This window comes from Actinomadura sp. 9N215 (genome assembly GCF_044326345.1).
Lineage (GTDB): Bacteria > Actinomycetota > Actinomycetes > Streptosporangiales > Streptosporangiaceae > Spirillospora.
This window is the reverse complement of record NZ_JBIRBA010000003.1, coordinates 115,344-171,458: the sequence shown is the minus strand read 5'-3', so window position 1 is coordinate 171,458 and position 56,115 is coordinate 115,344. Positions and strand designations below refer to the sequence as shown.

Annotated in this window: 54 protein-coding genes (2 of these 54 running past the window's edge); 37 read left to right on the top strand and 17 right to left on the bottom strand. The window is 72.1% G+C overall.

Annotation, left to right across the window (positions count from 1 at the left end; genetic code table 11):
• The 4 genes from ACH34T_RS06235 to ACH34T_RS06220 all read right to left on the bottom strand — a co-directional run.
• Positions 1-1,310 carry the 5' portion of an MMPL family transporter gene (locus ACH34T_RS06235; protein ID WP_395991001.1) on the bottom strand. It extends 850 nt beyond the left edge of the window, so the window shows 1,310 of its 2,160 coding nt (coding positions 1-1,310); the start codon lies at positions 1,308-1,310; its stop codon lies beyond the left edge, outside the window.
• A 196-nt stretch (positions 1,311-1,506) separates the two neighbouring features.
• Complete coding sequence (locus tag ACH34T_RS06230; protein WP_395991000.1) at positions 1,507-1,773, bottom strand: hypothetical protein; 267 nt, start codon at positions 1,771-1,773, stop codon at positions 1,507-1,509.
• Positions 1,773-2,141, bottom strand: a complete 369-nt coding sequence (locus ACH34T_RS06225) for an ArsR/SmtB family transcription factor (protein WP_395990999.1) — start codon at positions 2,139-2,141, stop codon at positions 1,773-1,775. Before ACH34T_RS06225 ends, ACH34T_RS06230 begins: the two co-directional genes overlap by 1 nt.
• A gap of 177 nt (positions 2,142-2,318) precedes the next feature.
• Positions 2,319-3,713 carry a carbohydrate-binding protein gene (locus ACH34T_RS06220; RefSeq protein ID WP_395990998.1) on the bottom strand — a complete coding sequence of 465 codons (1,395 nt, stop codon included), beginning with the start codon at positions 3,711-3,713 and terminating at the stop codon, positions 2,319-2,321.
• Positions 3,714-4,055: 342 nt separating this feature from the next.
• On the opposite strand from ACH34T_RS06220, the gene ACH34T_RS06215 reads away from it, so the two are divergent.
• Entirely contained in the window at positions 4,056-5,051 is a 996-nt protein-coding gene (locus ACH34T_RS06215) for a helix-turn-helix domain-containing protein (protein ID WP_395990997.1), read from the top strand.
• 9 nt (positions 5,052-5,060) lie between these two features.
• Here the strand turns inward: ACH34T_RS06215 and ACH34T_RS06210 are convergent, their stop codons facing one another.
• Entirely contained in the window at positions 5,061-6,494 is a 1,434-nt protein-coding gene (locus ACH34T_RS06210) for a B12-binding domain-containing radical SAM protein (RefSeq protein ID WP_395990996.1), read from the bottom strand.
• Between the two features lie 194 nt (positions 6,495-6,688).
• A complete protein-coding gene (locus ACH34T_RS06205; protein ID WP_395990995.1) occupies positions 6,689-7,600 on the bottom strand; it encodes a TauD/TfdA dioxygenase family protein in 912 nt (303 codons plus the stop codon).
• Between the two features lie 174 nt (positions 7,601-7,774).
• Here ACH34T_RS06205 and ACH34T_RS06200 point away from each other — a divergent pair, with 174 nt between their 5' ends.
• The 17 genes from ACH34T_RS06200 to ACH34T_RS06120 all read left to right on the top strand — a co-directional run bounded on the left by ACH34T_RS06200 (position 7,775) and on the right by ACH34T_RS06120 (position 19,570).
• Positions 7,775-7,858 (top strand): putative leader peptide, encoded by an 84-nt coding sequence (locus ACH34T_RS06200; protein WP_395991383.1) that lies wholly within the window; start codon positions 7,775-7,777, stop codon positions 7,856-7,858.
• Between the two features lie 37 nt (positions 7,859-7,895).
• The gene (locus ACH34T_RS06195) at positions 7,896-8,942 is read left to right on the top strand and encodes an ABC transporter substrate-binding protein (protein WP_395990994.1); all 1,047 of its coding nucleotides are present in this window, start codon (positions 7,896-7,898) and stop codon (positions 8,940-8,942) included.
• Entirely contained in the window at positions 8,939-9,820 is an 882-nt protein-coding gene (locus ACH34T_RS06190; protein ID WP_395990993.1) for an ABC transporter ATP-binding protein, read from the top strand. Before ACH34T_RS06195 ends, ACH34T_RS06190 begins: the two co-directional genes overlap by 4 nt.
• Positions 9,813-10,688, top strand: a complete 876-nt coding sequence (locus ACH34T_RS06185) for an ABC transporter permease (protein WP_395990992.1) — start codon at positions 9,813-9,815, stop codon at positions 10,686-10,688. Before ACH34T_RS06190 ends, ACH34T_RS06185 begins: the two co-directional genes overlap by 8 nt.
• 169 nt (positions 10,689-10,857) lie before the next feature.
• Positions 10,858-11,865, top strand: coding sequence for a sulfate ABC transporter substrate-binding protein (locus ACH34T_RS06180; RefSeq protein WP_395990991.1), 1,008 nt, complete (start codon positions 10,858-10,860; stop codon positions 11,863-11,865).
• A 10-nt stretch (positions 11,866-11,875) separates the two neighbouring features.
• Positions 11,876-12,802 (top strand): sulfate ABC transporter permease subunit CysT, encoded by a 927-nt coding sequence (gene cysT, locus ACH34T_RS06175; protein WP_395990990.1) that lies wholly within the window; start codon positions 11,876-11,878, stop codon positions 12,800-12,802.
• Entirely contained in the window at positions 12,795-13,583 is a 789-nt protein-coding gene (locus ACH34T_RS06170; RefSeq protein ID WP_395990989.1) for a sulfate ABC transporter permease subunit, read from the top strand. The genes cysT and ACH34T_RS06170 overlap by 8 nt, the downstream gene beginning before the upstream one ends.
• Positions 13,583-14,554, top strand: a complete 972-nt coding sequence (locus ACH34T_RS06165; protein ID WP_395990988.1) for a sulfate/molybdate ABC transporter ATP-binding protein — start codon at positions 13,583-13,585, stop codon at positions 14,552-14,554. Before ACH34T_RS06170 ends, ACH34T_RS06165 begins: the two co-directional genes overlap by 1 nt.
• A gap of 27 nt (positions 14,555-14,581) precedes the next feature.
• Positions 14,582-15,028 carry an RrF2 family transcriptional regulator gene (locus tag ACH34T_RS06160; protein WP_395990987.1) on the top strand — a complete coding sequence of 149 codons (447 nt, stop codon included), beginning with the start codon at positions 14,582-14,584 and terminating at the stop codon, positions 15,026-15,028.
• A gap of 156 nt (positions 15,029-15,184) precedes the next feature.
• On the top strand, positions 15,185-15,637 hold the full coding sequence (locus ACH34T_RS06155; RefSeq protein ID WP_395990986.1) for a cysteine dioxygenase: 453 nt from the start codon (positions 15,185-15,187) through the stop codon (positions 15,635-15,637).
• Between the two features lie 52 nt (positions 15,638-15,689).
• A complete protein-coding gene (locus ACH34T_RS06150) occupies positions 15,690-16,103 on the top strand; it encodes a rhodanese-like domain-containing protein (protein ID WP_395990985.1) in 414 nt (137 codons plus the stop codon).
• 39 nt (positions 16,104-16,142) lie between these two features.
• Positions 16,143-16,241, top strand: a complete 99-nt coding sequence (locus ACH34T_RS06145; RefSeq protein WP_395990984.1) for a putative leader peptide — start codon at positions 16,143-16,145, stop codon at positions 16,239-16,241.
• A gap of 52 nt (positions 16,242-16,293) precedes the next feature.
• Entirely contained in the window at positions 16,294-17,226 is a 933-nt protein-coding gene (locus ACH34T_RS06140; RefSeq protein ID WP_395990983.1) for a HEAT repeat domain-containing protein, read from the top strand.
• A gap of 79 nt (positions 17,227-17,305) precedes the next feature.
• Positions 17,306-18,727, top strand: a complete 1,422-nt coding sequence (locus tag ACH34T_RS06135; RefSeq protein ID WP_395990982.1) for a sulfatase-like hydrolase/transferase — start codon at positions 17,306-17,308, stop codon at positions 18,725-18,727.
• Positions 18,728-18,734: 7 nt separating this feature from the next.
• The gene (locus ACH34T_RS06130; RefSeq protein WP_395990981.1) at positions 18,735-19,079 is read left to right on the top strand and encodes a cupin domain-containing protein; all 345 of its coding nucleotides are present in this window, start codon (positions 18,735-18,737) and stop codon (positions 19,077-19,079) included.
• Positions 19,037-19,246, top strand: coding sequence for a response regulator transcription factor (locus tag ACH34T_RS06125; protein ID WP_395991382.1), 210 nt, complete (start codon positions 19,037-19,039; stop codon positions 19,244-19,246). Before ACH34T_RS06130 ends, ACH34T_RS06125 begins: the two co-directional genes overlap by 43 nt.
• Positions 19,247-19,258: 12 nt before the next feature.
• Positions 19,259-19,570 carry a hypothetical protein gene (locus ACH34T_RS06120; protein ID WP_395990980.1) on the top strand — a complete coding sequence of 104 codons (312 nt, stop codon included), beginning with the start codon at positions 19,259-19,261 and terminating at the stop codon, positions 19,568-19,570.
• Positions 19,571-19,692: 122 nt separating this feature from the next.
• Here ACH34T_RS06120 and ACH34T_RS06115 read toward each other — a convergent pair whose 3' ends face one another.
• Complete coding sequence (locus tag ACH34T_RS06115) at positions 19,693-20,178, bottom strand: hypothetical protein (protein ID WP_395990979.1); 486 nt, start codon at positions 20,176-20,178, stop codon at positions 19,693-19,695.
• Between the two features lie 591 nt (positions 20,179-20,769).
• Between ACH34T_RS06115 and ACH34T_RS06110 the strand changes: the two genes are divergently transcribed.
• The 3 genes from ACH34T_RS06110 (at position 20,770) to ACH34T_RS06100 (ending at position 24,036) form a co-directional block, all read left to right on the top strand.
• Positions 20,770-21,444: a three-helix bundle dimerization domain-containing protein gene (locus ACH34T_RS06110; protein WP_395990978.1), complete on the top strand. Its 675-nt coding sequence runs from the start codon at positions 20,770-20,772 to the stop codon at positions 21,442-21,444.
• A 155-nt stretch (positions 21,445-21,599) separates the two neighbouring features.
• Positions 21,600-21,998: a hypothetical protein gene (locus ACH34T_RS06105; RefSeq protein ID WP_395990977.1), complete on the top strand. Its 399-nt coding sequence runs from the start codon at positions 21,600-21,602 to the stop codon at positions 21,996-21,998.
• Positions 21,985-24,036, top strand: a complete 2,052-nt coding sequence (locus ACH34T_RS06100) for a CHAT domain-containing protein (protein WP_395990976.1) — start codon at positions 21,985-21,987, stop codon at positions 24,034-24,036. Before ACH34T_RS06105 ends, ACH34T_RS06100 begins: the two co-directional genes overlap by 14 nt.
• A 42-nt stretch (positions 24,037-24,078) precedes the next feature.
• Here the strand turns inward: ACH34T_RS06100 and ACH34T_RS06095 are convergent, their stop codons facing one another.
• The 7 genes from ACH34T_RS06095 to ACH34T_RS06065 are packed head-to-tail and all read right to left on the bottom strand — an operon-like array spanning position 24,079 to position 37,121.
• A complete protein-coding gene (locus ACH34T_RS06095) occupies positions 24,079-24,576 on the bottom strand; it encodes a hypothetical protein (protein ID WP_395990975.1) in 498 nt (165 codons plus the stop codon).
• Positions 24,573-27,179, bottom strand: coding sequence for an Hsp70 family protein (locus ACH34T_RS06090; protein WP_395990974.1), 2,607 nt, complete (start codon positions 27,177-27,179; stop codon positions 24,573-24,575). Before ACH34T_RS06090 ends, ACH34T_RS06095 begins: the two co-directional genes overlap by 4 nt.
• Positions 27,176-27,814, bottom strand: a complete 639-nt coding sequence (locus tag ACH34T_RS06085) for a hypothetical protein (protein WP_395990973.1) — start codon at positions 27,812-27,814, stop codon at positions 27,176-27,178. The genes ACH34T_RS06090 and ACH34T_RS06085 overlap by 4 nt, the downstream gene beginning before the upstream one ends.
• Complete coding sequence (locus tag ACH34T_RS06080) at positions 27,798-28,253, bottom strand: hypothetical protein (protein ID WP_395990972.1); 456 nt, start codon at positions 28,251-28,253, stop codon at positions 27,798-27,800. The genes ACH34T_RS06085 and ACH34T_RS06080 overlap by 17 nt, the downstream gene beginning before the upstream one ends.
• Positions 28,250-33,046 (bottom strand): hypothetical protein, encoded by a 4,797-nt coding sequence (locus tag ACH34T_RS06075; protein ID WP_395990971.1) that lies wholly within the window; start codon positions 33,044-33,046, stop codon positions 28,250-28,252. Before ACH34T_RS06075 ends, ACH34T_RS06080 begins: the two co-directional genes overlap by 4 nt.
• On the bottom strand, positions 33,043-34,248 hold the full coding sequence (locus ACH34T_RS06070) for a serine/threonine-protein kinase (protein WP_395990970.1): 1,206 nt from the start codon (positions 34,246-34,248) through the stop codon (positions 33,043-33,045). The genes ACH34T_RS06075 and ACH34T_RS06070 overlap by 4 nt, the downstream gene beginning before the upstream one ends.
• Complete coding sequence (locus tag ACH34T_RS06065) at positions 34,245-37,121, bottom strand: AAA family ATPase (RefSeq protein WP_395990969.1); 2,877 nt, start codon at positions 37,119-37,121, stop codon at positions 34,245-34,247. The genes ACH34T_RS06070 and ACH34T_RS06065 overlap by 4 nt, the downstream gene beginning before the upstream one ends.
• A gap of 204 nt (positions 37,122-37,325) precedes the next feature.
• Here ACH34T_RS06065 and ACH34T_RS06060 point away from each other — a divergent pair, with 204 nt between their 5' ends.
• From ACH34T_RS06060 to ACH34T_RS06000, 13 genes are all read left to right on the top strand, one after another.
• Entirely contained in the window at positions 37,326-37,850 is a 525-nt protein-coding gene (locus ACH34T_RS06060; RefSeq protein ID WP_395990968.1) for a hypothetical protein, read from the top strand.
• A 96-nt stretch (positions 37,851-37,946) separates the two neighbouring features.
• Positions 37,947-38,648 carry an SDR family oxidoreductase gene (locus tag ACH34T_RS06055; protein WP_395990967.1) on the top strand — a complete coding sequence of 234 codons (702 nt, stop codon included), beginning with the start codon at positions 37,947-37,949 and terminating at the stop codon, positions 38,646-38,648.
• Between the two features lie 104 nt (positions 38,649-38,752).
• Complete coding sequence (locus tag ACH34T_RS06050) at positions 38,753-39,418, top strand: GntR family transcriptional regulator (protein WP_395990966.1); 666 nt, start codon at positions 38,753-38,755, stop codon at positions 39,416-39,418.
• The gene (locus ACH34T_RS06045) at positions 39,415-40,236 is read left to right on the top strand and encodes a carbon-nitrogen family hydrolase (protein WP_395990965.1); all 822 of its coding nucleotides are present in this window, start codon (positions 39,415-39,417) and stop codon (positions 40,234-40,236) included. Before ACH34T_RS06050 ends, ACH34T_RS06045 begins: the two co-directional genes overlap by 4 nt.
• A complete protein-coding gene (locus ACH34T_RS06040) occupies positions 40,233-40,886 on the top strand; it encodes a DUF2848 family protein (RefSeq protein ID WP_395990964.1) in 654 nt (217 codons plus the stop codon). Before ACH34T_RS06045 ends, ACH34T_RS06040 begins: the two co-directional genes overlap by 4 nt.
• Positions 40,886-42,334, top strand: a complete 1,449-nt coding sequence (locus tag ACH34T_RS06035) for a 4-hydroxyphenylacetate 3-hydroxylase family protein (RefSeq protein WP_395991381.1) — start codon at positions 40,886-40,888, stop codon at positions 42,332-42,334. The genes ACH34T_RS06040 and ACH34T_RS06035 overlap by 1 nt, the downstream gene beginning before the upstream one ends.
• 14 nt (positions 42,335-42,348) lie before the next feature.
• Complete coding sequence (locus tag ACH34T_RS06030) at positions 42,349-42,693, top strand: cupin domain-containing protein (RefSeq protein WP_395990963.1); 345 nt, start codon at positions 42,349-42,351, stop codon at positions 42,691-42,693.
• Between the two features lie 10 nt (positions 42,694-42,703).
• Entirely contained in the window at positions 42,704-43,237 is a 534-nt protein-coding gene (locus tag ACH34T_RS06025) for a flavin reductase family protein (protein WP_395990962.1), read from the top strand.
• A gap of 150 nt (positions 43,238-43,387) precedes the next feature.
• Complete coding sequence (locus tag ACH34T_RS06020; protein ID WP_395990961.1) at positions 43,388-44,917, top strand: CocE/NonD family hydrolase; 1,530 nt, start codon at positions 43,388-43,390, stop codon at positions 44,915-44,917.
• A complete protein-coding gene (locus ACH34T_RS06015; RefSeq protein ID WP_395990960.1) occupies positions 44,914-45,864 on the top strand; it encodes an ABC transporter permease in 951 nt (316 codons plus the stop codon). Before ACH34T_RS06020 ends, ACH34T_RS06015 begins: the two co-directional genes overlap by 4 nt.
• Positions 45,834-47,777: a dipeptide/oligopeptide/nickel ABC transporter permease/ATP-binding protein gene (locus ACH34T_RS06010; RefSeq protein WP_395990959.1), complete on the top strand. Its 1,944-nt coding sequence runs from the start codon at positions 45,834-45,836 to the stop codon at positions 47,775-47,777. Before ACH34T_RS06015 ends, ACH34T_RS06010 begins: the two co-directional genes overlap by 31 nt.
• Before the next feature lie 3 nt (positions 47,778-47,780).
• Entirely contained in the window at positions 47,781-48,596 is an 816-nt protein-coding gene (locus tag ACH34T_RS06005; protein ID WP_395990958.1) for an ABC transporter ATP-binding protein, read from the top strand.
• Complete coding sequence (locus tag ACH34T_RS06000) at positions 48,593-50,125, top strand: ABC transporter substrate-binding protein (RefSeq protein WP_395990957.1); 1,533 nt, start codon at positions 48,593-48,595, stop codon at positions 50,123-50,125. The genes ACH34T_RS06005 and ACH34T_RS06000 overlap by 4 nt, the downstream gene beginning before the upstream one ends.
• A gap of 23 nt (positions 50,126-50,148) precedes the next feature.
• On the opposite strand, the gene ACH34T_RS05995 is transcribed toward ACH34T_RS06000, so the two are convergent.
• Together ACH34T_RS05995 and ACH34T_RS05990 are read right to left on the bottom strand one after the other, a co-directional pair.
• Positions 50,149-51,621, bottom strand: a complete 1,473-nt coding sequence (locus ACH34T_RS05995) for a DEAD/DEAH box helicase (protein WP_395990956.1) — start codon at positions 51,619-51,621, stop codon at positions 50,149-50,151.
• Between the two features lie 186 nt (positions 51,622-51,807).
• The gene (locus tag ACH34T_RS05990) at positions 51,808-52,011 is read right to left on the bottom strand and encodes a cold-shock protein (RefSeq protein ID WP_395990955.1); all 204 of its coding nucleotides are present in this window, start codon (positions 52,009-52,011) and stop codon (positions 51,808-51,810) included.
• Positions 52,012-52,284: 273 nt separating this feature from the next.
• Between ACH34T_RS05990 and ACH34T_RS05985 the strand changes: the two genes are divergently transcribed.
• The 3 genes from ACH34T_RS05985 to ACH34T_RS05975 all read left to right on the top strand — a co-directional run bounded on the left by ACH34T_RS05985 (position 52,285) and on the right by ACH34T_RS05975 (position 55,269).
• Positions 52,285-52,512: a hypothetical protein gene (locus ACH34T_RS05985; RefSeq protein WP_395990954.1), complete on the top strand. Its 228-nt coding sequence runs from the start codon at positions 52,285-52,287 to the stop codon at positions 52,510-52,512.
• A 340-nt stretch (positions 52,513-52,852) separates the two neighbouring features.
• Positions 52,853-53,344, top strand: a complete 492-nt coding sequence (locus ACH34T_RS05980; RefSeq protein WP_395990953.1) for a DUF5994 family protein — start codon at positions 52,853-52,855, stop codon at positions 53,342-53,344.
• Between the two features lie 215 nt (positions 53,345-53,559).
• Positions 53,560-55,269 carry a SpoIIE family protein phosphatase gene (locus tag ACH34T_RS05975; RefSeq protein WP_395990952.1) on the top strand — a complete coding sequence of 570 codons (1,710 nt, stop codon included), beginning with the start codon at positions 53,560-53,562 and terminating at the stop codon, positions 55,267-55,269.
• 39 nt (positions 55,270-55,308) lie between these two features.
• On the opposite strand, the gene ACH34T_RS05970 is transcribed toward ACH34T_RS05975, so the two are convergent.
• Positions 55,309-56,115 carry the 3' portion of a LysR family transcriptional regulator gene (locus ACH34T_RS05970; protein WP_395990951.1) on the bottom strand. It continues 123 nt past the right edge of the window, so only the last 807 of its 930 coding nucleotides appear in the window; its start codon lies off the right edge, out of view — the gene reads right to left on this strand; it ends in the stop codon at positions 55,309-55,311.

The window sequence follows — 56,115 nt, the reverse complement described above, 5'->3', positions numbered from 1 at the left end:
GCCGGAGCGGACGCCCCCGCCGGGTAGTGCGCGGCCACCAGCCGCTGCCCGACGACCGACTCGGGCTCCGTGCGGAACATCTCCGCCTGGGACGGGCCGATCCGCATCGTCCCGGCGATCAGGCCGAGGCCCACGAGGAGTGCGGCGGTCGCGATCCAGTAGGTGCGCGGACGCGCGGAGATCGACGCCGCCACGCCCGCCCAGACGCGTCCCGGCCGGGCCTGCCCGTCCGGGCGGGGGACGAACGGCCAGAAGATCCACCGTCCGAAGATCACCAGCAGCGCGGGCAGCAGCGTGATCATGGCGGCGAGGCCGCAGAGCACGCCGACGGCGCCGACGCCGCCGAGCCCGCGGCTGGAGTTGATGTCGGCGGCGAGCAGGCAGAGCATCCCGGCGACGACGGTCGACGCCGACGCCAGGATCGCGCCCCGGGACCGGCGCAGCGCCGCCGCCATCGCCGCGTGCCGGTCGGTGTGGACGTGCAGCTCCTCCCGGTAACGGGCGATGAGTAGCAGCGCGTAGTCGGTGCCGACGCCGAACACCAGCACGGTCAGGATTCCGGCGCCCATGCCGTCCACGGGCATGTCCGCGTGCTTGCCGAGCAGGTAGATGAACGCGTTCGCGACCTGGCTCGCCAGCGCGACGCTGAGCAGCGGCAGGATCCAGATGATCGGGCTGCGGTAGGTGAGCAGCAGCAGGACGGTGACGACCGCGACGGTGGCGATCATCAGCTTGGCGTCCAGGTCGCTGAAGACCTCGACCTCGTCGGCGGTCTGCCCGGCCGGTCCGGTCACCTTCACCTGGAGCCCGGCGGGCGCGTCGGCGTGCGCCCTGTCCCGGATCTCCTTGACCTTGTCGGTGAAGCCGTCCTCGGTCAGCGGCATGGCCACCGTGGTCAGCAGCGCCCGCCCGTCGGACGACGGCCGCACGCCGGGCGCCTGCCGGTCGGCGGTGTAGGCCGCCAGCGCGCGGCGGTCGCCTTCGGCCTTGGCCCGGTCGGCCTGGGTGACGCCGCCGTCGCGGGCGTAGACGACCACGGCCGGAACCGGCTTCTCGGAGCTGAACCGCTTCCGCAGCTCGTGGTGCTCGGACGTCTCCGCGCCGCGCGCGAAGTTGAACGTCTCGTTGTCCTCGACGTCGCCGACCTTCCCCGCGAGCGGGGCGGCGGCGAAGATGACGCCGATCCAGGCCAGCACGACCAGCCATTTGGCGCGGCGTCCGGCGGGCAGGGCGGCGATGCGGCCGAGGAGGCCGCCGGGATCGCCGCCGGTATCGCGGCGCAGGGCGCCTCGCCTTGCGTCGGGAAGCATGAAATGCTGTCCTTCCTGGGAGTACGTACCGTGACGCACGCGGCGCGCACGGCCCGTCCGGGGCCCGGCGGCGTGGATGTGCCGTCCAACGCCGGGTCGCGAAAAGGCCGGATGCCGCGTGCGGGAGTGCTTCCGGATCGGGCCGTCGGGTGGCCGCCCGACGGCCCGCCCTCTCAAGGGGCGGCTACGGGGCCGCTCAGTCGATCTCCCGCATCACCCTCTCGATGGACGTCATCCGCTTCTGCAGGTCGGCGAGGTTCTCGCTGATCCGCAGCAGGTCCTCACGGGTCTCCATCTCGGTGGTGATCGACCGCTCCGCCAGCTTGCGGTACGCGTCCTCGCGGGCGAGCTGGACCTTGGCGCGCCAGGTCGCGAACACCTGCCAGATCAGGACGATCGCGACCGCGCCGACCACGATGAACAGCACGCCGCCGATGATGATGCCCCAGGCGTCGTCCTCCATCAGCCGTTCCCCTTGCCGTCGTCGTCGCCGCCCACGCTCTTGACGGTGAGCGTCCGCACCGCGTCGCCGATCCGTTCCAGATCCAGGCGCAGCACGAACGGCACCACCTCGAAATACCGCATCGCCTTTCCGTCCTCCGAGACCTCCAGCGAGCTGCGCACGAGCCCGGCGGCCTCCAGCCGGCTCAGATGCACCCGCAGCAGCGGCCGGCTGATCCCGACCAGGCGGGCCAGCTCGCTCACGTACCTGCGGCCGTCGCCGAGCGCGGCCAGGACCCGCAGCCGGTGCGGGCTGGCCAGCGCGGACAGCGCCAGCAGCAGCTCGTCTCCCGTGCCGCTCGCCAGATCAGTGATAACGACTTCATCCATGTGTAAAGAAAAACTATCACGTGTAACACACTGCTGCCCATCCACGCCGGGGAGGGGCCGGAAAACGAAAAGCGGGCCTTCCCCCAGTGGAGGTGCTGGGGGAAGGCCCGAGGGAGTCAGTGCGCCCGGAAGCCGGTTTCCGGGACGCTGATCACCGGCGCCGGACGGCGCCGATCATCAAACCTGCTCCCACAGTGCCGGCACATCGGCGGGGTTCCAGCCAGGCTGCGCCTGGTGGCCCTGGATGCACCGGTAGTTCTGACCGTTGTAGGTAACGGTGTCACCGATCTTGTAGACGATGCCCGCGGCCCAGGTGCCCGTGGGCGGGTCCGGCGGGTCCGGCGGGTCGGGGTTGCTGCCGCCGGTGTGGAGCGTCAGGCCGTACACCTGGAGGATCTCGTTGATCGGCTGGTAGAACGTCGTCCCGCCGCTGCTGCAGTTGCCCGAGCCGCCGGACGTCACGCCCTGCGCCTGGGACCCGGAGATGTACGAGCCGCCGGAGTCACCCGGTTCGGCGCACACGGTCGTCCTGGTCACCCCGGTGATGGTGCCCTCGGGGTAGGTGACGCTGGTGTTGTGCTGCGAGATCGTCCCGCAGTGCCAGCCGGTCGTGGAGCCGGAGCGGCACACGGGCTGGCCGACCTGGGTGACCGTCGAGCCGCCGACGGTCGGGTCGGCGACCTTGCCGTAGCCGTTCACCTTGTTGGTCGAGGTCCACTGGCTGTTGGCCGCCACCCAGGCGTAGTCGTTGCCCGGGAAGCTGGAGCCCTGGAAGCTGCCCAGCGCGACACGGTTGTGCCCCTGGACGGCCGTGCCCGCCCGGCCGCAGTGCCCGGCGGTGGCGAAGCCGTGCGTCCCGCTACGCGTGATCGGGAAGCCGACCGAGCAGCGTCCGCCCATGTAGTAGGCGTCGCCGCCGCGGATGTCGTAGTACGTGCGCGGCTTGACGTTCGAGCGCTGGATGGCGACCTTGTCGAGGCTGACCCCGACCGCCTTGACGAGAGCGCGTGCCTTGGCGGGAGAGGAGCTCTGCAGGACGACCTTGTTGCTGCGGACGTCGACGTACCAGACCGGGGTGTGGGCCGGTCCGTTGTGCTGCATGGCACGATCCAGCTGGGCCTTCGCGGCGTCGAGCTCGGCGAGGCTGTGCTCGACGACCTCGGCGCGGGCGCCGTGCGCCGCGATCAGGGCCGCCTTGGCGGGGTTGGTGGTGGCCACGTGGAGCGTGCCGCCGGTCTTGCCGGTGACGTAGCTGCCGGAGTAGCTGCCGGCCAGGCGGATCTGCAGCTTGCCGGCCTTGGCGCCGGTGTCGACCTGGTTGGCCAGCGCCTGCTTCGCCTGCGCCTGGGTGAGGCCGAGGTCGCGCTGCATCGCCTTCAGCAGGTCGGCGGAGGCGCTCGCGGCGTTCGCCGCGGCCAGCGGCTTGGTGTAGGAGCCGGGGGGCAGCTGGTAGGAGCCGGGAGGCTTGGTGTAGGAGCCGGGAGGCTGGGCCGTCGCGGTGCCTTGAATGCCGGCGAGGCCCAGCGCGCCGACGGCGATCACGGCGACCCGAAGGCCGCGTCTGTGAGACATCGTCTCTCCTTGTGTGGGGGTGCGGCAAAGGTAGATTGACTTTGCGCAGGTGAGAAAGCCTCTCCCCGGCCGAGTTCTGGCGAGTTATCGCCGGTGTCGATCTTCGCCATCGCGCATACTTGCCGGGTTCGCCATATCAGGCGGAAAATCAAAGAACTCCATTTGAGTGCGCGAAGATCACGCGCGGACGTGGAAGATGTGCGGTCGCCGCAGCCGCCACGGCAAGAATTTGCGGGTTTCGGACGCGAGTTGGGCCCCGGTCAGCCGGGTCGGATAGCGCGTCCGGAGTCGGATAGTGCGTAGAGGCTTGGCTGCCCCACGCCCTTGCTTCATAATCCGTGCATGTCTCCCGCGCCCGCCACAACCGACGAGAATCCATTCGCGGCTCTCGGTATCACCACTCTGCAGCAGACCCTTTACAGTACGTTGCTGCACCACCCCGGCTGCACAATGAGCGAGCTGGCGGAGTTGTCGGACGAACCCCGGCCGCGGCTGGCGGGGCTCCTTAAGGAACTCGAAGCGCTCGGCATGGTCGGCGTCGACGCGTCCACCGACCCGAAGTACTTTCCCTACCCGCCGGACGCCGTCGTCGAGACGCTGATCCGGCAGCGGGAGACGGAGTTCATCCGCGCGCGCATCGAGGCCAAGCGCCTCAGCGGCGACCTGCTGGCCGCCGAGCAGCGCACCAACCCGCAGAAACTCGTCGAGATCATCGACGGTATGGACGCCGTCGTACAGCGCTACGAGCAGGTCCAGCGCAGCGCGGTCAAAAATGTCAAGGCAATTGACAAGCCGCCCTATGCCGTCGACCCGACGAGCCCGAACGAGGTCGAGCGCGAGCAGATCGGACACGGGGTCGAATACCGCGTCATCTTCACGCCCGACGCGCTCGCCATCCCGGAGAAACTGGAATTGGCGCGGCAGGACGCCGTCATCGGGGAACGCGCCCGCGTGCTGGAGAGCGCGCCGACGAAACTCATCATCGTGGACGACGAAATGGCGTTGATGCCGCTGCGGGGCGACGATCCCGGCATCAGCGCGGTGATCCGCCCGTCGACCCTCCTCGACATTCTCATCAACGTGTTCAACACCTGCTGGGAACAGGCCACCCCGCTGCACGGCGACAACGAGACGGGAGACGTCTGGCCGCGGCTGTCCGAGGCCGACCGGCACCTGCTCACGCTGCTCGCCGCCGGGCTCAAGGACGAGGCGGTCGCCCGCCACACCGGAATGGGCGCGCGTACGGTGAGCCGGCACGTCGCCCGCCTGCTGCGCACCCTCAACGCCCGCACGAGATTCCAGGCGGGCGTCCACGCCGCGCGACGCGACCTGGTCTGAGGCCGCACCTCAATTTGGCTTCACCGGAACCGGCTTTTCAGCCTCTCGAACGATCGGCGCAGGCGCGGCGGAATTCGCGGGACGGCTGCCGAAGCCGGACAGGATCGTTTCCAGCAGCGGCAGCGCGTGCCCTGCCCTTTTCGCGCGGATGACCAGGTCCCACGCGGGCTCGAATTTCTTCCAGCCACCGGCATAGGCGGCGTGCCTGGCCTTGCCGCGCAGCGTCGGCTTGGTCGCGGCGCCGCGCAGGATCGAGCCCCGGCGGTAGAAGTCCCGGTAGGCCCGCCAGTAGCCGTCCTCCAATTGCCGGGCGGTCATCTTCGCGGGCTTGAAGACGACCGTCCGGGTGTCGTAGCGGTCCCAGTCGGAGTGCAGCAGCCGGCCGGCCTTCGCCATGCGGTCGTAGAGGCGCGTCCCCGGATAGGGCGTCAGGATGTGGAAGGTCGCGGTCTCGATCCCCTGGCCGACCGCCCATTCGACGGTGCGGGCGAAGACGCCGGGATCGTCCTCGTCCATTCCGAACACGAAACTGCCGTTGACCATCACGCCGTTGTCGTGCAGCCGCCGCACCACCGCGCCGTAGTCGCGGTCGATGTTCTGCCATTTGCGCTGCTCGGTGAGGTTTCCCGCGTTGACCGTCTCGAACCCGACGAACAGGCTGCGCAGCCCGGACTCGACGGCCTTCTCCAGCAGCCCGGGACGGAGCACCGCCTGCACCGTCCCGGCCGCCTGCCAGAGCCGTCCCATGCCGCGCATTCCGTCGAACAGCGCGGAGGCGAACCGCGCGTTGCCGAACAGGTGGTCGTCCAGGAAATACAGATGCCGCCCCGGCAGCCGCTCGATCTCTTCGAGCGCGGCGTCGACGGTCTGGGTGTAGAAGGATTTCCCGCCCTCGAAGAACGCCTCCTTGTAACAGAAGTCGCACACGTGCGGGCAGCCGCGCGACACCACGATCGAGTTCGGCACCAGGTACCGCTCGCGGGCGATCAGGTCGCGGCGGATCGGCGGCAGCCCGGCGAGCGTCCGCTCGGACGACTCGTACCTGGCCGCCGGGCGCCCGAGCCGGAAGTCGACGAGGAAGCGGGGCCAGGTGTCCTCGCCGGGCCCGCAGAAGATCGTGTCGGCGTGCCGCGCGGCCTCGTCCGGCAGCGAGGTGACGTGCAGCCCGCCCAGGCAGACGTGCGCGCCCCGGGCGCGGTAGAGGTCGGCCAGCTCGTAGGCGCGCCGCGCCGAGGTGATGTAGACCTGGATGACCACGAGGTCGGGCTCGTCGGACGTGTCGACCTTCTGGACGTGCTCGTCGGTGATCGTCACTTCGTCGTCCGGGCCGAGGTACCCGGCGAGCGTCGCGAGGCCCAGCGGCGGGAACAGCGAGTACTTGATCGGCCGGAAGAACGGCGACGTCGCCTCGGTCAGGGCGGGCAGGATCATCTTCACGCGCATGCCCCATTGGACGCCGCCCGCCCCGCTCAAGTGGTGCCCGCCCTGTGCGGATCGTGTGAAGATGTCGTGCCCGCGCCGACGGCCCGCGCGGCCCGCGCGGCCCGCGCCGGCGGGCGGCCCGGGAATCCGCCCGCCGGCGCTGGTGTGCCGCCGGGCCCGGCGCCAGCCCCGCCGGACCCGGCCGTCCATCCCCGTCAGGCCGCCGACGACACGACCGGGGTGTAGTGGGACGCGTCGTCGCCCTCGACGAGGTAGCTGCGCTGGCCGTCGACGCCGACCGGGACGTCTCCGGCGACGGTGACGCGGTGCAGCAGGCGCGGCAGGTCGCCGTAGTCGTCCGGGGCGTAGTGCTGGGTGATGCGGTTGTCGAACACGACCAGGTCGCCCGGCGCCCACACCCACCGCAGGATGTTCTCGGGACGGGTGACGTAGCTCTGGAAGATGTCGAGGATGGCGCGTCCCTCCCGCTGGGACGACAGCCCGACGACGCTCTGCGCGAACCCGCCGATGAACAGGTTCCGCTCGCCCGACTCGGGGTGGACGCGCACGACCGGATGGGCCGTCTTCCACTTGCGGGACAGGAACGCCCTGCGGTGCTCGGCCGCCTTGGCGGGGTCGGCGCCGCCGGCGCCCGGCTTGACGTAGTCGTAGTCGTTGGTGTGGACGGCCCACAGCCGTTCGGCGAGCTCGCACAGCTCGTCGGGCAGGTCGCGGTAGGCGGCGGCGGTGTTGGCGATCAGGGTGTTGCCGCCGTAGGGCGGGATGACCAGGCCGCGCAGCGTGCTGATCTTCGGTGGGGTGCGGACGAAGGTGACGTCGGTGTGCCAGTGGTTGGCCCGTCCGGACTCGCTGTCGACGGGCAGGATCTCGGGCCGCCCGTCGACGGCGGGGACCGTCGGGTGGGCGCCGGTGAGCGCGCCGAACCGGGAGGCGAAGGCGATCTGGTCGTCGTCGGTGAGGTCCTGGCCGCGGAAGCCGAGGACCTTGTGCTCCAGCAGCGCGGCGTGGATCTCGCCGAAGAGCGTGTCGGACAGGTCGCGCACGTCGACGCCGGTGATCTCCGCGCCGATGCGGCCGCCGATCCGGCGGATGTCGAAGTCGGACATGCAGCTACCTCTTCTCGCAGGGGACGCGTAAGGGGAAGGAGCAAGGAGGAAACCCAACGTCCTCAGAGCGAAGCACGGCTCAGGCATGTAGTCAACTATTCCTATCGATTGAGTCGGAAATATTTCCTACTAAAGCTGTTGACTAAGTAGGAAATACCGGGGCATAGTCGCCGTGTGCCCACCCTCCGCTCGCTCGTCGCGCGCCTGCACGTCGACCTCCGGCGCCAGGCCAGCGCCCTCTGTCGCCCCGGGACCTGACGACACGTCCAGTCCGCACCATCCAGGGAGAGGGCCCTTGACCACGACGACGGCAGGCACGGGAACGACACGACGACGACTCATCTCCACGCTCGCGGTGGCGGCCGCCGCCGTCCCGCTCACCGCCGCCTGCGGGGGCGCGGCGGGGAGCGCCCGCCGCACGAGCACCCTCCGCTACCAGGGCTGGACGGGCCAGGTCACGCTGCCGGAACTCGCGGCCGACCTCGGCCACCTGGGCGACGTGCGGCTGAAGTGGATCGGCAACACGATCAGCGGGCCGCAGGACGTCCAGTCCGCGGCGACGGGCCAGGTCGACTTCGGCGGCGCGTTCAACGGCGCGGTCGTCAAGCTGCAGGAGGCCGGGGCGCCGATCACGTCCGTCATCGGCTACTACGGCTCCGACGCGGGGTCCTACACCGGCTTCTTCGTGCTGGACGACAGCCCGATCAGGTCGCCCCGCGACCTGGTCGGCAAGAAGGTCGGGATGAACACGCTCGGCGGCCACTCGCAGGCCGTGCAGGACCTCTACCTGCGCCGCAACGGGCTGTCCAGTGCCGACATCGGCAAGGTCGAGTCGCTGGCGGTGCCGCCGGTCACCATGGAGCAGTCGCTGCGGCAGGGACGGCTCGACGTCGCCGCGCTCAGCGGGATCTTCCGCGACAAGGCGATCGAGGCCGGCGGCGTGCGCACGCTGTTCAAGGACCTCGACTTCCTCGGCGAGTTCACCGCCGGCTCCTACGTCTTCCGCGACGACTTCGTCGAACGCAACCCCGGCACCGTCCGCGCCTTCACCGCCGGCATCGCCAGGACCATCGAATGGTCGCGGACACGGCCGCGCGCCGAGGTCGTCGACCGCATGACGAAGATCCTGCGGTCGCGGGGACGCAACGAGAACGATGCCGCGCTCCGGTACTGGAAGTCGTGGGGCGTGGCGGGCGCGGGCGGCGTGATGACCGACCGGGAGTTCGACACCTGGCGCGCCTGGCTGGAGGACGTCGGCCAGATCCCGAAGGGCCGGGTCAAGGCCGCAGACCTGTACACCAACGAGTTCAACCCGTACGCGGGCGGCGGGAGCGGGCGATGACGAAGACCGCGAACACTGCGAAGACCGGAGACATCGCCAAGACGGCGAAGATCAGCGTCTCCGGGGTCGGGAAGACGTTCGCCGTCCGGGGCGGCGGCGCGGTCACCGCGCTCCACGACGTCCGGCTGGACGTCGCGAGCGGCGAGTTCCTCGTCGTGGTCGGGCCGTCCGGGTGCGGCAAGTCCACCCTGCTCGACCTGATCGGCGGGCTGGCGGCGCCGTCGTCCGGGCGCGTCCTCATCGACGGGAAGGAGGTGACAGGACCCGCCCTCGACCGGGGCATCGTGTTCCAGCAGTACGCGCTGCTCCCGTGGCGGACGGCGCTGCGCAACGTCGAGTTCGGCCTGGAGGCGGCGTCCGCCCGCACCGGGCTCCGCCGCCGGGAACGGTCCCGGATCGCCCGCGAGCATCTGGACCTCGTCGGCCTGTCCGGGTTCGCGGACCGCTACCCGCACGAGCTGTCCGGCGGCATGAAGCAGCGGGTCGCGATCGCCCGCAGCCTCGCCTACGACCCGGACGTGCTGCTCATGGACGAGCCGTTCGCCGCCCTCGACGCGCAGACCCGCGAGTCGCTGCAGGACGAGCTGCTGCGCATCTGGGCGCGCACCGGCAAGACCGTCGTGTTCATCACCCACGGCATCGACGAGGCCGTCTACCTGGGCGGACGCGTCGCCGTGCTGACCGCGCGGCCCGGCACCGTGAAGGAGGTCGTGGACATCGACCTCGGCCCGCGCGACGCCGACGAGGACGTCCGCTCCAGCCCGGAGTTCGCGGCGCACCGGCACCGGGTCTGGTCGCTGCTGCGCGACGAGGTCCAGACGGCCCAGCGGCTGACCGCGCCGTCGACGCCGCGGAAGGAGGTGGTCCGCCATGGTTAGCACCGAGCAGGCGCCCGCGCTCGTCGAGCCCGCCGAGCCCGCCGCCGTACCGTCCAGGCCGGGGAGGCGCCGCCCGGACGCCCGGCGCGCTGTCGCGGCGACGGCCACCGTGCTGGGCTCCGCCTTCCGCCGGACGATCGCGCTCATCGCGTTCTTCGCCCTCTGGGAGCTGGCTCCGCGCGCCGGCCTGGTCGACCCGATCTTCCTGCCGCCGGTGTCGGAGGTCGTCCCGGCGCTGTGGGACCTGGCCGTAGGCGGCCAGCTGTGGCGCAACACCGAGACGAGCCTGGTCCGCTCGCTGTCCGGGTTCGGGCTGGCGATCGTCGTCGCGGTGCCGCTCGGCCTGCTGATCGGCTGGTACCGGCCGGTCGCCGAGCTGCTGAACCCGCTGCTCGAACTGTTCCGCAACACCGCCGCGATCGCGCTGCTGCCGGTGTTCATCCTGATCCTCGGCATCGGCGAGACGTCGAAGGTCGCCATCGTCCTGTACGCGTGCACCTGGCCGATCCTGCTGAACACGATCAGCGCCGTCCGGACCGTGGACCCGACGCTCGTGAAGTCCGCGCGGTCGCTGGGGCTGCCCGCGCCGCGCATCTTCCAGAAGGTCATCCTGCCCGCCGCCGTCCCGACGGTCTTCACCGGCATCCGGCTGGCCGGCGCCACCGCCGTGCTGGTGATGATCGTCGCCGAGATGGTGGGCGCGAAGGAGGGGCTCGGGTTCCTGATCAACTCGTCCCAGCAGAACTTCGCGATCAACGACATGTACGCCGGGATCATCGCGATCTCGGTGCTGGGGCTGCTGTTCAACCAGCTGCTCGTCCTGCTGGAGCGCCGCTTCACCCGCTGGCGCACCGACACCGGCCGCTAGCCCCCCGGGCCGCAGGGTTCAGCGGCCTCCGGTCCCGTCCGCCGATCCGCGGACGGGACCGTCCGCATGAACGAGGCGATTCTTACGTCAAAGCCATGTATCGGCGCCCCCAAATGTCTGTATCATTCTATCTCGATCAAACATGTAGACAATGTAGGGGAGGGGCGCGATGTCCGGACGCAAGGCGGGGTTGGCGCTGGGGCTGGCGGCAGTCGTCGTGGGGGCGGCGGCGGGCTGCGGCGGCTCGGCGGACGCCGGTGGCGGGAAGGTCCGGCTCTCGCTGGTGGCCTACTCAACGCCCCAGGCCGCGTACGAGGCGATCATCAAGGAGTACCAGAAGACGCCCGAAGGCAAGAAGGTCACGTTCACCAAGTCCTACGGCTCGTCGGGCGAGCAGAGCCGGGCGGTGGCGTCCGGGCTGAAGGCCGACGTCGTCGCGCTGTCCCTGGAGCCGGACATGACGCGGCTGGTCGACGGCGGCCACGTCGCCGGCGACTGGAACACCGGCCCCGACAAGGGGATGGTCACCGACTCGGTCGTCGTCCTGGCGACCCGCAAGGGCAACCCCAAGAACGTCAAGACCTGGGACGACCTGCTCAAGCCCGGCGTCGAGGTCATCACGCCCAACCCGTTCACGTCCGGCGGGGCGCGCTGGAACGTGCTCGCGGGCTACGGCGCCAAGGCGAACAAGGGCACCGACAAGGCGGCCGGCACCGCCTACCTGCACAGTCTCTTCAAGAACGTGCCCGTCCAGGACTCCAGCGCCCGCAAGTCGCTGCAGACGTTCGCGGGCGGCAAGGGCGACGTGCTGCTGGCGTACGAGAACGAGGCCATCTTCGCCAAGCAGAGCAACCAGCCGATCGACTACACGGTGCCCGACTCCACCATCCTGATCGAGAACCCGGTCGCGGTGACGAAGAAGAGCGCCCACCCCAAGGAGGCCCAGGCCTTCCTGAAGTTCCTGTACGGCAAGAAGGCGCAGGAGATCTTCGTCAAGAACGGCTACCGCCCGGCGGTGGACGGCGTCCCAGGCGCGGAGAAGTTCCCGCGTCCGGCCGGGCTGTTCACGATCAACGACCTGGGCGGATGGAAGACCGTGTCTGACGAGTTCTTCGACCCCAAGGGCAGCATCATGGCCGAGGTCGAGAAGAGCATCGGCGTCTCGGTGGAGGGTTAGGCCGCCTCGGATGAGCGAGACGACGAAGAACACGACGACGACCGAGACCGAGATGGTCCCGGTGGCCGGGACGGCCGGCCCGAACCTCCCGCCGGGGGGCAAGGGCCGGTCCGTCCGGACCGGGCGGGGCGGTGCCGGCCGGCCGGCGGGGCTGGGCGGGGCGGGCGGCACCGCGATCGGCCTGGGCACCGCGACGATCTTCCTGAGCGCGGTGGTGCTGATCCCGCTGGCCGCCGTGATCTGGAAGGGCGCCGAGCAGGGGCCCACCAGTTTCTGGGAGGCGATCACCACCCCGGACGCCTGGGCCGCGCTGAAGCTGACCATGATCGCGTCGTTGCTGGTGGCGCTGGTGAACCTGGTCATGGGGACGCTGATCGCGTGGGTCCTCGTCCGCGACTCCTTCCCCGGCAAGGGCCTGATCGACCTGCTGATCGACCTGCCGTTCGCGCTGCCCACGATCGTGGCGGGCCTGGTCCTGCTGACGTTGTACGGGACCGACAGCCCGCTGGGCGTCTCGCTGGCGTACACCCGGGCGGGCGTGGTGGTGGCGCTGCTGTTCGTGACGCTGCCGTTCGTGGTCCGCACCGTCCAGCCGGTCCTGCTGGAACTGGACAAGGACATGGAGCAGGCCGCGGCGTCGCTGGGCGCCGGCAACTGGACGATCTTCCGGCGGATCATCCTGCCGAACCTGGTGCCCGCGATGCTGGCGGGCACCGCCCTGGCCTTCACCCGGGCCGTCGCGGAGTTCGGCTCGACGGTGCTGATCTCCGGGAACGTCCCGTTCAAGACGCAGGTCGCGGCCGTGCACATCTTCGGGCAGATCGAGAGCGACAACACCGCCGCCGCGGCGGCGACGTCGACGGCGCTGCTCGTGCTGTCGCTGCTGGTCCTGCTGTCGATCGACCTGCTGCGCCGATGGGGGGCCCGCCGTGGCTAAGCACGGGATGCGCGTGATCGTCCTGGCCTACCTGCTGTTCCTGCTGATCCTGCCGGTCGGGCTGATCTTCTGGCGGACGTTCGAGAAGGGCCCTGGCCCGTTCATCGACGCGCTCACGACGCATTCGGCCCTGCACGCCTTCCAGGTGACGCTCGTCGTCGCGGGCTGGGCGGTCGTGCTGAACACGCTGTTCGGCGTGCTGACCGCGCTGCTGCTCGTCCGGCACACGTTCCCGGGGAAGCGCCTGCTCAACGCGCTGATCGACCTGCCGCTCGCGGTGTCCCCCGTCGTCGTCGGGCTGGCGCTGATCCTGGTGTACGGCGCGTTCAGCCCGGCGGGCGGCTGGCTGGAGGGCCGCGGCATCCAGATCATCTTCTCCACTCCGGGGATGGTGCTGGCGACCGTGTTCGTCTGCCTGCCGCTCGTCGTGCGGGCGATCGTCCCCGTCCTGGAGGAGATGGGCGACGAGCAGGAACAGGCCGCGCAGACCCTGGGCGCGGGCGGCTGGCAGACGTTCCGCCGCATCACCCTCCCCGGCATCCGGGCCGCGCTCGGCTACGGCATCGTCCTCTCCCTGGCCCGCGCGCTGGGGGAGTACGGCGCGGTGGCCGTCGTGTCCGGCCGGACCGTCGACCAGACCCAGACCCTGACGCTGTTCGTCGAGGAGCGCTTCGAGAACTTCGACGTGCAGGCGTCCTACGCCGCCGCGCTCGCGCTGGCGGTCATCGCGGTCGCCAGCCTGCTGGCGACCAAGCTCCTGCGACCGAAGGACGGCTCCTGATGGCGATCGAAGTCCGAGATGTGAACAAGTCGTTCGGCGAGGGGGCCGTCCTGAAGGACGTGTCCGTGGACGTGGCGTCCGGCTCGCTCACCGCGCTGCTCGGCCCGAGCGGCGGCGGCAAGTCCACCCTGCTGCGCGTGATCGCGGGCCTGGAACGGCCCGACTCGGGTCTGGTGCTGATCTCCGGCAAGGACGCGACCCGGCTGCCGCCGCAGCGGCGCGGCGTCGGGTTCGTGTTCCAGCACTACGCGGCGTTCAAGCACATGACGGTTTTCGAGAACGTGGCGTTCGGGTTGAAGATCCGAAAACGTCCGAAGCCGGAGATCAAGAAACGGGTCGAGGAGCTGCTGGAGCTCGTCCATCTCGACCAGTTCGCCGCCCGGTACCCGGCGCAGTTGTCGGGCGGGCAGCGGCAGCGGATGGCCCTCGCCAGGGCGCTCGCCGTCGACCCTGAGGTGCTGCTGCTGGACGAGCCGTTCGGCGCGCTGGACGCCCAGGTCCGCAAGGAGCTGCGGACGTGGCTGCGCCGCCTGCACGACGAGGTGCACGTCACGACCGTCTTCGTCACCCACGACCAGGAGGAGGCGATCGAGGTCGCCGACACGATCGTGGTGCTGGCGGACGGCGTCGTCCAGCAGGCCGGGGCACCGGGCGACATCTACGACAACCCGGCGAGCCCGTTCGTGATGCGGTTCCTCGGGCCGGTCACGGAGATCGGCGGGCGGCTGCTGCGGCCGCACGACGTCGAGCTGTCCGCCGAGCCCGGGCCCGGCACGACCCCCGCGGTGATCACGCGGGTGGTGCGGCTCGGGTTCGAGACGCGGGTGGAGTTCCAGGTGCGGGGGCCGGGGGCCGAGCACGAGGCGTGGGCGCAGATGACGAGGGAGTCGGCCAGGCGGCTGTCGGCGGAGGCGGGCGCCGAGGTCCATGTCCGGCCGTCCGCGCGGGCCGCGACCGTCCCGGCGAGCTGATGCGACCTGGGACCGGGGAGCAGCGCGTTGTACGTCACCGCCCGCACCGACTACGCGATGCGCGCCCTGCTGGCCATGGCGGCCGCGGGGCCGGAGCCGATCAGCACCCCCGCGCTCGCCGAGGCCGAGCAGATGCCGTTCACCTTCTTGCAGACCATTCTCGGGGAGCTGCGGCGGTCGCGGCTCGTGGTCAGCCAGCGGGGCCACGACGGCGGTTACCGGCTGGCGCGGCCCGCGTCGCAGATCACGGTCGGCGAGGTGTTGCGCGCCATGGACACCACCTTCGCCCCGTCGGACGGCGACCCCCGGCCGACCGACCGTCCTCCCGCGTCGCGTGCCGCGGAGAACCTTGAGCGGCTGTGGCGGGCGGCGGACGTCGCCCTGCGCCGCGTCCTGGACGAGACCACGCTGGACGATCTCGCCCGCGGCCGCTTGCCCGCCCACGTCCAGACCCTAGCGAACTATTCAGATTGATTAAGTAGGGAATTCCTGTCATGCTGGTCCCCATGAGTTCCCGGGCCCCGCTCTGGTCCCGGCGGCATGTCGATCTCGGACGCCTGGCCGCCGGGCTGTGTCGTCGTGCCCGCCTGACGACGGATGGACCGACGAGAGATCAGGGGAACGAATCGCATGACTGTCAGCATCACCGCACTGGGGGGTTCCGGCCTGGCCGCCACGGTTTCTGACCTGGCCGAACGGTGCGACGAATGGCTCCCGCGGGTCCGCCTGGACCCGCGGGGCCGCTGGTACGAGCGCCTGCACCGCGACGCCGGGCAGGAGATCTGGCTGATCAGCTGGCTGCCCGGCCAGACCACCGGCCTGCATGACCACGGGGGTTCGCGGGGCGCGTTCGCGGTCGCGCTCGGCAGCCTGGAGGAGCGGGACCTGAGCGGCGTGCGCGAGGTCGCGTCCGGCGGGACCCGCGCGTTCGGCGCCGAGTACATCCACGAGGTGCGCAACGTGTCGGCCGCGCCCGCGGTCAGCGTCCACGTCTACTCGCCGCCGCTGGCGACCATGAACCGCTACGACATCGTCGGCGACCGGCTGGTCCGGCTGGCTACGGAAGAAGCCACCCAATGGTGAGCGACGCGGCGGTGAGCGAGAGGGTGGGGCGCGCGGCGGCGGGGCGACGGCGGTGACGCGGCCCCGCACGATCGACGACGTCCTGGCCGACGCCCGCGCCCGCCTCCGGCGGCTGACCCCGGAGTCGGCGCACGCCCGGTGGCGGGAGGGCGCCCTGCTGGTCGACATCCGCCCGGCGGCCCAGCGCGCGGACGAGGGCGAGGTGCCGGGCGCGCTCGTGATCGAGCGCAACGTCCTGGAATGGCGCCTGGACCCCGCCTCCGACGCCCGCATCCCGGAGGCCACCGGGCACGACGTGCGCGTGATCGTCCTGTGTTCGGAGGGCTACACGTCCAGCCTGGCCGCAGCCGCGCTGCACGAGCTGGGCCTGGAGCACGCGACCGACGTGGCGGGCGGCTTCCGCGCCTGGCGCGCGGCGGGCCTCCCCACCACGGGCCTCCCCACCACCGGCGGCGGCCCGGCCTGAGGGCCTTTTCCTATTTAACCTATTGACTTAGTAGGAAATATGGATGACGATGGGCCCGTGAACCCGAGTGAGGCACTGGTCGCACGGCTGCACGTCGATCTCAGGCGGCAGGCCGGCGCGCTGTGTTCCCGTCGCTGATCCCGCGTGCCCAATCCGTACCGGATCCGACGGCTCACCCGGAGGTCTCATCATGCCGATCGCCGACAGCAACGCTTCGTCCGCCCGCCATCCCCGCGCACGCTCCTTCGAGCTGTACGGCCTCGAAGACCCCCGCCTCGACGACGTCGAGGTGTACCTGCGCGACCCGCAACCCGAGGTGCGCGACGCCGCCCTCGGGATCCTCATCAAGAGCGCGCGCGCCGGGCGCGCCCCCCACGGCACGGGCGACGCGCTGGCGTGGGCGCTGGCCGACGAGCACGAGCGCGTCCGCCGCGTCGCGGCCGGGGCCCTGCGCGACCTGCCCGAGATCTACCTCGCCGACGACGGCGTCAAGGCGCTGAGGCTGGCCGCCGCGCGCGGGCGCGAGCCGTTCGTCCGCGAGATCGCCGCCGAGCTCCTCGCCGGCCTGACCGAGGCGGCGGGCGACCTGTACGCCCACGGCCTGGACGGCGGCGAGGTCCACGTCCGGGTGCAGGCCGTGCTCGGCCTCGTCGCGCTGCACGCGGTCGAGCGGGTGGTCGAGGCCGCCGACGACCCGGCCCGCGAGGTCCGGGTGGTCGTGGCCCAGGGGCTGGCGCGCATCGCGCGGCCCGACGGGCTGCCCGCCCTGGCGCACCTGCTCGTCGACCACGACCCGGGCGTCCGCATGGCCGCGCTGGACGCCGCCGCCGCGCTCGGCGTGCCGGAGGACCTGGAGCTCCGCGTGGTGGCCGCCCTCTTCGACGACGCGAGCTGGCGGGTTCGCAAGACCGCCGCCGCCGCGCTGGCGCAGGCCGACCCGGACGGGGCCGTCCAGCCGCTGATCAGGGCACTGCGCGACCGGACCGTGGACGTCCGGCGGGCCGCCGTCCGGTCGCTGGAGCAGTGGGCGCCCGACCGTCCCGAGGTCCTCGCCGCCCTCACCGAGGCCCTGTCCGATCCGGACCCGGGCGTTCGCACGCAGATCCGCTGGGCGCTCGCCTGACACCGTCGACGGCCAAGGCACTCCCCGCTCACACCGTCTTCCATGGTATTCCAGTAGGTTTTATCAGAAAGGGTCAGGCATGAGTGAGACCGGCGACGGTGGGAGCGTGAGCAGGAGGGGCTTCGCCGCGGCGGGAGCCGTCGTGGCCGGGGTCGCGGCGGGCGCGGCGCTGCCGGGCGGCACCGCATCGGCGCGGACGGCCGAACGGGAGTTCCGCGCCGACCCCGACCGCGGTCACCGCCCGACCCGGCCCAACATCCTGGTCGTCATCGGCGACGACCTGGGCTGGGCCGACCTGAGCAGTTACGGCTCGCCCCACATCAGGACCCCCAACCTGGACCGCCTCGCCCGCGGCGGCGTGCGCTTCACCCAGGGCTACTCGGCCGCGGCCGTCTGCTCGCCCACCCGGTTCGCGCTCTACACCGGCCGCTATCCGGGACGGCTCCGCGGCGGGCTGGAAGAACCCATCGCCCGTCCTGACAAGCTCGTCGGCATCCCGCCCGCGCATCCCACCCTGGGGTCGCTGCTGAAGGGCGCCGGCTACTCCACCGCCATGTTCGGCAAGTGGCACTGCGGCTTCCTGCCCTGGTACAGCCCGGTCAAGTCCGGCTGGGACGTGTTCTTCGGCAACCTGTCGGGCGCCGTCGACTACTACTCCAAGGTCTCCGGCACGGGCGTGGACCTGTACGAGGGAGAGGTGCCTGCCGAGTCGCTCGACTACTACACCGACACCCTCGCCGACCGCGCCGCCGACTTCATCCGGCGCGACCACGACAAGCCGTGGCTGCTCAACCTCAACTTCACCGCCGCGCACTGGCCGTGGGAGGCGCCCGGCGACCGGGACGTGAGCGCGCACATCACCGCGCGCATCAAGGCGGGCGACTCGCGGGCGCTGTGGCACGACGACGGCGGCTCCCTGGACACCTACCGCAAGATGGTCGAGAGCCTGGACGCCGCCGTCGGACGCGTCCTGCGCGCCCTGCGCGCCACCCGCCAGGACAAGGACACCATCGTCCTGTTCAGCAGCGACAACGGCGGCGAGCGCTGGTCGTACCAGTGGCCGCTGTCCGGCGGGAAGGGCGAGCTGCGGGAGGGCGGCATCCGGGTCCCGAACATCCTGCGCTGGCCGGCGGCGATCCGGCCCGGCCAGGTCAGCCACGTGCCCGTCATCACCCACGACTGGACCGCCACGCTGCTGGACGCGGCCGGTGTGCGCCCCGGCGCCGCCCATCCGCTCGACGGGCACAGCCTCGTCCCGTACCTGCGGCAGGGGGCGCTGCCGCCGCGCCGCGACCTGTTCTGGCGGACGAGGGAGGAGCGGGCGCTGCGCCGCGGCGACTGGAAGTACCTGCGCACGGCCGCCGGCGAGACCCTCCACAACCTGTCCGCCGACCCCCGGGAACAGGCCGACCTCGCCCGCCGCCACCCGGCCCTGCTCACCGACCTGCGCGCCGCCTGGGAGAAGATCGACGGTGACCTGCTGCCCTATCCGGAGGCATGATGGCGGGGTGAACGTCGCAGACTCGTCCCCGTGGCGGGAACTGACCAACGTCGAAGGGCTTCCGCTGCTGGGCGGACACGGCCGCGTCAGGCTCCGGCTGCAAGGAGACCAGGGCATCCTCTGGGAGGTCTTCTACCCGGCCGGTGTGCGCTCGCCTGAGCACCGCCATTCCCACGACAGCTACATCTACCTGCTCAGCGGGCTCCTCACCGGGACGGTCGACGGCGAACCCGCCCGGCTCGAACCCGGCCAGACCCTGCTCCACCCCACCGCCGTCCCGCACACCGTCGAGGCCGTCCGCGACAGCACCTGGCTGGAGTTCAAGGCACCCCCGAGCGCCGCCTGGAAATAGAGCACCCGGGGCGGCTGGGGCCGTCCAACCGCGAGATAGCGAATTCGCTCCATTTGGGTGTCACCATGGTAAAGACCCACGTCACGAACCTGATGCGCAAGACGGGGTGCAGCAATCGGATCGGTTCGGCGGTCCTGGCGGTCCAATCCGGCATAGCCTCCGACTGAGCTACTCGCGAAATGGTGGACGGGCGGGCGGCGGTACGGGGTGGCGGTGCTGGGAGTCGCCTGCCCATCACCGCCGCCCGCCATGTCTACCACCGCGTTGGACGAGGCCCCGCCCCAGACGAACACCCGCCGGTCGTCGCGGGACCCGACCTGCCCGAGCGGCTTCGTCCCCGGGACCTCGGCCCTCATGGCGGACTTCAGCGCGCGCACCAGGAATATCTGCTCCGGCAGGGCCGTGTCTCGGAGGCGGTCCAGCTCGACGTCGACAACAGCCGGAGCTTGTTCGGCAACAAGTACGACAGCGCCGTCAAGGAAATGCTGTGACCCGAGGAATATCGCGAGCTTCATCAACGCGCTGGACAAGGCGGCGGGGTATTGAGGGCCGGTCAGCTAGCCCGACCTGTAGTCGATTCCCGGGGAAGTCGAGCCCTGGGGAATTGGTTTCTTCAGTAGTAGCCCTCAATGGCGAGCAGCACGCTGTTGAAGAAGGTGGGGTCGCCGTTGTCGTCCACCCGGTCGTGGTCTTCGCCGCCCCGCCAGAACTGCATGAACAGGTCGGGGACCATGAGCGAATCGCCGTAGCTGTCGATCTCGGTCTCGGCGCCGAGCGTACGGATCACATCGCGGGCGGTGGAGCTGAAGACGTCGAGCTTGGAGTAGGTGACCTGGTCCTGGCCCTGGCCGGGCTCGTTCCTGGGATTGGGGTTGGCCAGCTCGATCGCCTCGACGCGGCCGTCCTCGTCGCCGTAGGCGAAGCCCGACACCCGGTCGACGGGCCCATGGAAGAACAGGGCGTCCGGTTCGTCGGGGGACCGCCGGAAGTCCCGCACTTCGAGGAACCCGAGGCCCTCGATCGCGGACCTGGCCTCCGCCAGGGTCGCTCCCAGCAGCACGGGCGGAACTCCCTGCCGCGGGCGCAGTTCGAACTCCATCGTGCTCCCCTGTGTCGAATGTGGTCGAGTCGAGGGGGGCCCGGGCCGCCTCGTCCTGCCGCCCGCCAGTGTACGCCGGGCCGTCATCGGCGAACATTCCCTGACCACGCACTATTCTGCAAAAAGAACGTGAATCCGAAGAACTCTCAAAATCCTGTCGAGGCCATTTCCTCCATTTTGGTCGCACCCTTGTTCGTCGGAAGTAGCGCCCGGTGCCGTGAAGGCCGTGCGCGAATCGTTCACAAAGGTCCGCCGAAACTCGGCCCCGCCCCCCGGCCCCCGGCTCCGGCGTCGCCCGCCCTGCCCGGCCCCGCCTTGCCGACGCGGCCCGGGGTCCATCCCGGAGAGAGAGCGGTCTGGCCGACTCGGTGATCCGCTCATCCGGCGGCAATCGGCGTGATTTCCCCACACCTGGGGCGCTGAGTCCGGAATGGGGCGTCGGGTGCTGAAGTGGCCAATGATCCCAGGTCGGGGCCGAGTCCGAGTGGCGCCTAGCCGATCGTCAAGTGATGAAGCCGACGCCCATAGGGCGGAACGGCAACCATTCTGATAACGATTGAGCGCGGCGGGTACTGATCAAGCCGGTCGTGGATGGATCCTACGACCATGGGCGGGACCGGTGGTCTACGGACCTGTCTGGCCGACTGCGTGGTAGAGCAGTTGAACGGTTGGCCGGCGCTGAGGTTGTGCCGAGCCGACTGCGGCTTCGGCCGGGCATTCGCTTGCGGCGGGGATCAGATCGTCCATTTGCATGGGCGCGACCAGGCCGAGCTCTATTTGACGTGGCCGCTCATCCAGCGCATGCGAAAACCCCTCCGCGACTGCGCCTCGGTGCGGATCCGGCCCGGTGACGGCTGGCTGGGGATCTGGCTCGGCGGCAACGACGACGTCGCGTTACTGGTCTCCCTGGTCAGCGTCGCCATCAAGGCCAACCTCGCGACGCTCGACACCGTGCAGCCACGGGTTGGCCCGTGCTGGCTGGGCTACTCCCATCTCGCCGAACGGTTCATGCCGCAGCCGCCCCCGGGCCGCGGCGGGCTGACGATGACGCCGTCCGGGAACCCGGTGGAGCGTGAGGAGCACGTCATGCGCGAGGTGGCCGACCGCCTCGTCCGCAGCCTCGCCGGGAGCCACCAGCCCAAGCACGTCACCCAGGTGCTCGACGCGATCTACCGCCGCTTCGAGGACAGGCCCGTCCGCGACTTCGTGCCCGTGCTGGTCGAGCGGCTGGCCCGCGAAAAACTCACCCCCGATCCACCGGCCTGAACCGCATTTTTATTGCACCGTTCCAATGAATCAGGGCGTGCGATAGCCGCGCCCGTATCCGCCCGGTCGCGCCCGTATCCGCGTGCGCGTGCGGGCCGGTCGGTGGCACAGTGAAATCTCCACCTCTCACCGCCACACGTACGGGATGTGCGCTGATGACGTCGGTCCAGAGATTTGAACTGCGGCTCGTGTCGATCGAGGACAGGCCGAAGGCGCTGCGGCTGCGGGACGAGGTGCGGGACGTGCTGGCCGACCTGGGCGCGCTGAAGGTCGAGGAGGTCGACGTCGGCGACCCCCCGCCGGGACGCAGGTCGGGTGATCTCGACATCGTCGGGCTGCTGGTGGCGATCGCGGGCTCGCTGGCCGCGATCGTCCAGGTCCTGGAGGGGTGGCAGCGGAGGCACGCCAACCGGGGCGAGACCGACACCACGCTCACCCTGACGATCGGGGAGTTCACGGTGACGCTCTCCCACGTCCCGACCCCCGAGGAGCTGGACCGGATCCAGGACCTGATCGAGCGCTTCGACGGGCGGTCCGACGATGCAGGGAACTGAGCCGTTCACGATGCTGAACGTCACCGTCGTGGAGAACGACGGCGTCACCCGCTACCGGTACGAACTGCGCACGTCCGGCGGGACGGAGTTCAGCGCGCTGGAGCAGGAGTACTCGGTCGAGGTCAACCAGCAGCTCGTCCGCGACCTGTGCGACAAGATCGACAAGACGCTGACGGCGGCGCTGTCGGGCGGGACGGACTACCGCGACACTCTCGTCACCTGCGGCCAGACCCTCTACAAGCACCTGTTCCGCCCGGTGCGGGGGAACGAGGAGCCCGCCCTCCTGGTGCGCGTCCGGCAGTCGCAGAGCCCGCTGATGGTGCGGAGCAACGAACTGCTGGTCCCCTGGGAGCTGCTTCACGACGGGGCCGACTTCCTCGGGCTCGCCCACGATCTCGGCCGCGGCTCCGTCGTGGCCGGGTCGCCCCTCGACGGCCGGGACGTCGGCAGCATCGAGCGCGCCGTCATCGTCGGGGATCCGCTCGGCGACCTGCCCGCCGCCCGCAGCGAGGCGGAGCACATCGCCGACTGGCTGGAGGAGCGCGGCACGCGCTGCAAGCTGCTGCTGGGCGACCAGGCGACGCTCGCGGACGTGGTCAACGAGCTGAGCTCGACCCGCTACGACCTGCTGCACTACTGCGGTCACATCACCATCAGGAGCAAGCCGACCGACAGCGGCCTGCTGCTCCACGAGCGGCGCCTGCTGAACGAGAGCGCGCTGCTGACCGCGTCGCGGGTCGGCGCCCCTCCCGTCGTGTTCGTCAACGGGTGCCGGGCGTCCGGGCCGATCTCCAACCTGTGCGTGTCCTTCATGACCATGGGCGCGAAGGTCGTGGTCGGCACGAGGACGGACGTCGCCGAGCGGAGCGCGCAGCGCTTCGCCGAGGAGTTCTACCGGCGGCTGCTCGCCGACGAGACCGCGGGACGGGCGATGCGCGAGGCCCGCCGCTCGATCCTGGACGAGCCGGACGGGGCGTGGGCGTCCTTCCTCCTCTACGGGAACCCGAGCGTCCACATCACGGGCGGTCCGCACGCGTCGTCGTCTCGGAAGGCGGCCCGGAGGGCGCCCGGGCGCGGGCCCCACTCGCCGGAGGCGGCCGCGATGATGGACCGCGTCCGGTCCATCGCGCGCGGGCGGGGGGTCGTCACGTCCCTCGACCTGCTGTACGGGCTGGCGACCTGCCCGGAACTTCAGCCCACGCTGCGGCGCACGATGGGGGCCGAGAGGCTCGCGGTCCTCGTCGACATGCTGAACGCCTTCGTCCTGGTGTCCCCGGTGCTGGGGGCGCGTTCGCCGGAGAGCAACGGAAACGGCAACGGCAACGGCGCGGACGTCCAGCTCTCCGACACCGTGCACGCCGTCCTCATCAAGGCCAGGGACATCACGGCGGCCGAGGGCCGGTCCGCGGTCACCCCGCGCGACATCGCGACCGCGTTCGCGGAAACGGGCGGCGGCAGCTCGGCCTCAGTGCTGGAGCTGCTCGGCGTCACGGTGCGGCAGGCGATGTCCGCGGACGCCCCGCCGCCGATGTCCGCGGACGCTCCAGGGGACGCCGACCGGGCCGTCAGGTCGCACCGGTCGCGGACGCCGCCGGGCGTCGGCGGGAAGCTGTTCGACGATGCCGGACGGCTGCGCGCCGACGTGCTGGACGAGCCCACCGCGAAGGCCGTCGGCGCGGCGCTGCTGATCGCCGCCGCGGGCGGCAGCGCCATCGGCTCGCACATCCTCCTGCAGGGCTTCGGGGTGGCGGGCAGCGGGACGCTGCGCGACGCGCTGGAGGCGCAGGGCGAGGCCGGACGTCAGGCCGTCGCGGCCCTCTTCCGTCCCGTGCCTCGCCGCCGGGACTTCTCCCGGCGCTCGCTGACCGCGCTCGAACAGGCCCAGGACGGCGGCGCAGGGGAGCCCGCCGGAGAGGCCGCCGTCCTGCTCGCCCTCCTGGACGACGAGGGATCGGCGGCCCGCCGCCTGCTGGACCGGCTCGGAGTCGACGCCGAACGGCTCATCCAGGACCTCCGCAACAGCGAGCAAGCGGACTGACACCACCCCGGCCGCCCCGATCAGACCGATCGCCCCGCAGGCCTAGTCGACCCGCTCTGATCGCTCTGCCTGGTCGGCTCGCTCTGTCTGGTCGGACGGGTCGGGCTGCGCTGCCTCGTTGGACGACGGCTCTGGCTCGTCGGGCGGTTCTGGTGGCTCGGATTGGTCGGGTTGGTTGGCGGGGGTGAGGCGGGCGAGGCCTAGGCGGGCGAGTGGGTCGTCTGGTTTGAGGTCCTGCACCGCCGTCCACTGGCGGGCGGCGTCGTCGAGGTGGCCTAGCTCGAAATCGGCCAGTGCCAGCGCGTTGCGCGCCTCGACGTCCGCCGGGCGCCAGTACGCCACCGCGGCGAAATGGTCGCGGGCCTCGGCGAACCGGCCGCCGGTCGCGGCGGCCAGGCCCAGGTTGAACACGTACGACGCGTGCGCGGACAGCCGCGCGTACCCGCCCAGCGGCACACCGCATCCGGCGCAGGCGTCGCTCTCGAAGGCGTTCTCCGCCCCGCAGCGCGGGACCGGGCAGCGGACCTTGAACGCGGTCACCGCAGCCCCCGGTCGTGCGGGTGGTCCTCGGGCAGCTTGCCCGCGTCCGGCCGGGGGACGATGTCGTTCTGCAGCCGCTGCAGCTCGTTCTCCATCACGGCGCACTCCCGCAGCACCCCGGTCGCGTCGTCCTGGACCAGGTCGCCCGCCCGCTCGATCCGGCGCCGCAGCCGGTCGACGTCGCCCAGCAGGTCGTTTCGCTGGTGGGCGAGGACCAGCGACCGGACCCGCTCCAGCTCCTCCATGAGCGTGCCCAGCCGCATCATGGCGATCTCCGGCTCGGACGGCTGGTACCCGCTCGGGAGCGTCGACCTGATCTGGTTGACGAGGAACTCCCGGTAGCCCGTCAGCTGGCGGAACGCCTCGGCGTAGGACGCCTGGTCCGCCGCGCGGAACGCCTTCTCGCCGTGGGCGCGCTGCGTCTCGATCCCCCGGGAGACCTCGCTGGGATCGAAGGCGGGGCCCGTTCCCACGCCGCTCGCGCCCATGCTCGACACGTTCTGGAGCAGCTCGGTGCAGTCGTCGACGAGCTGGTCGAACGTCGCCTTGGGCGGTTCGAGCGGGCCCGACTTCCGGCTGATCCGCGCGACGATCTCCTCCAGCTGCTCCAGCTCGTGGACGGCGCCGTCCCCGTCCCCCATCTCCAGGGCCTTGCGGAACGCGTCGTGCGCGCTCTCGTACTGGATGCGCACCGTGTTGGCCTGCCCGGCGGGCAGGTAGGACACCGCCTCGTCGAAGGAGCGGTCGGTCTCGGCCAGGTCCGCCTCGGTGGGCATCGGACGCTCGGGCGGCGCCTCCACCTCGAACTCGAAGGTCTCCCCCTGGATGGTGCCGAGCGCCGTGAGCAGCGACAGGGCGTCCATCTCGACGCTCAGCCGGATCGGGGTCCCGCGCGGCACCGACCAGTCCACCGGCACCTCGATGACCTTGATCTTCTTGCTCCGCTGGTAGACGTGGAACAGCAGGGTCGCGGTGTCGCCCGGATGGACGAAGGTGAAGTCCGCCCTGGTGGGCAGCGCCGCCAGCTCGGGGATCAGCGTCACGAAGCCCGTGCCGCCGCCCTGCGTCACCTCCAGCTTGATGGGCTTCGCGCACACGGCGGTGCTGCTCGGCCCCGGCAGGCGGCGGGCGCCCTCGTCGCTGTGCACGATGGGACGGCCGACGCGGGCGTGGGCGCGGCCGTCGGCGTCCAGCACCTCGAAGGACAGCTGCGTCTCGACGTCCGGCTCCAGCGGGACGCCCCGGAACGAGAACGCGCCGTTGGCGTCGAGGTCCGACTCCTCGCCGCCGCCGTCCGGCGTCATGAGCCGGATGAAGCCGTCGGTCAGGTCGGGGCCGCCGGGCAGGGACTCCACCGTGCCGCCGACGTGCGTGGTGGTCTTGCGGCTCGCCGACGTGCCGCGGAAGAGGACGCGGACCGTGCGCCCCGGGTCGTAGAGGGCCAGCCCGCCGGTCACGGACGCGCGGACGGCCGCGCCCAGCGCGACGATGGTGTCCACCCTGTCGAACACCGGCTCGTCGCATCGGGCCCGTCCGCACAGCTCCGCGGTGACCAGCTCGCGGACGAGCGGCAGGTGCGTGGAGCCGCCGGCGAGGATGACTTCGTCGACCTCGCCGACGTTCACCCCGGCGTGCCGCTCGGCCTGTTCGAGGGCCTCGTGGCAGTACTGGAGCGTCCGCTCGACGAGGGGGCGGGCGACGGCGTCCAGGTCCGGGCGTTCGATCATGGTCTCGATGCTGACCGCGTCGCCGTTCTTGTCCTTGAGGGTGCCGGTGTCGCGGAGGATGAACTCGCTCGTCCCGGACAGGCCCTTCTTGACGCCCTCCGCGAGGTGCTTCAGCTGGTTGAACCGCGACCGGTCCGCCGGGTCGCCCTCGGGGTCGAGGTCGAGGGCCCAGCCCTCGCTGACCAGCATGTCCTGGAGCCGGAGCGCGAGGTCGGCGTCGATGTTGTCGCCGCCCAGCCGGTTGTTGCCGCTGATGCCGAGGACCTCGTAGACCCCGGCGGTGCAGCGCACCACGCTCACGTCGAACGTCCCGCCGCCGAGGTCGTAGACGAGGAACACGCCGTCGCGGGTGCCGGTGCGCCAGCAGTGGTAGGACGCGGCGGCGGTCGGCTCGTGCAGCAGCTCCAGGCATTCCAGCCCGGCCAGTTCGGCGGCCTTGCGGGTGGCGTCGATCTGCGGCTGGTCGAAGTAGGCGGGCACCGTGACGATGGCGCGGTCGACGAGCCAGGTGGTGTCCGCGGTCGCCATTCCCGCGACGTCCTCCTCGATCTGGCGTTTCATCTCGGCGAGGATCGCGGCGGAGACCTCCTCGGGGAGCATCTCCGCGCCGCCCACCAGCACCGCGGAGCTCTGGCCCATCCGGCGCTTGATCGACCGGACGGGCTCGTTCCGGTTGCCGATGCGCGCCAGCGCCTTCCGCCCGACGATCAGCTCCGAGCCCGGGTCGGCGCGCCACACGCAGCTCGGCGTCGTCCGCGACTTCGACACGGGATCGCGGTGGATGACGATGTCGGTGTCGGTGGGATCCATGACCGCCACCGCGCTGTTGGTGGTGCCGAGATCGATGCCGACGGCCTTGCTCGCTATCTGGGTCATCCCTGCTCCCCGATGTCGTTGACCTTCTCGTCCGGTGCGGTTGGCTCGTCTGCCTCGTCCGGCGCGGTTGGCTCGGCCGGCTCGGGCGGGGTCTCGGGCGGGGCGCCCATGTGGACGCGGCCGGTGCGGGCGACCGCCCCGTCGACCAGCACGATCGGGTCGACCGTCTCGGCCACCGCCTCCGCCTCGAACTCGGCGCCGTAGCGCCAGCCGATCACCTCGACCAGGTCGGCGACCTCGTCCGGCGGCAGGCCCACCGGATCCCGGACGTCCACGCCGCCGTCGCGCAGCGACTGGGCCATCTGCGACCTCAGGATGCGCAGCTCGCGGTGGGCGAGGCCGAGCCCGGCGTCCTCCAGCGCCGTGCCGAGCCGGGCCAGCGTGCCCGCGAACCGGTGGACGAGGACGGCCTGCTCCACCGCGATCGCCATGGCCCGGTCCACCTCGGCGGCCGCGCGTCCCCGTTCGGCGCCGAGCGCCGCGCGGTACCGCTGGAGGACCGCGACCATCTCGGTGGCCGGCGGCCGGACGTCCATCGCCGCGGGCGCGGGGCGCGGCGCGAAGACGTCCCAGCCGTAGGGCGGGTCACCGGCCGGCGCGGGGGCCTCTCCGGCCGCGTCATCCGAAGAGGACATCGGCCACCTCCAGCGGCGGGCCGCCCGGCCGCGGCGGACGCGGCATGGCCCGGACGCCGTTCGCGACGTCCGGTTCGGCGGGCCGCAGCAGCCGGTCCAGGACCTCGCCCGCGATCGCCGTGAGATCGAAGTCGGCGGGCTCCAGCGAACCCGCCGCGCGCAGCGCCGCGACGTTCGCCGGGTTCCTCCGGTGCCTGCGCTCGAAGGCGCTCCACAGGTCGTCGCGGTAGCCGGCGCCCGGGGCCTCAAGCACCTCGTAGCGCGCCCGGGCGGCCGCGTCGTGGATCAAGCGGCCCACGGCCCACCGGTAGAGGTCGCGATCCTCGTCGGTGGCGGCGGTCTCCGCGAGCTCCTGACCGCGCTCGGCGATGTCGTCCCGGTCCGCCCCCGCGGGCAGGCCGAGCACGTGGAACGGGTTCGGTCGCGCGTCCTTGTTCACCAATAGCCCGATATCTCCTTCGCGGTCCGCAGGTTCTGTTTCGCCGTCCTGTTGCGCGGGTCCAGCCGGATCGCCTCCTCCAGCAGCGTCGTCGCTCCCCGGGCGGCCGTCGCGAGCGCGGGCGTCGGGCCGAGGGGGCTCTGCGCGGAATTGAGCACGGTCACCGCCTGGGCGTTCAGCACGACCGAGAGCTGCTCGCGGACGTGCTTGGCGTCACCGGGGTCCACGGCCAGGGCGAGCGCCTTTCGCAGGTCGGTCACGGCGATCGCGAACTCGTTGGTGTCCCGCATGAACGCGAACTCGTTGGTGTCCCGCGTGAACATGTCGAGGATCTGATTCCTCGAGGTGCGCCCGGTGCCCGCCTTGTTGGCCGTGCTCAGGCCGCGGTTCAGATAGGCGACCATGCGCAGTTGCCGGACCGTGTCCGCGAACCGGGAATCGGCCGGGACGCCGTCGAGCGCGCGGAGGGCCTCGCCGAACCGCTCGGCGTCCAGGGCGTCCTTCGCCTTGGTGAGCGCCTTGAGGGCGGTCTCCTCGGGCGCCATGTCGTCCATGTCGCGGGCGAACGCGGTGATGTCCGGGTCGGTGGGTTGCAGGCGCCGCGCCTCGTGGGCCATCTTTTGCGCCTTGCGCATCTCGCCCTTCGCGGCGAGTTCGTCGCCGCGCGTCACATAGCGCTGTGCCAGGAGCTGCGTCGCGTTGTCGTTGGCCGGATTCCATTCCAGCGCGACCTCGTAGTGCCCGATGGCGTCGGCGTGATCGTCGCTGACGAAGCCGCGGTACATGAAATGCTTGGAAAGGGCCTGGTTCTCCACCAGGTGGCCGTTTCCCTTTTCGCACAGCGGCGCGAGGCATTCGGCGAATGCGTGGGCCGACGACACGACCTTCTTCAGCCGGGCGGGCTGGTCGACCGTATAAAGGCACCAGGACCATTCATTGAACCATTCGAGCCCGGTCGTCAGCACGCGGGGTGCGGTCACGCCCAGCTCGACCAGCGGCCTCAGCCGGGCGATCCCCGACTCGAAGTCCGCGCTGACGCCCCGCGGCAGCCGCTGGACGGCCTCCGGGTCCCGCACCTCGCGGTCGGCGGCGTCGACGACGTCGGAGCACCAGCGGTCGATCAGCCTCCCGGCGAGCGCCGAGATCCCGGCCAGGCGCCTGCCGTCCACCCGGAGCTGGTAGCGGACGGACGCCGCCTTGAGCAGGGCCTGGATGCGGAACATCCCCCCGGACCGGCAGGCGCTCAGGCACTTCAGGTGGAGGCGGGCCTCGTCGATTCGCCCGTCCTGGAGCGCGTGCGCTCCGCGTGCGGCGTGGAGTTCGAGGAGTTCGCCCGCCAGCTCGTCCCGCAGCTCCGTCTCGTCGATCTCCTCGTGCCGCTCGGCGAACCGCTTCAGGAAATGGGGCGTGGTCAGGAGGAGCACCCAGAGTCCGGTGGCCGTGACGAGGAATTCCGCGGATCGCTCGTTCCGCTCGTCCTGTTCGTCCTGCTCGTTCTGCGGGAGTGCCCTTTCCCTGTAGAGGACGGCGAGCGTATGCAGGAGATCGACGTCCTGTGAACTGTCGCGCAGATGCCTTCTCCAGGCCGCGCTGATTTCGTCGGGGTCTTCGAGGAGCGCCTGCCGGAGCGCGTCATTCGCCGCGATCGCCTTTTCCAGGGCCGCGTAGCGGCCGGGGCGTTCCAGCGGGGCCGGCGCGTCCGGGAACAGGTGGTCGAGGAGCCGGTTCGTCGCGACTTCCAGTGTCAGGGTGTCGGCGAGTCCGCCGGATTGCGCGGGCCCCTTGTCCGGGATCAGCTGATCGGCCTTCCGGAGGAAGTGCGCCGCCTCTTGCGGCGCCTTTCCGGAAAGCGAGCGCTGGGCCCGGTGGCGCAGGAACCTGGCGTACTCCTCGCGTATCTCCCGCGTTTCCGCCTGCTCGCGTGCGGTGTCGTCGGCCACCGCCCGCGGCCACAGGCGCTCCGCGCTCTCGCGCGCGCCGACCGCCGTCGCGCACCGCGCCAGGGTGAGCGGGGTGATGCGCGCTTCGGGCAGCTCCGCCAGCCGTTCCACCACCGCGACCAAAGGGGAGGTGCGCCTTCCCGCCTCGGACTTGGCGGCGCACAGGGCGGGCAGCGCCCTTTCCAGGACGAGGAGCCGGCTCATCGCGTCGACGTCCAATTCGGAGAACGCCGTCATGACCATGTCCCGGCACGTTTGCGGATCGGTTTCGACGGCGCTCGCGGCGCGTGCGACGTTCAGCGTCGCCGCGAACTGGAATGGCAGGCCTTCCGGTGGTGGCTGCGGAGCGGGATTGAATTCCAGGGCGCCGACGAGGATCTCGCGAATGCCCTCCTCCTGGGGCCCTTCGGTTCCGCGTGCGGCGCGCAGGAGACGGGCGGCCTCAAGCCGGTCGCCTTTCCGGAGAGCGTGCTCCGCGACGGCCAGGGTTCCTGCGAGCCCGTGCGGGAGCTCGGGTGGGGGCGTCCCGTCCGGCGTGTGGCGGAACAGCGTGATCGCGGCCACTTGTTGGAGCTCGCCCAGCTCGCCCAGCTCGCCCAGCTCGCCCAGCTCGTCCGGCTCGTCCGCGTCTGGACGGGGCGCGGCCCGCTGGGCCACGCGATCGAGCATCCGCGCCAGCGCTTCCGCGCGCTTCGGGTCCGTCGCGACGACGAGGGCGCGGGTGAGGGCCCTGGCGAGGGCCACGAGCCCCGGCGCTCCGGGCGGCGCGGCGGCGCCCGCCTCGCGCACCAGGTGTTCGCACAGCTCCAGGTCGGCCCCGGCGGCGTCTCCGGCTACGGCCGCGAGCCCGAGCACCCAAGCCGCCCAAGGATGCTCGTCGAAGGACGGCCGCGGTTCGACGTCGGCCTCGTCCGGGAGGGCGCCGGACGCGAACAGGGCCGCGGCCGCGTGCAGCGTCCGGGCGTCGCGGCGGAAGGGGACGGGCACCGCGACGGCGGCGGCGTCCAGTTCGGCCGCCGCCGTCTCGGCGAGCCGGGTCGCCTCGTCCCGCCGCCCTTCGGCCTGCCATGCGGCCGCGCGCGCGATGTGGAGCGGGCCCAGCAGGTATCCGGCCTGCCGGTATCCGCGTTCGACCAGCCGCTCCAGGACGGCGGTCGCCTCGTCCGCGCGTCCGGCGTGCTCCAGCGCCCAGGCGACGAGCGTCTCGGCCTTCGGGCCCGCGAGCGCCGCCGGATCGGACAGGACGTCGAGCAGCTCGATCGCGGTCTCGGGCCGTCCGTCGTCGGCGTCGAGCGTGGCCAGCACGAGGGCCGCCCTGCCGTAGCGGTACTGGCGCGCCGCCTCCCACAGGAATTCCCTGCCCTTGCCGGGGTCGGTCGGCAGCCAGGCGAGCCCGATCCAGAGCATCTGCTCCTGCCGGGGCAGCCGCCGGAACATGGGGAGGTGCGTCGTCTCCGCGAGCCGCGGGTCGTCCCGGGCGGTACGCAGGCCCAGCACCGTGCGGAGCGCTTCGAGTTCCTCCGGCAGGCCGGCCTTGCCCATCGGCCATGGCGGGTCGTCGTCGTCCCACTCCCCGCGGGCCAGGTTCGTGCGGGCGGCGGCCAGCGCGGCCAGGCTGCGCGGCGCCTTGAGCGTGGTCCGGGGGAGCGCGCCTTCGGCGTCGAGGAGCAGGCACCCGAGCGCCCACCCGCCGCGCGAGCGCTCGAAGCATCGGGCCACCCCCTCGCGGTCGCCTCCGAGGAGCATCGCCCACGCGGTGTGATAGGCCAGGTCGGGACGGTCCGGAGCGGCCTCCGCCAGGGGACGCAACATGCTCAGGGCCGCCGGGGCGTCGCCTTCCTGCAGGAGCATCCTGCCGGTCGCGTACCGGAGCGAGTCGCCCGCCAGCTCCGTGACCGCGAACCCGGCGAGGTCGGCGGCCGTCACGGGGGGCGGGCCGTCCCCCATGGGATCGTCCAGCCAGGTGAGGAGCCGGCTGAGCGTCAGCAGTTCGTCGATATGGCGGGACGAAGGGCGGCCCGGCCTCGCCGCCATGGTCTCGACGTCCGTGTGGGCGCCCTGCCGCAACGAGGTCGCCAGCAGGACCGTGAAACCGGTCTCGTCCCGCAGCGCGGCCGCCCGGCTGCCGGCCAGCGCCGTGGCCGCCGCCGCGGGGTCGTTCTTGATCAGCAGGTGGAAGAGGCCGAGTGCGGTGTCCCGTCCGGGGACGTCGACCTTCGACTGGTCGAGCAGGTGGGCGAGCCGCCCGGCCTCCTGGATCCGGCTCCGGCCGGAGTCGACGCCGACCGCGAGAACGCGCCGCACGAGCCTGTCGACCGCCGCGGGCTTCCGGTACCGGCGCATGGCGTGCGCGTAGACGCGCAGCTCGTCCTTGCCGATCGGCTTCCCGGCGTCGGGCCGGTCGGGCCCCAGGCTCCTGGCCACGGACCTTCGCTCCGCCAGCCCGGTGGCGGTCAGAAGCTTGTCGGGATCGTCCCCCGACAGGAGCGGGTACAGGCGGGTCAGGATTCCGCAGGACGCGTCCGGCTCGTCCCGCTCGTCGCGGGCCACGACGAGCGGCGCCCGGGCCACGGCCGGACCGCCGACCCCGCGGCGGGCCTGCCCGGCCGTATCGGCGATGCCCTCCAGATCGTGGAAGTCGCCGTCGGTGAGCAGCGGCAGGAACCGCTGCCCGAGCGACGCCTGGACCAGCGCGTACAGGTGCTTCCCCGCCAGGCCCGCCGGGTGCTCGACCGCCTCGGCGCGGGCCTCGCGCAGGACGGCGAGCGCCTCGCCCGGGTCGGGTGTCGCGTTGCTCGCCGCCAGTGCCGCGCGGAGCCAGCGCCCCCGCTGGAAGCTCCGGAGAAGGCTCAACGTCCGCCCCCGTTCAGCTCGTCGTCGCGCCTGCGGCGGAAGCGGGCCGCCTGGAAGTCGTTGTCGTCGCGCGCGTACGCGTCGGCCACCTGCCCGGCCAGGTCGGCCCGCTCGCGGCGGCTCGGCAGCAGCGTCGGATGGCGCTCGGCCAAGGCGTGGGCCTCATGCAGGACCCGCGCCGCGGGGCCGTGCTCCCCGGACCGGGTGAGGCGGTCCGCCCGCTCTCTCAGCCGCGCGAACCGTTCGGCCGGCGACTCCGGGGCCGAAAGGGACGACGGCGACGGCGCCCGCACGGCCTCGTCGAGCGCCTCCAGCAGGTCGGTCGCCGTCCGGAACCGCTCGCCCGGGGCGGTCCGCAGGCAGCGGAGGACGACGGCGTCGATCGCCGGGGTGAGTGAACCGCTGTGCGCCGAGGGCGGCTCGACGACGCAGTCATGCCGCGCGTGGCCGACCCACTCGTGCTCCAGTTCCCGGGGCAGGTCGGCGGGCGGGACGAGATGCTCGAACGGGTGCCGTCCCGTCAGCCCCTCGTAGAGCAGGATCCCCACCGAGTAGCAGTCCGAGGCGGGGAGGCTCTTCCCCTGCATGGTCTCCGGCGCCATGTAGGCGAGGGTCCCGGCCACACCGGGGGCGTATCCCTGCTCGATGAGGCGGCCGGCCAAGCCGAAGTCGACCAGCCGCACCGTCGGCCCCGGCCTGCTCAGCAGGACGTTGCTGGGCTTGAGATCGCGGTGCACGAGCGGCGGGACGAGCGCGTGGATGCCGCGCAGCGCGACGCAGATCTCCCGCGCCCACCGCAGCATCAGCTCGACCGGCACACCGCGCGGATGGGAGCGGAACTCCGCGTCCAGGGACCGGCCCCTGACCAGCTCCATCGCCAGATAGGCGCGCCCGCCCACCTCCTGCGCCACGCCCGCGTCGTACACCGGGACGAGGTGCCGGAGCGCCTCGGCGTCGATCATCTCGTCCATGGCGCGGGCGAGGACGAGGGCGTCCGCGAACTGCTCCTGGGCCGTCTCCTCCGACAGCCCGTCCTGCCGGGAGACCTTGACCGCGACCTTGCGGACCCGGACGCCGAGCATCCGCTGCTCGGCGGCGAACACCGCGCCGAAGCCCCCGTCGTCGATCCAGTCGCGGAGCAGGTACCGGCCGTCGATCACCCGTCCGCTAAGCGCGCGCAGATCCACCCCGGGGGCGGTCATGGGGCGTCCGCCTGTCCGGTGAAGGACACGCGGACCTCCGGGATGGCCCGGTCGCCGCCGGGCGGCGCGAGTGCCAGCTCGATGCGCGCGCACCGCTCGTACTCGGCCTCCCGCTCGGCCATCGCCTCCGTGAGCGGGATCTCCACCAGGTCCGCGATCTTCTTCTCGACGATGCGGCCGCCCTCGGTGCCGCCCGACCGCACGTTCTCGGCATGGCTGAGCAGCGCGATGTGCGTGACGAGCCCGTCCGGGACGACCAGCTCCTTGCCGCGGCGCTCCCGCCAGAACCGCTCCCGCTGGTCGAAGAGGCGGCGGCTGATGCCGACCATCGCGGTCTTCTCCAGCGGCCGGAAGACGATGATCTGCCTGATGCGCGCCAGGAACTCCGGCGGGAAGACGGGCTGGCCCGACCGCGGGTGGCGCTCCTGCCGCAGCCGGTCGCGGACGGCGTCCGCGATCTCGCCCGCCGGTCGCCCCCGCCGGTACATGTCCTCGATCGTCTTGTGCCCGGCGTTGGACGTGAGGATGAAGATGGCGCGGTCGCCGAACGCCCTCGTCCCGCGCTGGTCGGTGATCCAGCCCTCGTCGAACAGGTTGAGGAAGGGACGCCACACCTCGGGGTGCGCCTTTTCGGCCTCGTCCAGCAGGAAGACGCAGTACGGGTCGGAGTTGAGGTCCTTGATGAGCCGTCCGCCCTCGTCGTGGCCGTGGTAGCCGGGCGGCGCCCCGATGATCCCGGAGATGCTGTGCGGCTCGGCGAAGTTCTCCATGGGGTAGATCTGCAGCCGCTTCGACGACGAGTAGAACCGCGCGATCGTCTTGGCCAGCTCCGTCTTGCCGACGCCGGTGAGCCCGGCGAAGAACATCACCGAGGCGGGACGGCCGCCGACCCCGGTCAGGCCCGCCCTGATCCGGCGCAGCTCCCCGGCGACGATCCGGACCGCGTCCGGCTGCCCCACCACGGACTCGCTCAGGGCCCGCTCCAGGTCGATCCGCTCGCCGCCCGCGCCAGAGATCTGCCCGGCGGGCACGCCGGAGATCTCCGCCACGACCGGGACGATGTCCGCCTCGGTCAGCCGCGACTGGTCGCTCCCGGCCTGGGTGCGGCGGTAGTGGAGGTCCTCGCACGCCCGCCGCAGCACCCGGATCGCCTTCGACGGAAGCCGCTCGTTGAGGACGTAGTCGCTGGACAGCACCACCGCGGCCTCGACCGCGCGCCGGTCGACCTCGATCCCGAACTCCGCCGCGAGGCCGTCGCCTGACTGCGCGGTCATGTCCCGCGCGGCGGGCTGGGCGGGCTCGTCCATCTCGATCCGGGCGGTCAGCTCGGCGAGCGCCCGGTCGCTCCCGATCAGCTCGTCGTAGTCGTTGCCGCTGAGGACGCCGACGAGATGGACGCGCCGTTCCCTGAGCGCGCTGCGGAGCGCCAGCCGGTGGTCGGTCCCGCCGGGGCCGCGCAGCAGGGAGCCCAGCCCGTCCACGCAGGTGACGAGGTCGGTGCGGCCCCCCACCTGCGCGATGATCCCGGCGAGCTTCGCGCCGCTCTCGTCCGGGGCCACGTCGCCGCAGTCGATGCGGACGAAGCGCTTGCGCCGCAGGGACGGGATGTCGCCGGCGGCGGCCCGGCGGGCCAGCTCGCGGAGCAGCGTCGTCGTCCCGACCCCGGCCAGCCCGGTGATCATCACATGGTTGGCGGTGGTGCGGAACAGCGCGCGGCTCAGCGGCTCGAAGTAATGGTCGAGGTGCAGCGCGGGGCCGATCCCCTCGCTCCGCGCGAGCCAGGTCAGGTCCTCTGCCGGGGGCAGCCCGGGCGGGAGCCGGAAGGCGACCTCCAGCGGCGCGCCGTCGCCCCATTCCCGCAGGGCCTGGTCGAGGTGGTCGCGCAGGCGGGCGAGGTCGAGGCCCAGCGGCGGCGCCGTCAGCACCGAGGCGAGCTTCGGCGGCACGTCGGCGAGGAGGGCGGCGAGCAGGTGCGGGCTGTCGATCCGCTCGGCGCCCCAGCTCGTGGCGCTTCGCCGGGCGCGTCCGAGCATCTCGGTCAGCGCGTTGCCCATCGCGTCGCGTTGCAGCGGCAGCGGCGCGAGGCTGCGGGGCCGGTCGGAGATCCGGAAGGCGTCGGCCACCGTCGCCGCGACCTTGGCCAGTCCGGTCTGCGGCGGGACCTGGAGGCGGATCAGCCGCTCGGCCGGGCCCTCCGTCTCGCCGAGCAGCGCGAGCAGGCAGTGCGGCGGCAGGACGCGGTCGTAGCCGAGCCTGGCGGCGTGCTCGCCGGCGCGTTCGAGGACGGCCCAGGCGCCGTCGGTGAACTCCTCGGACCGCACCCGTCCGGACGGCTCCACCAGCGAAGCCGGGGTTTCGAGGGTGATCCGCACCTGGTCGCGGAGGGTCCGCGCGGCCCGTTCGGCGTCGAGGATGCCCAGGTGGCGCCGGTCCCGCGCGTCGGGGTGCTCCAGGACGCAGGCGACGAGCAGCTCAAGCCCCACCTGCCGGGCCGCCCCGGCCGCCCCGCCGTTGCCCCCGCTGTTGCCCCCGCCTCCGTCGCCGCCCTGCTCGGACAGTTGCGCGGCGAACAGGTCGAGCGCTTCGAGGGCCTCGGGGGCGAACCGCTCGCGCTTGCCGTCGAAGTCGAGCCCGGCCGAGCGTCCCGGGTTGTAGGCGTCGATGCCGTCGAGCACGTCCTGGAGGTAGGCGCCCCCGACGAGCGCGCGGGTGAGGACGGAGCAGACGGCCCCGTCCCCGGCCTTGATCGTGGCGTACAGCAGATCGCTGGGGCGGACCTGGGAGGCGGCCCGGTCGGTGGCGCCGTACAGCACGTCGGTCACGCGACGGTCGGCGAACTCCTCGGGCGTGAACACACCATTGGTGAACAGCAATAAACGCGCACCCCCGAGCGAGCGGCAGAGCAACCGTCTCGATGGTGGCAAATTCGTCCCGCCGACGCCACTTATGTGAACAATTACCGTTCGGAACCAGGGCCTTCGGGCCGGGCGCCACATTCGGACATGGCGCGGAGCCAACCTTCAGCGGACACGAGGCGTCATCTTCTGCACTTGATGCTCCCGCAATGGAGGTCCGGAATGCGCGCATTGTTCGGAGGGTTGCTGGCACTCGTCGTGTCGGCCGCACTGGTCGGGGTGCTCGGCACGCCCGCGTCGGCCGCGTGCGACACCGCATGGGGATCGCTGCCGAAGGGGACGCTGGGCGACTACTCGGACGGGCCGCTGGAGCGGGTCCGCACCGGCCGTCAGACCTGCTACGACCGGCTGGTCATCGAGGTGGCCGGATCGAACTTCGGCCACCGCACGGAGTACGTCGACCAGGTCGTCCAGGAAGGCTCGGGCAAGCCGGTTCCGCTGCGCGGCGGGGCCAAGCTGCGGATCATCGTCCAGGCGGCCGCCGCGCCGGGGTTCCCCGCCGTCTCGCCCAACCTGGCCGATGTCGCCGGCTACACCACGTTCCGGCAGGTGGCGGGGGCGGCCTCGTTCGAGTCGCAGACGACGATCGGACTGGGCGTGCGGGCACGCCTGCCGTTCCGCGCCTTCACGCTCCCGCGCGACGGCGGCGGCACGCGGCTCATCGTCGACGTGGCCCACGCCTGGTAGTCCGGCGCGTCCAGCAGATCGCACGGCGCCCGCGGGGCGCCGTGCGATCATGGGTCTCAGGCACCGCATTAGGCCCTTACCTGGAAGGTTCGCCAGATGTCCGGATCCCCGGTAACCCTGATCACCGGTGGGGGGAGCGGCATCGGCGCGGCGACGGCCCGGCGGTTGCTCGCCCAGGGTCACCGCGTGACGATCACCGGCCGCGGCGGGGAACGGCTCGACGAGTTCGCCGCCTCGGTCGGCAGACCGCCGGAACTGCTGACGGCGCCCGGCGACGCCGCCGACTACGACGCGGTCGTGTCCGCGGTCGAGTCCACGGTCGGGCGGTTCGGGCGGCTCTCCGCCGTGGTGGCCAGCGCCGGCTACGCGACCTTCGACGACATCGCCACCGGCGATCCGGCCGGGTGGCGGGACATGGTCCTGACCAACGTGCTCGGCCCGGCGCTGCTCATCAGGGCTTCGCTGGCCGCGCTGAAGGAGACGAAGGGCCGGATCGTCCTCGTCGGCAGCGTCGCCGGCGTGGTGTACAGCCCGGGGAACATCTACGGGGCGACGAAGTGGGCCGTGACCGGGCTCGCCGAGAACACCCGGCGCCTGGTGACCGACGACGGCGTCGGCGTCACGCTGGTCAACCCGGGCGCCACCGTGACCAACTTCTTCGACGCCGACGGCGGCCCGCCCGACCGCGCGATGATGTCCGCGGATCAGATCGCCAACGCCATCGTGTTCGCGATCGACCAGCCGCACGGGGTGGACGTCAACACACTGACGATCCGGCCCCAGCCGTCACCCCTGTGAGCCGCTGCCGGTTCGGGGCGGCCGCGCCGTCCCGCTGATCACTGTTTCCGTGCTGGTCAGGGAGGCTCTTGCGCCCATGTAGGCGTGATGTATACATTACGTCTATGAGTCGGACACAAGGGCGTCGAGAGAGTGCGCAGGACACCACGTACCGGTGGCTGAAACGGCATATCGGGTCGCTGCCGCGGCAGGAGGGGACGTTCCTCACCGAGGCGGAGGTGTGCGAGGCGACCGGGACGTCCCGTACCCCGGTGCGGGAGGCGCTGCTCCGGCTGGAGACCGAGGGCTTCCTGAAGATCATGCCGAAGAAGGGCGCGTTCGTGCCGCCGGTGTCGGACGCCGAGATCGAGGCGGTCATGCAGGCCCGCGAGCTGGTCGAGGACTGGTCCGTGCGCCGCGCCGCCCCGCTCGCGGAGGAGCTGGCGCCCGAGCTGGCCGAGCTGGTCGGCCGCCAGGAGGAGCTGCTGGACGACCCGGTCGCGTTCATCGAGTGCGACAGGGCGTTCCACCGCGCGATCGTCCGGACGGCGGGCAACCCGGTGCTGGCCGAGTTCTACGAGTCGCTGCGCGACCGGCAGGTCCGGATGGGGCTGCGGGCGATCGCGGCGGCCGAGGACCGGGCGCGGGTCGTGCTCGCCGAGCACGGCGCGATCGTCGAGGCGATCCGGTCGGCCGACCCGCTGCGGGCGGCGCAGGCCCTCGCCGCGCACCTGGACGGGACGCTCACCGTCCTGCGCCTCCCCTCGGTGGCGAACTGGGACGGCCGATGACCCGCGTCGCGCTCGTCCAGGTCGAGAGCCCCGCGTCGGAACCGCCCGCGCGGCGCAGAGAGCGCGTCGGCGGGATGGTGGCGGACGCCCGCGGCGCCGAGCTGGTGCTGCTGCCCGAGCTGTGGGTCCCGGGCTACTTCGCGTTCGACCGGTACGCCGAGCTGGCCGAGCCGCTCGACGGCGACACCGTGACCGCAGGCCAGGAATGGGCCCGCGAGCTGGGCTGCTTCCTGCACCTCGGGAGCGTCCTGGAGCGGACGCCCGACGGACGGCTGCACAACACGGCCGTGCTGATCGACCCGTCCGGGACGGTCGTCCACACCTACCGGAAGATCCATGTGTTCGGGTACCGGTCCCGCGAGGCGGAGCTGCTGACGCCCGGCGAGACGGTCGGGACTGTCGCGTCCCCGTTCGGCACGATGGGCGCCACCACCTGCTACGACCTGCGTTTCCCCGAGGTCTGGCGGGCGCTGGTGGACGCGGGCGCGGAGACGGTGGCGGTCCCGGCGGCGTGGCCCGCGCGGCGCCGGGCGCACTGGCGGCTGTTCACCGAGGCCCGCGCGGTCGAGCAGCAGATGCTGATCCTGGCCTGCAACGCGGCGGGCGCGCAGGACGACGTGACGCTCGGCGGGGCGTCCCGCGTGGTCGACCCGTGGGGGACGGTCCTCGCGGAGGCGGGCGACGCCGAGGAGATCCTGCACTGCGAGATCGACCCTGGCGTGGTGGCGCGGACCCGCGGGGAATTCCCCGTCCTGCGCGACCGCCGCCCCGTCGCCTTGTCCGTGGCGGAGGCGGAGGCGGAGGCGGTGCGGGCGTGAGCGAACTGACCATGCGGGTCGGCGACGGCGAACTGCGCTGCGCGCCCGAGCATCTGATCGTCGCCGGCTACACCGGACGCGACGCGACCGCGACCCGCGCGCACATCGCGGAGCTGGCCGCGATCGGCGTCCCGGAGCCCGCGACCGTGCCCGCGTTCTATCCGCTCGACCCGGGGCTGCTGACTGGCCGTCCCACGATCGCGGTGGCGGGCGGGAACACGTCGGGGGAGGTGGAGCCGGTCCTCGTCCGGCACGCCGGGCGGCACTACCTCGGCGTCGGCTCCGACCACACCGACCGCGACCTCGAACGGACCGACGTGGCGGCCGCGAAGGCCGCCTGCCCGAAACCCGTCGGCGACCGGTTCGTGGAACTGCCGGCGGACGACTCCTGGGACGGCGTCCGCGTCGAGTGCAGCGTCGACGGCCGCCCGTACCAGTCCGGCTTGCTCACCGAGCTGCGCACGCCGTCCGACCTGCTGGCGCGGCTCGCCGCCGCGTTCGGCGACCTGGACGGCGACCTGGTCGTCTTCGCCGGGACGCTGCCGCTGCTGAACGGCGGGTTCGTGCCCGGCCGCCGCTGGCGGCTCACGCTGACCGCCGGCGACACCACCCTGACCTGTGACTACGAGACCGAACGGAGGGCGCCGTGATGCGCACGGGAGCCGAGTACCTCGCCGCGCTGAAGGACGCGCGCCGGATCCACCTGGACGGCGAGCGCGTCGCCGACGTGACCGTCCACCCCGCGTTCGCGCCGATCGCCGCGACGATGGCCGAGCTGTTCGACCTGGCCGCCGACCCGGCCGCGAAAATGACCGCGCACGCGCCGGAGACGGGCGCGGAGGCGAACCTGGTGTTCACGATCCCGCGCAGCCGCGACGACCTCGCCGCGCGGCGGCACGCGATCGAGACGTGGGCGCGGCACACCCACGGCTGGGTGGGGCGCAGCCCGGACCACGTCGGGTCGTTCCTCGCGGCGTTCGCCTCGTCGCCGGAGTCGTTCGTCACCGAACGCCGCGACCTGTCGGGCAGCGTGACCGGCTACCACCGGCGGCTGCTGGACGAGAGCCTCTACGTCTCGTACGCGATCATCCCGCCGCAGGTGTCGCGGGCGACGACCGCGCACGCGTGGGAGGGCGACTTCGTCCAGGCGGGCGTCGTGGAGGAGCGTCCGGACGGCATCGTGGTGCGCGGCGCGCAGATGCTCGCCACCGGCGCCGCCGTCGCCGACGAGATCTTCATTTCGTGTATCAAGCCGCTGACTCCGGACGACCGCGACTTCGCGGTCGGGTTCACCGTCCCGGTCTCGGCGGACGGGCTGAAGCTGTACTGCCGCCGTCCGTACGCGACGACCGGCGCGCCCTACGACTATCCGCTGTCCACGCGCTACGACGAGACCGACGCGCTCGTGGTGTTCGACGACGTGTTCGTCCCATGGGAGAGGGTCTTCGTCGACCGGGACGTGGACGGCCTCCGCCGCCAGTTCTTCGCGACGGGCGCGCACGTCCTCGGCAACTGGCAGGCGCAGATCCGGTTCACGGTGAAGCTCCGCTTCATCGCCGGGCTCGCCGGGAAGGTCGCTGACGTCAACGGCGTCGGCCGGATCCCCGGCGTGCAAGAGAAGCTGGGCGAGCTGGCCGGGCTGGCGTCGCTGGTCGAGTCGGCGGTGTACGCGGCCGAGTACCGCGCCGCGCCCGACGCGAACGGGATGTGGCGGCCGGACGCCCGCGCGGTCTACGGCGCGATGGGCCTCCAGGCCGAGCTGTACCCGCGCGTCCTGGCGATCCTGCGGGATCTCGCGGGCGGCGGGGTGCTGCAACTGCCGTCCAGCGTCGCTGACCTGCACGATCCCGGGACGCGCGCGGACATCGACCGGTACATCCAGTCGCCCGGGGTCGAGGCCGTCGAACGGGTGAAGCTGTTCAAGCTCGTCTGGGACGCGATCGGGTCGGAGTTCGCGGGCCGCCACCACCAGTACGAGATGTTCTACGCCGGTGCGCCGTTCGTCGCGAAGGGCTACGCCTACCGCAACTTCGGCTACGACCGGGCCATCGCCGACGTGGACGCCTTCCTCGCCGCCTACACCGACACCGCCGCCTGAAAGGGAGGAACGACATGGCCAAGCCCGAACACGAGTTCTTCCCCGCCGGCAAGGTCGGTTTCACGCCGTGCGAGGGGGACGTCCCGCGGCTCACCGAACGGATCCTCGCGGCGGACTCCGCGTCCGGCGTCGCCACCCGGATGCTCCGCTTCGAGCCCGGCACCGACACGACGCCGAACGGCGTCCAGGCGCACGACTTCTGGGAGGAGGTCTACATCCTCGAAGGATCGATCACCGACCTGCGGCTCGGGGACACGTTCACCGCCGGGATGTACGCCTGCCGTCCGCCCGGCATGGAACACGGGCCGTGGCGCAGCGACGACGGGTGCCTCACCTTCGAAGTCCGCTACCGCAGCTGAGGTGAAGGACATGTCCGCTATCGCCGGTCCGCTGGGCCGCGTCGCAGATCCGGCGACGATGCGCCGCGTGATGGGCCGCTTCGCCACCGGGGTCGCCGTCATCACCGCGCTGGACGGGCGCGGCCACCCGCACGGGATGACCGTCAACTCGCTGACCTCGGTGTCCCTGGACCCGCCGCTGCTGCTGGTCTGCTTCGGCGCGCGGGCCCGCACCGCCGTCGCGGTCGCCGAGTCCGGACGGTTCGCCGTGTCGATCCTCGCCGCCCGCCAGGAGCCCATCGCGCTGCGGTTCGCCGGACGCGGCGAGGACCATTTCGCCGGTCTGCCGCTGACCTACGGCGAGCACGACGTCCCGGTCGTCCCGGACGCGCTCGCGCACCTCGAATGCACCGTCGACCGGCGCGTCGACGCGGGCGACCACGTCGTGGTGTTCGGCGCCGTGCAACGAACCTGCGACCGGGACGGCCAACCGCTGGCCTTCCTCGGCGGCCGTTTCGGCGACTTCACCGGACGCGGCCACCAACCCCAATCCTGGTTCTTCTGACCGGCCGCCGTAACCGGCCGCCGTAACCGGCCGCCGTCCGCATCCTTTCGCTCGACAACACCTGACCTCACACCATTTCCGGCGCCACCCGCCCGAGGGCCCCGGCGCCGTTTCCACCTGCCCGTTCCAGGGCCATGCGAGGAGTTCACCATGCCCTCGATCACCTTCCCGGCGCCCAGCCCGGAGCACGTCGACGTGCCGATGAGCGACGGGGCGACCCTGTCGGCGCTGCGGTATCCGGCCTCCGGCGGCGGCCCGGCCCCCGCGGTCGTCGTCATGACGCCGTACCGCAAGGAATCCCTCATGCACGGCGAACTGCTCCAGGTCCCGATCCGCGAGGGGTACGAGGTGCTCATCGCGGACGTGCGCGGGATCGGCGGCTCGTCCGGCCCCTACCACGGGATCCTCGCGCCCCGCGAGGTGGACGACGGGGTCGAGCTGCTCGCATGGACGGCCAGGCAGCCGTTCTGCGACGGCCGGACGGCGCTGATCGGCGGCTCGTACTCGGGCCTCAACCAGCTCCTCATCGCCGCGCGCCGCCCCGAGAGCCTGCGCTGCATCGCCCCCTGGATCGCGCCCATCGACTTCTACCGCGACATGTGGAAGCGCGGCGGCATCCCGTCCCACACCGCGTGGGGCGCCCGCGCCTTCCTGGCGTCGCAGCGGGCCGAGACGCGGCGGCGCGGCCTCCAGAACTTCTACGGCGAGATCGTCGGCGAGGACTTCGACACCGAGCTGTTCCACCGCGGCACCCCGGACCTGTCCGCGATCGAGGCGCCGGCGCTGTTCCTCGGCGGCTGGTACGACTACTTCCTGCGCGGCACCGTCCGCGGGTTCCAGCGGGCGACCTGCCCGAAACGGCTCGTCGTCGGCCCTTGGAGCCACGACCCGTTCCTGTCGGACGAGCAGCGCGGCGAACTCGCCGCGTGGCTGAACCACTGGCTGCGCGGCGAGGGACCCGACCCGTCCGCCGAAGGGGCCAACGTGCGGCTGTCGTGCGTCGGCACGGACGAATGGGAGACCCGCGGCGACTTCCCGGAGGCCGGTGACATCGCCTGGCTCAGGTGGCGTCCCGTCGAGGCGGACCACCCCGTCCCGATCGTGCCCGCGCTGTCGGCGACGCCGATGCCGCCGCCGTCGAACGTCGATCCGATGGTCGACCTGGTCACCGAGTCCGGCATGCGGATGTGGGGCGAGAGCACGGTGTTCGAGCTTCCCGCGGCCGAGGCGCCGGCGCGGCTTCTCGGCCCGGTCGGGCTGCGGGCGGTCGTGCGCGCCGGCGGCTGCGAGGACTTCGACGCGCACGCGCGGCTGTCGATCGTCCGCCCGGACGGGCAGGTCGTCCCGGTCACCGAGGGGCGGCTCCGCGCCTCCCACCGCGCCGTGGACGCCGGCCGGAGCGCGCACGACGAGGCCGGCGACATCGTCGTGCCCTGGCACACGCACACCCACGCCGATCCGGTGAAGCCAGGCGTCCCCGTCACGCTGCACGTGGAGATCTACCCGGTGCACCTGCGGCTCGCGGAAGGGGACCGGCTCCGCGTCGGGCTCACCCTCGTCCGGGCGGACGAGTCGGCGGCCCCGGCACAGGCCGTCCTCCTGCCGGACACGACCGTCTCCCTGCCCACCGGGCCCACCGAGGCCGCCGGGGCCGCGCGGTCCGCCGGACGGGATGGGTGACGGCCGTGCTGCGCATGGTCGGCGGGCGGCTGCTCTGGTCGGTCCCACTCCTGCTCGTCCTGTCGGCGCTCACATTCACGCTGTCGTGGCTGACGCCGGGCGACGCCGCCCGGACGATCCTCGGCACCAACACCGACCCCGCCGCCTACCGGCAGGTCAGAGAGCAACTCGGCCTCGATCGTCCGCTCTCCGAGCAGTACTGGACGTGGCTGACGCACGCCGTCCGCGGCGACCTCGGGAACTCGCTGTTCACCGGGGAGCCCGTGGCGTCGGCGCTGAACGCGCGGCTGGGCGTCAGCCTCTGCCTGCTCGCCGGGGCGGCCCTCGTGATTGCCGTCGCGGGCGTCGCCGTCGGCATGGCCGGCGCGCTGCGCGGCGGCCTCACCGGGCGGATCCTGGACGCCGCGTCCGTCATCGGGATGAGCGTGCCGCAGCCCTGGTTCGGCCTGGTGCTCGTGGTCGTGTTCGCGGTGAATCTCGGCCTGTTCCCGGTCACCGGGTACGTGCCGTTCGTCCAGTCGCCTGGCGACTGGGCGCGGTCACTGGTCCTGCCGGCCGTGTGCCTGGCGGCGGGCGGCATCGCGATGATCGCCAAGCAGGTCAGGGGCGCGATGGTGGACGTCCTCGGCCGCCCGTACGTCCGCGCGCTGCGCGCCAACGGCCTGCCCGCCCGGTCGATCGTGTTCAGGCACGCGGCGAAGAACGCGGCGCTGCCCGTCGTCAACGTCTTCGGCGTCGTGCTGATCGGCATGCTCGGCGGCTCGATCGTCGTCGAGCAGCTGTTCGCGCTGCCAGGACTGGGCCAGCTCGCCGTGTCCGCGACGGCGCAGCACGACCTGCCGGTGCTCCAGGGCGTCGTCCTGTACTTCACCGCGCTGGTCGTCGTGGTGAACCTGCTGACCGACCTCGTGTCCGGGTGGCTCATGCCGAGGGCGGCGACGTCATGATCCGCCGCGTGCTGCGCCGTCCCGCCGGGTTCCTGAGTGCCGGGTGGCTCGCGCTGATCGTCCTCGCCTGCGCGCTGGCCGGCCTGGTCGCGCCCTACGACCCGCAGGAGCAGGATCTCTCCGCCGTCTACAGCGGGCCAACCGCCGACCACTGGCTCGGTACCGACCAGCTCGGACGCGACCTGCTCAGCCGCGTCCTGCACGGCGGACGGGTCAGCCTGCTCGTCGTCGCCGAGGCGGTCGCCGTGTACGCCGTCCTCGGCCTGCTGTTCGGGCTCGTCGCCGGGTACGGCCCGGGGCTCGTCGACCGGATCGTCATGCGGTTCTGCGACCTGCTGCTGTCGGTGCCGTCCGTGGTGATCCTGCTGGCCATCCTGGCGATCTTCAGCCACAACGAGTCGGCCGCGATGGTGACGCTGGGGTTCCTCACCTCGGCCGGCCTCACCCGCGTCGTCCGGGCGGGGACCCGGGACGTCCGGGACGAACCGTACGTCGTCGCCGCACGCGTCGCCGGGCTGTCCGCCCCGCGGATCCTGTGGCGGCACGTGCTGCCCCGCGTCGCGGGCCCCGCGATCTCGATCACCTCGCTGATCGCCGGGGCCGCGCTGCTGGTCGAGACGTCCCTCGGCTACCTCGGCCTCGGCGTGCAGCCGCCGCGGCCGAGCTGGGGCGGGCTCATCGCCGAGGCGTCCCAGGCGATCTTCCGCCAGACCTGGATGCTGGTGCCGGCGGGCGGCGTGATCGTGCTGACCGCGCTCGCGCTCGGCGTCCTCGGCGACGTCGTCCGGGACGCCGCCGACGACCGCACGTCCGCCGAACCGCTGTCGTGGCGGCGAATGCGAACCCGCGTAACCCCGCGAAAGCAGACCAGAGCGCCGGACGGCAACGCCCTGCCGCCGGACGCCAACGCGTTGCTGCCGGACGCGGCCACCCCGCCGCCGGACGGCGACGCGCTGCTGTCGGTGCGGGGTCTGTCGGTGCGGCTCCACGACGCCGCCGGTCCCCTGACGATCGTCGACGACGTGAGCTTCGACGTCCGCCCGGGCGAGGCCGTGGGGCTCGTCGGCGAGTCCGGCTGCGGCAAGACCATGGCGGTGTCCGCGCTGATGCGGCTGCTGCCCGCGGGCGGGACCGTCAGCGCGTCCGCCCTGCGGTTCGACGGCCGGGAGCTCCTCGCCCTGACCGAGCGTGAGATGGGGCGGCTGCGCGGAAGCGCCATCGCCTACATCGGGCAGGACCCGGTCGCCGGCCTCGACCCGCTGTTCACCGTCGGGGCCCAGCTCACCGAGGTCGTCCGGCACCACACCGGGCTGGGCCGCCGCGCCGCCCGGCGCAGGGCAGCCGAACTGCTGGAGCGGGTACGGCTGCCACGCGCCGGCGCCGTCATGCGCCAGTACCCGCACGAACTGTCCGGCGGGATGGCGCAGCGCGTCTCGATCGCCCGCGCGCTGGCCGGCGAACCCGCCCTGCTCATCGCGGACGAACCGACCACGGCCCTGGACGTCACCGTCCAGGCCGAGATCCTCGACCTGCTGCGCGACCTGCGCGAACACACCGGAATGGGGCTCGTCCTCGTGACCCACGACTGGGGCGTCGTCGCCGACTCCTGCGACCGCGCCGTGGTCATGTACGCGGGCCAGGTCGTCGAGCGGACCACCGTCGACCTGATCTTCGCCGGGCCGCGGCACCCCTACACCGGCGCGCTCCTGTCCGCCGACCCGACCGCCGGGACCCCAGGACGGCACCTGCCCGTCCTGTCCGGCTCCGTCCCCGCACCGGGACACCGGCCGGACGGCTGCCGTTTCGCGTCCCGCTGCCCGCGGGCCGACACCGACTGCGGCGCGGCGCCGGTGCCGCTCACCCCGGACGGCCCCGCCGCCTACCGGTGCCTGCACCCCACACCCGGAGGCTGACCGATGCCCGAACCACTCATCGAGGTGCGCGACGTCAGCGTCCGCTACGCGGGACGGCGGCGGACGCGCCCCACGCCCGCGCTGTCGGAGGTGTCGCTCGACATCCGCCCCGGCGAGACCGTCGGCCTGGTCGGCGAGTCCGGATCCGGCAAGACGACGCTCGGCAAGGCCATCCTGCGGCTGGTCCCCGTCAGCGAAGGCACGATCCGGCTCGACGGCCGCGACATCGGCCTGCTGTCGCGCCGCGAACTCGCCCGGCACGTCCAGGTCGTCTTCCAGAACCCGTACCTGTCGTTCAACCCCAGCAGGACGATCGGCCAGACCGTCGCCGAGACGCTCCCCGGCAGGCACGACGCGGACCGGGTCAGGGAGGGGCTCGAAGCGGTCGGCCTGGACGGCTCCGCCGCCGCCCGCTACCCGAGCCAGTTCTCCGGCGGACAGCTCCAGCGCATCGCCATCGCGCGCGCACTGCTGCCCGGACCCCGGCTCATCATCTGCGACGAGGCGGTCAGCGCGCTGGACCTGTCCGTCCAGGCCCAGGTGCTCAACCTGCTCACCGACCTCAAGGCGGGCCACGACCTCGCCTACCTGTTCATCACCCACGACCTCGCCGTCGTCCGCCACCTGGCCGACCGCGTCGCCGTGCTCCGCCGGGGACGCCTCGTCGAGACCGGCGACGTCACCGAGATCTGCGAGCACCCCGTCCACCCCTACACGCGGGCGCTGCTGGCCGCCGCACCCGTCGCCGACCCGCGGGAACAGGCCCGCCGCAGAAAGCTGCGCCGAGACCTGCGGACCCCCGAAAGGACCACCCCATGAAACGCGCCCTCACGGTGCTCACCATCGCCGCCCTCGGCCTCACGGCGTGCTCGCCGGGCGGCGGCTCCACCGCCGACCGGACCCTCACCGTCGCGCTGCCCGCACCACCCGAAAGCCTCAACCCCGGCCAGAACGGCTCCGGAGCCCAGGGCATCGTGCACTGGCTGACGTACGAGCCCCTGATCCGCGCGAAGTCCGACGGGACGTTCGCACCGGCGCTCGCCTCGTCGTGGAAGTACGTCGGCAAGGGCAACGACCGGTTCGAGCTGACCGTCCGCCCCGGTGTGAAGTTCGCCGACGGCACGACCGTCGACCCCGCCGCCGTCGCCGCCACGATCAACTACTACCTGAGGACCCCCGGCTCGATGAGCCCGTTCCTCACCGGCATCAGCGGCGCGAAGGCGACCGGCGGGCGGACCGTCCGCGTCGACCTGTCGTCACCGAACCCGATGCTGCCCTACGTGTTCAGCCAGCTCGTCAACTGGGGCGACGTCATCAGCCCCGCCGGGCTGAGGAACCCGGCGCAGCTCACCACCAGGACGTTCGGCGCCGGGCCCTACACGCTCGACGCGTCCGCCACCGTCGCCGGCGACCACTACACCCTCGTCAAGAACCGGAACTACCACGATCCGTCCGCGCAGCGCTGGGACAAGGTCGTCGTCAAGGTCATCAGCGACCCGAACTCCGCCCTCCAGGCCCTGAACAGCGGCCAGATCGACGTGGACCTGAACGCCACCGCCGCCCTCAGCGCGCAGGCCAGGGGCATGGGCGTCACCGTCCTCAGCGGGGACCCCGGCGTCATCTCGCTCTACCTCCTGGACCGGGACGGCAGGACCGTCCCCGCCCTCGGCGAGCAGAAGGTCCGGCAGGCGCTCAACCACGCGATCGACCGGGCCGCCCTCGCCAAGGCCCTCGGCGCCGGCTACGACCCGTCCGGCCAGCTCGCGCCGCAAGGCACCGACGGCCACGACCCCGCACTGGAGAAGACCTATCCCTACGACCCGGCCAGGGCCAAGAAGATGCTGGCCGACGCCGGGTACCCGGACGGCTTCGAGCTGAAGATCGTCGACATCTCGACCTTCGGGCTCAACGTCGTCTCCCAGGCCGTCGTCGCCCAGCTCGCCAAGGTCGGCGTCCGCGCCACCATCGCCAACGTCGGCAACGACCTGAACAAGTACGTCGCGGAGCTCGGTTCCCACAGGTACGGGGCCACCACGTTCCGGCTCGCCAACCCGATGTTCGCCAGCGCCCTGTTCAACTTCGCCGGGGCCGCCTCACCGCTCAACCCCTACAAGAGCCGGAACCCCGAGATAACCCGCGCCTTCACCGGTTTCGCCGCGGCCCCCGCCGACCGGCAGAAGGCCGCCGCCCAGAACCTGAACAAGACCGTCCTCGACCAGGCGTGGTTCGTGCCCATCACCACGGTCCACAACTACATCTTCGCCAAGGGCGTCAGCGGTCTCGGCTCGTACGGCGGCAACGGCGCCATGGACGTCCTCACCTGGACCCCACGAGACGCCGCCGCCTGAACAACCCCGGGCGTGGGGGCGCGTCAGGTGTTGAAGGACGATGCGCGCCGGCGCGCATTGCGCCTGGAGCGCCTGGCGGTGGCGTGGGCGTCCTCGCGCCGGCCGGCCGTGGACGCGGGCGGCGCCTTCCGGGACCGGGCCGCGTCCCTGGCGGCGCTTGGCGCGGCGTCGCGGACCGGCGGACGGGCGCCGGTGATGCGGGCCAGATCGGCGTCGCCGGGACGGACGCTGGTGGTGCGCGGAGTGATCCCGGCCTTGGCCATCAGGGCGTTCATCTCGCGGCGCTGCTCGGGCAGGACGAGGGTGACCACGGTGCCGGTGCGTCCCGCGCGGGCGGTGCGCCCGCCGCGGTGCAGGTAGTCCTTGTGGTCGGCGGGCGGGTCGATGTTGACGACGAGGTCGAGGTCGTCGATGTGGATGCCGCGGGCGGCGACATTGGTGGCGACCAGCACGGTGACGTCCTTGGCGTGGAAGCCGTCCAGGGCGCGGTTGCGCTGGGACTGGGTCTTCCCGCCGTGCAGCGCCGCGGCCCGGACGCCGCGGGAGGTGAGCTTGCGGGTGAGACGGTCCGCGGCGTGCTTCTTGCCGACGAACATGATCACCCGGTCGTCCCTGGCGGCGATGTGCGCGATGGTCTCGTGCTTGTCGGTGTCGGCCACGTGGAGCAGGTGGTGCTCCATGGTGGTGACGGCGTCGGTGGGCGGGTCGACCGAGTGCGTGACCGGGTCGCTGAGGAACCGGCGGACGAGCTGGTCGACGTTGCGGTCCAGCGTCGCGGAGAACAGCATCCGCTGCCCCTCCCGCGGGGTCTGCTCCAGAAGCCGCGTGATCTGCGGCAGGAAGCCCATGTCGGTCATCTGGTCGGCCTCGTCGAGCACGGTGATCCGCACCTGGCCGAGCCGGCAGTCGCCGCGCTCGATCAGGTCGGCGAGGCGTCCCGGGGTGGCGATCAGGACGTCCGCGCCGCGGCGCAGCGCGTTCGCCTGCCGGGAGATCGGCAGGCCGCCGACCACGGTGGCGAGCCGCAGGTCCAAGGCGTCGGCGTAGGGCGCGAGCGCGCCGGTGACCTGCTGGGCGAGTTCGCGGGTGGGAACCAGGACCAGCGCCAGCGGTTCGCGAGGCGCGGCGCGGTGGCCGGAGAGGCGGGTGAGCAGCGCCAGGCCGAAGGCGAGGGTCTTGCCGGAGCCGGTGCGGCCGCGTCCGAGGACGTCCCGGCCCGCGAGGGCGTTCGGCAGGGCCGCGGCCTGGATGGGGAACGGGGTCGTCATGCCGTTGCGGTTCAGGGCCGTCAGCAGCGGCGCCGGCATGCGCAGGTCGGAGAACGACTCGACCGCGGGCCGCGATCCGACCGCGGGCCGCGACGCGGCGGACGCCTCCGGACGCGCGGGCTCCGCATCGGGTCGGCGCGCCTGCGCCTGCGCGGGTCTGCGACGGTCGGAGCCGGGACGCCGGCCGACGGAACGTTTTCGGGCGCCCTGATGGGGACTGCGGGACATTGGTGGAGCCTTCCTCGAAACGGTGCGTGTCGAGGAAGTGCTCCGCCGAGCCCGGATCGCTGCACGGGCGACTGCGGAGGATTCTCAAGAACGAACCGGATGACGACCGGGGGAGCCTGGGTCGCCCGGTGGTGAGACGAAACGGTGGCCGCGCGGCCACATGGGCCGCGCGGCTGCCGGAGCAGGTCAGGCGGGGGTGATGTTCTCCGCCTGCGGGCCCTTCTGGCCCTGGGTGATGTCGAACTTCACCTTCTGGCCCTCCTGGAGCTCGCGGAAGCCCTGCGCCGCGATGTTGCTGTAGTGCGCGAAGACGTCGGCGCCGCCGCCGTCCTGCTCGATGAACCCGAAGCCCTTTTCGGCGTTGAACCACTTGACCGTGCCGGTGGCCATGGTCATCTCCTCTGGTCGGTCAAGGCCGCACACCCTGTGCGGCCGAGATCGCCGCGATGGCCCATCCGGAAGATCCAGAACAACAAAAATGCGCCTGAGGTCAGATCCAACAGGCGCACGAACATGTCTATGGGAACCGCAACTACCCGCACAGTACCACAGGTCCGCGGAACGGAACGGGAAGCGGAAGGCGGTCGGCCGGGGCGGCTGTGATTCTGGTATCGGTGCCGGTGAGACCCCCCATAATGCTCCGCCACCGCGCATACTGGAGTAATGAGATCGCCCCGATCCGCCAGGCGGCGGCACCTGCCCACCAGCCCTTTCCCGCCTCCGTCCGCTGCCCCGCCCCTCCGCGAGTTCGCCCTCCAGGACCAGGTCACCCACGACAAGTACGGCCTCGGACGCGTCGTGGAGGTCGAGCAGGGAGCAGCCGTCCTGGTCGATTTCGGGACGGGAAAAGTCAGGATTACCGCCCCCTACGCGAAGCTCTTCAAACTCTGAAAACCACGCCGTCCCCGCCCGGTTCACGCCGCGTTCCCGCGCATGTTCCGCCCGTGTTCCCGCGCCGCGGGCCCGCGAAAAGACAGGCCCGCCGAACCAGACCGGTGAAACACACGAATCGGCGTCATCTCCGGCGGAAGCCCGATTTCTCGGAACGATGCAGAAAAGGTCCGCCCGGGGCGGCGGGCGTGCCCGTCCCGGCGGGGTCCGCGCGCCCGTACCTGCGGTGACCCCGTATCCGCGGTGACATAGACTCGCGATGCCAGGGACCCTTTGAGCGCGGGCCGCCTTGCCGGCGACGTCCCCGGTGACACACGAACCGGTTCCGTACGAACCGAGAATGGGGCCCTTCATGGCCCGCGACACCGCACAGCTCGCCTCCCCACCCGCCGCGACGACGACGTCCGAACCCGTGGCACCGCACGCGCCGCGCCTGCGTCTGGCCCCGGGCCGCGCCGAGCGCGGGGTCATGAACGGCGGCTGGTGGCCGCGATCCCGCGACACCGCCGCCGAGCTCACCGGACTGCTGACCGCCCTGGCCGTCCCGCCGGACGTGGCCGCCCGCGTGACCATCGACTTCAACGACTGGGACGACATCCCGCTCCGCGTCACCGTCCTGGGACGCGACGTCAGGGTGGGCTGGCTGGCCCACCTCGACCACATGGTCGCGCTCACCTGCGGCAGCGCCGCCCCGACGCTGCTTCTCGTCATCCCGCCGGAAACGACGCCCGCGTCGGGGGAGGACGCCCTGGCCAGATGCGCGGCCCAGATCGGTGACACGGTGCCGGAGGAGATCCTGGCCTCCTGCGACGTCCTCACCGGCAGCCCCTGAGCCACCCAGGCCCGCGCTCGTCCGCGAGCGCCCTCACCCGCACCGCAGCCCGTCCTGTCGTCCGCGCAGCCGCCCGTCTCGGGCGGGGTCCTGCGGGCGGCCGTCCGGCCGGGAAAGCCCCTCGGCAATATCACCTTTCTACGGGATGACCTGGGCACGGAGTGTTCGGGATGAACCAAAGGGAATGAGCCTGATGTCCGATCGAGGGGGTGAGAATGACCGGGCAGGTGGACGATCGACCGGGCGCGACTCATGACCGTCTCGTGGAGGCGATGAACTCCGGGGTTCTCGCCACCGACGAGTCCGGCCGGATCACGGCGTGGAATCCGCGCGCCCAGCAACTGCTCGGCTACACCCGCGACGAGGTGCTCGGAAGGCCGATGCACCCCTTCCTGCACCGGGACGCCGACGGACACGTCCCGCCGGAACGGGACTGCCGCCTCATGCACGTGCTGCGCACCGGCGTCCCCGACCACGGGGACAGCCAGAGATTCGCGCATCGCGACGGGCGGCTGGTGATGTGCTCCTGGTCGTCCGCCCCGATCTACACCGGCGACCAGCCAGGGGCCGGGCCCGAGACGGGTGCGGTGGCCGGGTTGGTCATCGTCTTCCAGGACACCGCCGACCGGATCGCGGTCGAGCGTGAGCGGCGCGACCGGCTGGCCCAGGTGCAGCGGGCCAACTCCCGGCTGTCACTGGTCGCCGAGATCACGACGGTGCTGGCGTCCACGCTGAACGAGGGGGAACTGCTGCGGCGGCTGGTCCGGCTCGTGGTCCCCGCGCTGGGGGACTGGGCCGAGGTCGACCTGCTGATCCCCGACGGCCGCGTCGAGCGGGTGGCGGCGACGCACCACGAGCTGTCCGCCGCCGACATCGCCGGGCTTGAGGGGCCGCTTCCGCCCCTCCCGCGACTACCGCGCGGACCGCTGGCCCAGGTGCTGCGCGGCGGCGCCGCGGTCGTCGTCAGCGGCGACGCCGACGCCCGCTTCGACGAACCGCTGGACGCCGCCCAGCACGAACTCTTCGAGGTCATGGACGCCCAGAACGCGATCATCGCCCCGCTGGCGGCCCGTGGCGAGACCTACGGCGCGCTGACGCTGGGCTACTCCCGTCCCGGGCAGGTCTACGGGCCGGGCGACCGGCTCGTCGTGGAGGACGTCGCGCGCCGCACCGGCCTGGTCCTGGCCAACGCCCGCCTGTACGCCGAGCAGCGCAACACGGCCGAGGCGATGCAGCGCAACCTGCTCACGCCGCTGCCGCAGCCGGGCGAGCTGCGGCTGGAGGCGAGGTACGTGCCGGCGACGCAGGTCAGCTGGGTCGGCGGCGACTGGTACGACGCCTTCGCGTTGCCCGACGGCGCCACCGGACTGGTCATCGGCGACATCGAGGGCCACGACCTGCCCGCCGCGGCCCGCATGGCCCAGGTCCGGAACATGCTCAGGGCCCTGGCCTGGGACACGGCCGGGCCGCCCAGCCGAGTGCTGGCACGTCTGGACGGCGTCATGGCCGCCGTCAGCGACGCCGAGCTCGCCACCGCCGTGTTCGGCCGCGTCGAGGAGGACCTGGCCGGACGATGGCGCCTGCGCTGGTGCAACGCCGGCCATCCACCGCCCCTGCTGATCACCCGCGACGGCGGCACGCGTTTCCTGGACGAGCACGGGATGCTCCTCGGCGACCCCGGCCTCACCGGGACCCGCCCCGACGGCACCTGCGTCCTCCCGCCGTCCTCGACGCTCCTGCTCTACACCGACGGCCTCGTCGAGACCCGCGACTCCGACCTGTCCGACCGTCTGACCAGCCTCCGCCGTCATGGTTCCCACCTGGCCCAGCTCCCCTTGCCCGACCTGTGCGACAAGCTCCTGGAACGCGTGGAGCCCAGCGGCGAGGACGACGTCGCGCTCCTGGCCCTCCGCATCCCCGCCTGACGGCCACCGCACTTTGGCGCGGCATGACGCGGGTGGGGTTCAGTCCGTCGTTGGGTCTGGGGTGGGCCGGTCTGGTGCGGTGAGCCAGCCGAGTCGTGCGGACATGGTGCGTGCGCAGGTGACGACGGCGGTGACGCGGTCGGAGTCGTCGTCGGCGCGCCACAGGACCGACCAGGGGTAGTAGGACGCCGGTTCGGTGAGCGGCCGCCACAGGGTGCCGGGGAGCGCGCTGATGCACGAGGACGGGACGCAGTACAGGCAGCGCCCCTGGGCGACCAGGTCGGCGGCGGCCCGGATGCTCTCGACCGTCCCCGCGTACACCGTCGGCGTGAAACCGGCGGCCCGGCACAGTTCGACGGTGAACTGGTTGAACTCCGGGGCCTGGGCCTCTTCGGCGAGCAGCAGCGGCTCCCGGGCCAGGTCGGCGACCGGGACCGCGTCCAGTCCCGCGAAACGGTGCCGGTGCGGGATCAGCACGCCGAGCGGGTCGTGCCGGAACACCTGCGAGGCGATCCGGGGCGGGGCGAGCGCGGCGCGGCCGATGCCGACGTCGAGCCGGCCGTCGGCCAGCAGCTGGTACTGCTCGGGCACGCCCGCCTCGATCTGGTGGACGACCAGGCCCGGGTGCCGTGCCTGCGCCTCCTGGAGGATCTGGGGCATCGAGTCGTAGCTCGCGTCGGTGATCCCCACGCGCAGGGCGGGCGCCGTGCTGCGAGCGTCGCGGGCGACCGCGGCGGCACGGTCCACGTGCGCCAGGATCTGCCGTGCCTCGACCAGGAACGCCGCGCCGGCGGCGGTCAGCGCGACATGGTGCGTGCTGCGTTCCAGCAGCCGGACGCCCAGCTC

Bases quoted from the DNA above. Each gene is read 5' to 3' on its own strand.
- ACH34T_RS06060 (WP_395990968.1), top strand. From the start codon at position 37,326: ATGCGCGCATTGTTCGGAGGGTTGCTGGCACTCGTCGTGTCGGCCGCA.
- ACH34T_RS06115 (WP_395990979.1), bottom strand. From the start codon at position 20,178: ATGGAGTTCGAACTGCGCCCGCGGCAGGGAGTTCCGCCCGTGCTGCTG.
- ACH34T_RS05995 (WP_395990956.1), bottom strand. From the start codon at position 51,621: ATGTCCCGCAGTCCCCATCAGGGCGCCCGAAAACGTTCCGTCGGCCGG.
- ACH34T_RS06230 (WP_395991000.1), bottom strand. From the start codon at position 1,773: ATGGAGGACGACGCCTGGGGCATCATCATCGGCGGCGTGCTGTTCATC.
- ACH34T_RS06000 (WP_395990957.1), top strand. From the start codon at position 48,593: ATGAAACGCGCCCTCACGGTGCTCACCATCGCCGCCCTCGGCCTCACG.
- ACH34T_RS06165 (WP_395990988.1), top strand. From the start codon at position 13,583: ATGGCGATCGAAGTCCGAGATGTGAACAAGTCGTTCGGCGAGGGGGCC.
- ACH34T_RS06035 (WP_395991381.1), top strand. From the start codon at position 40,886: ATGCGCACGGGAGCCGAGTACCTCGCCGCGCTGAAGGACGCGCGCCGG.
- ACH34T_RS05975 (WP_395990952.1), top strand. From the start codon at position 53,560: ATGACCGGGCAGGTGGACGATCGACCGGGCGCGACTCATGACCGTCTC.
- ACH34T_RS05985 (WP_395990954.1), top strand. From the start codon at position 52,285: ATGAGATCGCCCCGATCCGCCAGGCGGCGGCACCTGCCCACCAGCCCT.
- ACH34T_RS06005 (WP_395990958.1), top strand. From the start codon at position 47,781: ATGCCCGAACCACTCATCGAGGTGCGCGACGTCAGCGTCCGCTACGCG.
- ACH34T_RS06070 (WP_395990970.1), bottom strand. From the start codon at position 34,248: ATGACCGCCCCCGGGGTGGATCTGCGCGCGCTTAGCGGACGGGTGATC.
- ACH34T_RS06135 (WP_395990982.1), top strand. From the start codon at position 17,306: ATGAGTGAGACCGGCGACGGTGGGAGCGTGAGCAGGAGGGGCTTCGCC.
- ACH34T_RS06185 (WP_395990992.1), top strand. From the start codon at position 9,813: ATGGTTAGCACCGAGCAGGCGCCCGCGCTCGTCGAGCCCGCCGAGCCC.
- ACH34T_RS06110 (WP_395990978.1), top strand. From the start codon at position 20,770: ATGGATCCTACGACCATGGGCGGGACCGGTGGTCTACGGACCTGTCTG.
- ACH34T_RS06085 (WP_395990973.1), bottom strand. From the start codon at position 27,814: ATGTCCTCTTCGGATGACGCGGCCGGAGAGGCCCCCGCGCCGGCCGGT.
- ACH34T_RS06210 (WP_395990996.1), bottom strand. From the start codon at position 6,494: ATGCGCGTGAAGATGATCCTGCCCGCCCTGACCGAGGCGACGTCGCCG.
- ACH34T_RS06225 (WP_395990999.1), bottom strand. From the start codon at position 2,141: ATGGATGAAGTCGTTATCACTGATCTGGCGAGCGGCACGGGAGACGAG.
- ACH34T_RS05990 (WP_395990955.1), bottom strand. From the start codon at position 52,011: ATGGCCACCGGCACGGTCAAGTGGTTCAACGCCGAAAAGGGCTTCGGG.
- ACH34T_RS06145 (WP_395990984.1), top strand. From the start codon at position 16,143: ATGGATGACGATGGGCCCGTGAACCCGAGTGAGGCACTGGTCGCACGG.
- ACH34T_RS06020 (WP_395990961.1), top strand. From the start codon at position 43,388: ATGCCCTCGATCACCTTCCCGGCGCCCAGCCCGGAGCACGTCGACGTG.
- ACH34T_RS06190 (WP_395990993.1), top strand. From the start codon at position 8,939: ATGACGAAGACCGCGAACACTGCGAAGACCGGAGACATCGCCAAGACG.
- ACH34T_RS05980 (WP_395990953.1), top strand. From the start codon at position 52,853: ATGGGGCCCTTCATGGCCCGCGACACCGCACAGCTCGCCTCCCCACCC.
- ACH34T_RS06055 (WP_395990967.1), top strand. From the start codon at position 37,947: ATGTCCGGATCCCCGGTAACCCTGATCACCGGTGGGGGGAGCGGCATC.
- ACH34T_RS06045 (WP_395990965.1), top strand. From the start codon at position 39,415: ATGACCCGCGTCGCGCTCGTCCAGGTCGAGAGCCCCGCGTCGGAACCG.
- ACH34T_RS06100 (WP_395990976.1), top strand. From the start codon at position 21,985: ATGCAGGGAACTGAGCCGTTCACGATGCTGAACGTCACCGTCGTGGAG.
- ACH34T_RS06105 (WP_395990977.1), top strand. From the start codon at position 21,600: ATGACGTCGGTCCAGAGATTTGAACTGCGGCTCGTGTCGATCGAGGAC.
- ACH34T_RS06140 (WP_395990983.1), top strand. From the start codon at position 16,294: ATGCCGATCGCCGACAGCAACGCTTCGTCCGCCCGCCATCCCCGCGCA.
- ACH34T_RS06050 (WP_395990966.1), top strand. From the start codon at position 38,753: ATGAGTCGGACACAAGGGCGTCGAGAGAGTGCGCAGGACACCACGTAC.
- ACH34T_RS06090 (WP_395990974.1), bottom strand. From the start codon at position 27,179: ATGACCCAGATAGCGAGCAAGGCCGTCGGCATCGATCTCGGCACCACC.
- cysT (WP_395990990.1), top strand. From the start codon at position 11,876: ATGAGCGAGACGACGAAGAACACGACGACGACCGAGACCGAGATGGTC.
- ACH34T_RS06030 (WP_395990963.1), top strand. From the start codon at position 42,349: ATGGCCAAGCCCGAACACGAGTTCTTCCCCGCCGGCAAGGTCGGTTTC.
- ACH34T_RS06205 (WP_395990995.1), bottom strand. From the start codon at position 7,600: ATGTCCGACTTCGACATCCGCCGGATCGGCGGCCGCATCGGCGCGGAG.
- ACH34T_RS06155 (WP_395990986.1), top strand. From the start codon at position 15,185: ATGACTGTCAGCATCACCGCACTGGGGGGTTCCGGCCTGGCCGCCACG.
- ACH34T_RS06025 (WP_395990962.1), top strand. From the start codon at position 42,704: ATGTCCGCTATCGCCGGTCCGCTGGGCCGCGTCGCAGATCCGGCGACG.
- ACH34T_RS06180 (WP_395990991.1), top strand. From the start codon at position 10,858: ATGTCCGGACGCAAGGCGGGGTTGGCGCTGGGGCTGGCGGCAGTCGTC.
- ACH34T_RS06215 (WP_395990997.1), top strand. From the start codon at position 4,056: ATGTCTCCCGCGCCCGCCACAACCGACGAGAATCCATTCGCGGCTCTC.
- ACH34T_RS06120 (WP_395990980.1), top strand. From the start codon at position 19,259: ATGGTGGACGGGCGGGCGGCGGTACGGGGTGGCGGTGCTGGGAGTCGC.
- ACH34T_RS06220 (WP_395990998.1), bottom strand. From the start codon at position 3,713: ATGTCTCACAGACGCGGCCTTCGGGTCGCCGTGATCGCCGTCGGCGCG.